This is a genomic window from Actinokineospora lacus, assembly GCF_053813445.1.
In genome coordinates, this window is record NZ_JBQERA010000008.1 from 112,109 (window position 1) to 169,779 (window position 57,671).

The 57,671-nt window shown below is 71.5% G+C and carries 50 protein-coding genes (1 of these 50 cut by a window edge); 36 read left to right on the forward strand and 14 right to left on the reverse strand.

The annotated features are described in order from the left end of the window. Positions 1–332, forward strand: partial view of an MFS transporter gene (locus ACTG9Q_RS20920; protein WP_455574524.1) — the final stretch only. Its footprint begins 925 nt before the window's first position; the window shows 332 of its 1,257 coding nt (coding positions 926–1,257); the start codon falls outside the window, past its left edge; it ends in the stop codon at positions 330–332. A 79-nt stretch (positions 333–411) separates the two neighbouring features. On the opposite strand, the gene ACTG9Q_RS20925 is transcribed toward ACTG9Q_RS20920, so the two are convergent. After that, positions 412–1,221, reverse strand: a complete 810-nt coding sequence (locus tag ACTG9Q_RS20925) for a metal-dependent hydrolase (RefSeq protein WP_455574525.1) — start codon at positions 1,219–1,221, stop codon at positions 412–414. Positions 1,222–1,280: 59 nt separating this feature from the next. Between ACTG9Q_RS20925 and ACTG9Q_RS20930 the strand changes: the two genes are divergently transcribed. The 4 genes from ACTG9Q_RS20930 (at position 1,281) to ACTG9Q_RS20945 (ending at position 4,052) form a co-directional block, all read left to right on the forward strand. Beyond that, positions 1,281–1,847: a GNAT family N-acetyltransferase gene (locus tag ACTG9Q_RS20930; RefSeq protein ID WP_455574526.1), complete on the forward strand. Its 567-nt coding sequence runs from the start codon at positions 1,281–1,283 to the stop codon at positions 1,845–1,847. Positions 1,848–1,943: 96 nt separating this feature from the next. Further along, a complete protein-coding gene (locus tag ACTG9Q_RS20935; RefSeq protein ID WP_455574527.1) occupies positions 1,944–3,164 on the forward strand; it encodes an NADP-dependent isocitrate dehydrogenase in 1,221 nt (406 codons plus the stop codon). 142 nt (positions 3,165–3,306) lie between these two features. Then, positions 3,307–3,624 (forward strand): SH3 domain-containing protein, encoded by a 318-nt coding sequence (locus tag ACTG9Q_RS20940; protein WP_455574528.1) that lies wholly within the window; start codon positions 3,307–3,309, stop codon positions 3,622–3,624. 251 nt (positions 3,625–3,875) lie between these two features. Further along, on the forward strand, positions 3,876–4,052 hold the full coding sequence (locus ACTG9Q_RS20945; protein WP_455574529.1) for a hypothetical protein: 177 nt from the start codon (positions 3,876–3,878) through the stop codon (positions 4,050–4,052). Between the two features lie 48 nt (positions 4,053–4,100). Here the strand turns inward: ACTG9Q_RS20945 and ACTG9Q_RS20950 are convergent, their stop codons facing one another. Beyond that, positions 4,101–5,600: a S8 family peptidase gene (locus ACTG9Q_RS20950; RefSeq protein WP_455574530.1), complete on the reverse strand. Its 1,500-nt coding sequence runs from the start codon at positions 5,598–5,600 to the stop codon at positions 4,101–4,103. A gap of 170 nt (positions 5,601–5,770) precedes the next feature. On the opposite strand from ACTG9Q_RS20950, the gene trpS reads away from it, so the two are divergent. Then, the gene (trpS, locus tag ACTG9Q_RS20955; protein ID WP_455574531.1) at positions 5,771–6,784 is read left to right on the forward strand and encodes a tryptophan--tRNA ligase; all 1,014 of its coding nucleotides are present in this window, start codon (positions 5,771–5,773) and stop codon (positions 6,782–6,784) included. 45 nt (positions 6,785–6,829) lie between these two features. After that, complete coding sequence (locus ACTG9Q_RS20960; RefSeq protein WP_455574532.1) at positions 6,830–7,837, forward strand: YhjD/YihY/BrkB family envelope integrity protein; 1,008 nt, start codon at positions 6,830–6,832, stop codon at positions 7,835–7,837. A gap of 84 nt (positions 7,838–7,921) precedes the next feature. On the opposite strand, the gene ACTG9Q_RS20965 is transcribed toward ACTG9Q_RS20960, so the two are convergent. Continuing rightward, positions 7,922–9,220 carry a D-alanyl-D-alanine carboxypeptidase family protein gene (locus ACTG9Q_RS20965; protein WP_455574533.1) on the reverse strand — a complete coding sequence of 433 codons (1,299 nt, stop codon included), beginning with the start codon at positions 9,218–9,220 and terminating at the stop codon, positions 7,922–7,924. 136 nt (positions 9,221–9,356) lie between these two features. Here ACTG9Q_RS20965 and ACTG9Q_RS20970 point away from each other — a divergent pair, with 136 nt between their 5' ends. Then, the gene (locus ACTG9Q_RS20970) at positions 9,357–9,701 is read left to right on the forward strand and encodes a hypothetical protein (protein ID WP_455574534.1); all 345 of its coding nucleotides are present in this window, start codon (positions 9,357–9,359) and stop codon (positions 9,699–9,701) included. A gap of 37 nt (positions 9,702–9,738) precedes the next feature. Here the strand turns inward: ACTG9Q_RS20970 and ACTG9Q_RS20975 are convergent, their stop codons facing one another. Beyond that, positions 9,739–10,905, reverse strand: a complete 1,167-nt coding sequence (locus tag ACTG9Q_RS20975; RefSeq protein ID WP_455574535.1) for an ROK family protein — start codon at positions 10,903–10,905, stop codon at positions 9,739–9,741. Between the two features lie 177 nt (positions 10,906–11,082). On the opposite strand from ACTG9Q_RS20975, the gene ACTG9Q_RS20980 reads away from it, so the two are divergent. The 8 genes from ACTG9Q_RS20980 to ACTG9Q_RS21015 all read left to right on the forward strand — a co-directional run bounded on the left by ACTG9Q_RS20980 (position 11,083) and on the right by ACTG9Q_RS21015 (position 23,855). Continuing rightward, positions 11,083–12,165: a Gfo/Idh/MocA family protein gene (locus tag ACTG9Q_RS20980; protein ID WP_455574536.1), complete on the forward strand. Its 1,083-nt coding sequence runs from the start codon at positions 11,083–11,085 to the stop codon at positions 12,163–12,165. Next, the gene (locus ACTG9Q_RS20985) at positions 12,162–13,634 is read left to right on the forward strand and encodes a sugar ABC transporter ATP-binding protein (RefSeq protein WP_455574537.1); all 1,473 of its coding nucleotides are present in this window, start codon (positions 12,162–12,164) and stop codon (positions 13,632–13,634) included. Before ACTG9Q_RS20980 ends, ACTG9Q_RS20985 begins: the two co-directional genes overlap by 4 nt. 5 nt (positions 13,635–13,639) lie before the next feature. Further along, complete coding sequence (locus tag ACTG9Q_RS20990; RefSeq protein ID WP_455574756.1) at positions 13,640–14,641, forward strand: ABC transporter permease; 1,002 nt, start codon at positions 13,640–13,642, stop codon at positions 14,639–14,641. Beyond that, positions 14,638–15,639, forward strand: coding sequence for an ABC transporter permease (locus tag ACTG9Q_RS20995; protein ID WP_455574538.1), 1,002 nt, complete (start codon positions 14,638–14,640; stop codon positions 15,637–15,639). The genes ACTG9Q_RS20990 and ACTG9Q_RS20995 overlap by 4 nt, the downstream gene beginning before the upstream one ends. Continuing rightward, positions 15,636–16,814, forward strand: a complete 1,179-nt coding sequence (locus ACTG9Q_RS21000) for a substrate-binding domain-containing protein (protein WP_455574539.1) — start codon at positions 15,636–15,638, stop codon at positions 16,812–16,814. The genes ACTG9Q_RS20995 and ACTG9Q_RS21000 overlap by 4 nt, the downstream gene beginning before the upstream one ends. Positions 16,815–16,821: 7 nt before the next feature. Beyond that, entirely contained in the window at positions 16,822–17,679 is an 858-nt protein-coding gene (locus ACTG9Q_RS21005) for a sugar phosphate isomerase/epimerase family protein (protein ID WP_455574540.1), read from the forward strand. A 51-nt stretch (positions 17,680–17,730) separates the two neighbouring features. Then, positions 17,731–22,506, forward strand: a complete 4,776-nt coding sequence (locus tag ACTG9Q_RS21010) for a ThuA domain-containing protein (protein WP_455574541.1) — start codon at positions 17,731–17,733, stop codon at positions 22,504–22,506. A 182-nt stretch (positions 22,507–22,688) separates the two neighbouring features. Further along, a complete protein-coding gene (locus ACTG9Q_RS21015; protein ID WP_455574542.1) occupies positions 22,689–23,855 on the forward strand; it encodes a saccharopine dehydrogenase family protein in 1,167 nt (388 codons plus the stop codon). Here the strand turns inward: ACTG9Q_RS21015 and ACTG9Q_RS21020 are convergent. From ACTG9Q_RS21020 to ACTG9Q_RS21035, 4 genes are all read right to left on the reverse strand, one after another. Next, positions 23,830–24,429: a PIN domain-containing protein gene (locus tag ACTG9Q_RS21020; RefSeq protein WP_455574543.1), complete on the reverse strand. Its 600-nt coding sequence runs from the start codon at positions 24,427–24,429 to the stop codon at positions 23,830–23,832. The genes ACTG9Q_RS21015 and ACTG9Q_RS21020 overlap by 26 nt on opposite strands. Positions 24,430–24,454: 25 nt before the next feature. After that, a complete protein-coding gene (locus tag ACTG9Q_RS21025; protein WP_455574544.1) occupies positions 24,455–24,973 on the reverse strand; it encodes a helix-turn-helix domain-containing protein in 519 nt (172 codons plus the stop codon). A 120-nt stretch (positions 24,974–25,093) separates the two neighbouring features. After that, complete coding sequence (locus tag ACTG9Q_RS21030) at positions 25,094–26,131, reverse strand: fatty acid desaturase family protein (protein ID WP_455574545.1); 1,038 nt, start codon at positions 26,129–26,131, stop codon at positions 25,094–25,096. 170 nt (positions 26,132–26,301) lie between these two features. After that, entirely contained in the window at positions 26,302–27,303 is a 1,002-nt protein-coding gene (locus ACTG9Q_RS21035; protein ID WP_455574546.1) for a DUF2156 domain-containing protein, read from the reverse strand. 180 nt (positions 27,304–27,483) lie between these two features. On the opposite strand from ACTG9Q_RS21035, the gene ACTG9Q_RS21040 reads away from it, so the two are divergent. The 18 genes from ACTG9Q_RS21040 (at position 27,484) to ACTG9Q_RS21125 (ending at position 48,650) form a co-directional block, all read left to right on the forward strand. Continuing rightward, a complete protein-coding gene (locus tag ACTG9Q_RS21040; RefSeq protein WP_455574547.1) occupies positions 27,484–28,425 on the forward strand; it encodes a diacylglycerol/lipid kinase family protein in 942 nt (313 codons plus the stop codon). Beyond that, positions 28,425–29,849, forward strand: a complete 1,425-nt coding sequence (locus ACTG9Q_RS21045) for an MmgE/PrpD family protein (RefSeq protein ID WP_455574548.1) — start codon at positions 28,425–28,427, stop codon at positions 29,847–29,849. The genes ACTG9Q_RS21040 and ACTG9Q_RS21045 overlap by 1 nt, the downstream gene beginning before the upstream one ends. A gap of 123 nt (positions 29,850–29,972) precedes the next feature. Then, the gene (locus tag ACTG9Q_RS21050) at positions 29,973–31,631 is read left to right on the forward strand and encodes an aldehyde dehydrogenase family protein (protein ID WP_455574549.1); all 1,659 of its coding nucleotides are present in this window, start codon (positions 29,973–29,975) and stop codon (positions 31,629–31,631) included. A gap of 16 nt (positions 31,632–31,647) precedes the next feature. Continuing rightward, positions 31,648–32,787, forward strand: coding sequence for an acyl-CoA dehydrogenase family protein (locus ACTG9Q_RS21055; RefSeq protein WP_455574550.1), 1,140 nt, complete (start codon positions 31,648–31,650; stop codon positions 32,785–32,787). A 10-nt stretch (positions 32,788–32,797) separates the two neighbouring features. Beyond that, entirely contained in the window at positions 32,798–34,105 is a 1,308-nt protein-coding gene (locus ACTG9Q_RS21060; RefSeq protein WP_455574551.1) for an aspartate aminotransferase family protein, read from the forward strand. Positions 34,106–34,112: 7 nt separating this feature from the next. After that, a complete protein-coding gene (locus tag ACTG9Q_RS21065; protein ID WP_455574552.1) occupies positions 34,113–34,601 on the forward strand; it encodes a type II toxin-antitoxin system RatA family toxin in 489 nt (162 codons plus the stop codon). Between the two features lie 15 nt (positions 34,602–34,616). Further along, positions 34,617–35,132 carry a hypothetical protein gene (locus ACTG9Q_RS21070; protein ID WP_455574553.1) on the forward strand — a complete coding sequence of 172 codons (516 nt, stop codon included), beginning with the start codon at positions 34,617–34,619 and terminating at the stop codon, positions 35,130–35,132. A gap of 164 nt (positions 35,133–35,296) precedes the next feature. Beyond that, positions 35,297–36,289, forward strand: coding sequence for a VlmB-like protein (locus ACTG9Q_RS21075; protein ID WP_455574554.1), 993 nt, complete (start codon positions 35,297–35,299; stop codon positions 36,287–36,289). 47 nt (positions 36,290–36,336) lie between these two features. Continuing rightward, complete coding sequence (locus ACTG9Q_RS21080) at positions 36,337–36,573, forward strand: acyl carrier protein (RefSeq protein ID WP_455574555.1); 237 nt, start codon at positions 36,337–36,339, stop codon at positions 36,571–36,573. After that, positions 36,573–37,793 carry a beta-ketoacyl-[acyl-carrier-protein] synthase family protein gene (locus ACTG9Q_RS21085; RefSeq protein ID WP_455574556.1) on the forward strand — a complete coding sequence of 407 codons (1,221 nt, stop codon included), beginning with the start codon at positions 36,573–36,575 and terminating at the stop codon, positions 37,791–37,793. The genes ACTG9Q_RS21080 and ACTG9Q_RS21085 overlap by 1 nt, the downstream gene beginning before the upstream one ends. 130 nt (positions 37,794–37,923) lie before the next feature. After that, on the forward strand, positions 37,924–38,319 hold the full coding sequence (locus tag ACTG9Q_RS21090) for an acyl carrier protein (RefSeq protein WP_455574557.1): 396 nt from the start codon (positions 37,924–37,926) through the stop codon (positions 38,317–38,319). A 28-nt stretch (positions 38,320–38,347) separates the two neighbouring features. Continuing rightward, complete coding sequence (locus tag ACTG9Q_RS21095) at positions 38,348–43,501, forward strand: type I polyketide synthase (RefSeq protein ID WP_455574558.1); 5,154 nt, start codon at positions 38,348–38,350, stop codon at positions 43,499–43,501. A 10-nt stretch (positions 43,502–43,511) separates the two neighbouring features. Then, on the forward strand, positions 43,512–45,068 hold the full coding sequence (locus ACTG9Q_RS21100) for a long-chain-fatty-acid--CoA ligase (protein WP_455574559.1): 1,557 nt from the start codon (positions 43,512–43,514) through the stop codon (positions 45,066–45,068). Continuing rightward, positions 45,068–46,054, forward strand: coding sequence for an LLM class flavin-dependent oxidoreductase (locus ACTG9Q_RS21105; RefSeq protein ID WP_455574560.1), 987 nt, complete (start codon positions 45,068–45,070; stop codon positions 46,052–46,054). The genes ACTG9Q_RS21100 and ACTG9Q_RS21105 overlap by 1 nt, the downstream gene beginning before the upstream one ends. After that, entirely contained in the window at positions 46,051–46,809 is a 759-nt protein-coding gene (locus ACTG9Q_RS21110; protein WP_455574561.1) for a thioesterase II family protein, read from the forward strand. The genes ACTG9Q_RS21105 and ACTG9Q_RS21110 overlap by 4 nt, the downstream gene beginning before the upstream one ends. Next, on the forward strand, positions 46,806–47,216 hold the full coding sequence (locus ACTG9Q_RS21115; protein ID WP_455574562.1) for a PaaI family thioesterase: 411 nt from the start codon (positions 46,806–46,808) through the stop codon (positions 47,214–47,216). The genes ACTG9Q_RS21110 and ACTG9Q_RS21115 overlap by 4 nt, the downstream gene beginning before the upstream one ends. A gap of 113 nt (positions 47,217–47,329) precedes the next feature. Beyond that, the gene (locus ACTG9Q_RS21120) at positions 47,330–47,773 is read left to right on the forward strand and encodes a hypothetical protein (protein WP_455574563.1); all 444 of its coding nucleotides are present in this window, start codon (positions 47,330–47,332) and stop codon (positions 47,771–47,773) included. A gap of 328 nt (positions 47,774–48,101) precedes the next feature. Further along, positions 48,102–48,650: a DUF1062 domain-containing protein gene (locus tag ACTG9Q_RS21125; protein ID WP_455574564.1), complete on the forward strand. Its 549-nt coding sequence runs from the start codon at positions 48,102–48,104 to the stop codon at positions 48,648–48,650. A 39-nt stretch (positions 48,651–48,689) separates the two neighbouring features. On the opposite strand, the gene ACTG9Q_RS21130 is transcribed toward ACTG9Q_RS21125, so the two are convergent. From ACTG9Q_RS21130 to ACTG9Q_RS21145, 4 genes are all read right to left on the reverse strand, one after another. Then, entirely contained in the window at positions 48,690–49,463 is a 774-nt protein-coding gene (locus tag ACTG9Q_RS21130; protein ID WP_455574565.1) for a helix-turn-helix domain-containing protein, read from the reverse strand. A gap of 9 nt (positions 49,464–49,472) precedes the next feature. Then, positions 49,473–50,768 (reverse strand): MFS transporter, encoded by a 1,296-nt coding sequence (locus ACTG9Q_RS21135; protein WP_455574566.1) that lies wholly within the window; start codon positions 50,766–50,768, stop codon positions 49,473–49,475. Between the two features lie 294 nt (positions 50,769–51,062). Further along, positions 51,063–52,280: a cytochrome P450 gene (locus ACTG9Q_RS21140; protein WP_455574567.1), complete on the reverse strand. Its 1,218-nt coding sequence runs from the start codon at positions 52,278–52,280 to the stop codon at positions 51,063–51,065. A 220-nt stretch (positions 52,281–52,500) separates the two neighbouring features. Continuing rightward, positions 52,501–53,517, reverse strand: a complete 1,017-nt coding sequence (locus ACTG9Q_RS21145) for a ketoacyl-ACP synthase III family protein (RefSeq protein ID WP_455574568.1) — start codon at positions 53,515–53,517, stop codon at positions 52,501–52,503. A 152-nt stretch (positions 53,518–53,669) separates the two neighbouring features. Here ACTG9Q_RS21145 and ACTG9Q_RS21150 point away from each other — a divergent pair, with 152 nt between their 5' ends. Continuing rightward, a complete protein-coding gene (locus tag ACTG9Q_RS21150; RefSeq protein ID WP_455574757.1) occupies positions 53,670–55,097 on the forward strand; it encodes an MFS transporter in 1,428 nt (475 codons plus the stop codon). A gap of 7 nt (positions 55,098–55,104) precedes the next feature. After that, a complete protein-coding gene (locus ACTG9Q_RS21155; protein ID WP_455574569.1) occupies positions 55,105–56,490 on the forward strand; it encodes a phenylacetate--CoA ligase family protein in 1,386 nt (461 codons plus the stop codon). Between the two features lie 34 nt (positions 56,491–56,524). On the opposite strand, the gene ACTG9Q_RS21160 is transcribed toward ACTG9Q_RS21155, so the two are convergent. Both ACTG9Q_RS21160 and ACTG9Q_RS21165 read right to left on the reverse strand, forming a co-directional pair. Further along, on the reverse strand, positions 56,525–56,977 hold the full coding sequence (locus ACTG9Q_RS21160; protein ID WP_455574570.1) for a MarR family winged helix-turn-helix transcriptional regulator: 453 nt from the start codon (positions 56,975–56,977) through the stop codon (positions 56,525–56,527). 152 nt (positions 56,978–57,129) lie between these two features. Beyond that, positions 57,130–57,570 (reverse strand): MarR family winged helix-turn-helix transcriptional regulator, encoded by a 441-nt coding sequence (locus ACTG9Q_RS21165; RefSeq protein ID WP_455574571.1) that lies wholly within the window; start codon positions 57,568–57,570, stop codon positions 57,130–57,132. Between the last annotated feature and the right edge of the window lie 101 nt (positions 57,571–57,671).

A 57,671-nucleotide genomic window follows, 5' to 3' on the forward strand; every position in this document is an offset into this window, starting at 1 on the left:
TGTGGGCGGTGCCGATGTTCCTGCTGATCGACACCGCCACCATCGCCGGGCTCCTCGTCGCCCAGTTGGTCGGGGCGACCTTCCTCAGCTGCATCTACGGCCCGCAGGCCGCGCTGTTCTCCGAGCTGTTCGCCCCGGAGATCCGCTACACCGGCGCGTCCCTGGCCTACCAGATCGCCTCGGTGCTCGGCGGCGGGCTGGCGCCGTTCCTCATGGTGCTGCTGCTGGAGTCCACCGGGACGTCGATGGCGGTCTCGGCCTACATCGCCGTGCTGGCGGTGATCGCGCTGGGCTGCGTGGCCGCGCTGCGCCGCCGGGGTGCCGACCACTGAGGACAGGCGCGGGCTGACGGGGGTGAAGCGACGCGCACCTCGGCGGCGAGATCCGCGACGCCGTGGGCGCGCACCCCTGTCAGGTCCAGGGGATGAGGTCGATCCCGTTGAGCATGGGCAGGGCGCCCGCGCGCTGCAGGGCCACGGCCGACATCCAGACGGCGACGCCGGTGATGAGCGGGCCGATCACCGCCATCTCCACCCGGCCGCCGGTGCGCATGCGCATGATCTTCGGCGGCGCGATCGGGTACCAGGTCTTCCACGCGATGGGGACCGGCCACAGGATCGGGCAGCCCTGCTCGGTGATCGCGTCGCCGAGGTAGTGCGCGATGCAGCCGATCGCGACGGCGATCCCGCAGGCGGCGGCGTCGGCGTCGGTCTGGTCTGTCCACTTAAGACAGGCGTACGTCAGCACCAGGCTGGTGCCGGTGATCCACAGCGCGTCGTTGCGCGGGCACCACTTGTGCATGATGCCGCGCACGGCCAGGCCGCAGAAGAAGAACATCAGCAGCGGCAGCGCCCAGGACCGGCTGGTCTGGACGATCGCCGTGGTCACCACCGCGGCCAGGAGCGCGAAGACCAGGGTGTGGGTCAGGCCCCGGTGCCCGCCCTCGCGCTTGGAGTCGCGGTTGGTGCGGGTCGCCCGGTAGACCAGCTTGCTGATCCCGTTGAGCACCTTCGACGCCGCGGCCGACACCTGGCCGAAGGTCCTGGACACCGTCGACTCGGGGTGGTCGAGGTCCGGCAGCAGCGCCGCCCCCGAGGCCAGGACCGCGCCGACGAGCCAGCCCTTGACCGACAGGCTGCCCAGCGCCGTGCCGCCCGCCAGGGCGGTGACCGTCGCCCAGCCCGCCAGGCCGCTCATCGCGTGTGTCGGACCGGTCGCCATGCGCTACCCCCTGTCAAAATCACCTGCCCGCCCAGCCAGGCAACCCTACGATCGGTGAGGTGCTGCGACCCGAGTTCCCGATCACGACACCCCGACTGCGCCTGCGGCCCTTCGTCGCCGACGACCTCGACGCCCTCCACAAGATCCAATCACGCGACGACGTCGCGAAGTTCCTCTACTGGGGTCCGCGCACCCGCGAGGAGACCGCCGCCGCGCTCGCGGGCCGCCTCGAAATGACCACGCTGGAAGCGGAGGGTGACACCCTGCTGCTCGCCGTGACCGTGGACGGCGAGCTGATCGGCGACGTCAACCTGCAGTGGCACAGCGTTGAGCACCGCGGCGGCGAGATCGGGTTCGTCCTCCACCCCGACCACCACGGCCGCGGCTACGCCACCGAGGCGGCCCGGGAGATGCTGCGCCTGGGCTTCGAGGGGCTCGGCCTGCACCGGATCACCGGGCGCCTCGACGCGGACAACCACGCCTCCGCGCGCGTGCTGGCCAAGCTGGGGATGCGCCGCGAGGCGCACTTCAGGGCCAACGAGTACGTCAAGGGCCGCTGGGCCGACGAGGCGGTCTACGCGATGCTCGCCGAGGAGTGGCGCGGCCTACCATCGGCCACCAGGTGAGAGTGCCCACTAGGGGCGCCCCGTGCCCGGAGCTACCAGTACGCTTGTACTGAGAATGCGCGCGGGCAGGGAATTTCGAGAGGAGCATCGCGGCTCATGGCCAAGATCAAGGTTCAGGGGACCGTCGTCGAGCTCGACGGCGACGAGATGACGCGGATCATCTGGCAGTTCATCAAGGACAAGCTGATCCACCCGTACCTGGACGTCAACCTGGACTACTACGACCTGGGCATCGAGCACCGCGACGCCACCGACGACCAGGTCACCATCGACGCGGCCAACGCCATCAAGCAGCACGGCGTGGGCGTCAAGTGCGCGACCATCACCCCGGACGAGGCGCGGGTCGAGGAGTTCGGCCTGAAGAAGATGTGGATCTCGCCCAACGGCACGATCCGCAACATCCTCGGCGGCGTCGTCTTCCGCGAGCCGATCATCATCCAGAACATCCCCCGGCTCGTCCCCGGCTGGACCAAGCCGATCATCATCGGCCGCCACGCCCACGGCGACCAGTACAAGTCGACCAACTTCAAGGTGCCCGGCGCGGGCACGGTGACCATCACCTACACCCCGGCCGACGGCTCCGAGCCGATCCAGCACGAGATCGTGAAGATGCCCGAGGACGGCGGCGTCGTCATGGGCATGTACAACTTCAACAAGTCCATCGAGGACTTCGCGCGCGCGTCCTTCTCCTACGGCCTGCAGCGCGACTACCCGGTGTACATGTCGACCAAGAACACCATCCTCAAGGCCTACGACGGCGCCTTCAAGGACATCTTCCAGGCCGTCTTCGAGGCCGAGTTCAAGGCCGAGTTCGACGCCAAGGGCCTGACCTACGAGCACCGCCTCATCGACGACATGGTCGCCGCGGCCATGAAGTGGGAGGGCGGCTACGTCTGGGCGTGCAAGAACTACGACGGCGACGTCCAGTCCGACACCGTCGCGCAGGGCTTCGGCTCGCTGGGCCTGATGACCTCGGTGCTGATGACCCCGGACGGCAAGACCGTCGAGGCCGAGGCCGCGCACGGCACCGTCACCCGGCACTTCCGCCAGCACCAGGCGGGCAAGCCGACCTCGACCAACCCGATCGCGTCCATCTTCGCGTGGACCAGGGGCCTGCAGCACCGCGGCAAGGTCGACGGCACTCCCGAGGTCACCGGCTTCGCCGAGACCCTGGAGCGCGTGGTCATCGAGACCGTCGAGAGCGGCAAGATGACCAAGGACCTGGCGCTGCTGGTGGGCAAGGACCAGGCGTGGCAGACCACCGAGGAGTTCCTCGCGACCCTCGACGAGAACCTGCAGAAGGCCATGGCGGGCTGATCCCGCTGGTCACCGGGCCCCTGTCGGAGACTCTCCGGCAGGGGCCTTTTCGGGTGGTTCCCGAGCGCGGGGCTGGCGGCCCGCGGGCCGGGTGCGTCACCGTGGTCTGGTCGGGTTACCGCCGTCGCCGGGAGAGTGCCTCGTGTTGCTGCCAAAGCGGGCGTTGATCATCGGTGGCGTGCTGGCGGGCGTCTGGGTGATGTACTCGACGGGCGTCGAGCCGCCGAGCGGCGCGACCTCCCCGGTCAGCGGCACGGGCACGTGCAAGGTCTCGGTCACCGCCGACGTGCTGAACGTGCGCTCCGCCCCGGACGTGCGGGCGGAGATCGTCGGCAAGTTCACCCAGGGCGCGGAGACGGTGGCGGGCACGACGGTCACCAACGGCTTCCGCATGCTCGGCGACAACCGCTGGGCCTCCGAGGAGTTCCTCAAGCCCGTCAGCGGCCACGACTGCGGCTGACCAGCTGAGAGCACCGGGCTTCCCCCTCCGGGCTATCACACTCCCTGTGCTCGACCGACTACCCCCGGCCCACCGCTCGACGCTTCGCGGTCTACGCTCGGCGCGTGGATCTTCATCAGTGTGGGTTTGCGCTGTAGACACAGTCGGTAGCTTGTTCAGGGTTCGCGTGGTGGTGCGTAGTCCAATCGAGGGACGGTGCAACGGTGTCAGGCGTATCGGCCGTGTTGGCGCAAACTGTCAGTGAGGGCAGCGTGCCTTTCGCGATCGGTCCGGTCGGGATCATCGCGGTGGCGCTGGGCGCGGGCGGTGTGCTGCTCGGGCTGCTCCGTCGCAGGCGCGACGCGCTGGCGGCGGGCAAGGGCGGCGAGGTGGACGCGGTGTCGCTGCCCGGTCCGCGCGAGCCGGTCGCCGTCAGCGAGACGACATAAAACCGAGCCCCCCGTGTCGGACACGGGGGGCTCAGTGGTGGTACTGGGTCAGCGCCGGACAGCGTCCAGCGCGTCGATCATGCCCGCGCCGTAGAAGCCCCGGCCCGACGCGCCGCCCTGGCAGTTCGCCAGCCACGCGCCGGTGCCGTCCGGGTCGTAGACGCCGCCCGCGGGGCAGGCGATGCGGTCGGCGTCACGCCGCAGTTCCAGGATGGTGCGCTGGGCGCTCCACCCCGGGTTGGTCGAGCGGATCAGCGCGGCCACGCCCGCGGCGTGCGGGGCGGCCATCGAGGTGCCCTGCTTGTAGCCCCACCCACCGTTGAACACGGTGGACAGCACGCGGCCGTTGGCCTGCGGCGTCGACGGGATCTGCCGGGAGTCGCCGCCGGGGGCGGCCACGTCGGTCTCGCTGATGCCGTAGTTGGAGAAGAACGACTTGGTGTTGTTCACGCCCGTGGACGACACGCCGACCACGCCGTTGACCTCGGCGGGCAGCTTGACGCACTCGTTGGTGGTCTCCCGCGAGATCGGGGTGGAGTTGTTCGGGCTGCCCTCGTCGAGGATGTTGTGGGACAGGTCCCAGTTGCTGTTGCCCAGCGCGGCCACGTTCACCACGCCCTTGCGGGCGGAGTAGTCGATCGCGCGGGTGACCGCGGTGGCGACGGCGCGCTGGTCGGCGTCGCTCTTGCACCACAGGTACCACGGGTCGACGAAGTAGGAGTTGTTCGTGATGGAGATGCCGTGCTCGGCGGCCCACACGAACCCGCAGATCGCGTACTCCGGGAAGATGTACCCGTCGTCGTTGACGACCTTCACCGAGGCCATCTTGACCTCGGGCGCGACACCGACGATGCCGACGCCGTTGCGCGCCGCGCCGATGATGCCCGCGACGTGCGTGCCGTGGTCACTGGTGGTCGGGGCCCACGCGGCGGGCGAGGTGTCCGGGACACCGCGGTCGGTGCAGCCGACGGAGCGGCCCGCGTCGACGTTCGCCGCGAGGTCGGGGTGGCTGGCCTCGATGCCGGAGTCGAGCACGCCGACGACAACGCGTGAGCTGCCGCCGCTGATGGCGTGGGCCTCGTCGGCGCGGATGGCGTCGAGGTTCCACTGGTTGACGCTGAGCGGGTCACCCTCGGCCGCCGCGGTGCCCGGGGCGCCCGCGGGGATCACGGACTCGGTGGCCTCGATGTCGAACGAGACACCCGCGGCCCGCGCGGCGCCGACCGGGGCGGCCAGCTCGGCGAGGTCCTGGGTGGCGCCCGCGCCCTGCACGCCGGGCTTGTTGCGCACGACAGAGGCGAAGTCGGAGCTCGGCGACGCGGCGATCACGACACCGATCTGCGGCCAGCTCTGCACGACCGTGCCGCCGGAGTCGCGAACCGCCTTCTCGACCCGCCACATGGAGTGGCCCTGCGGTCCGAGGACGGCGAAGTGCGCGCTGGGGCCGTCGGCCTGCGCGGCGGCGACTGGCGCCGCGGTCGCGGAGGCCAGTCCCGTGGCGCACGCCAGCGCGACTGCCGCGCCAAGGAGTCGGGATCGTCTGTGCACTCTGATACCTCCGAAGATGGGGTCACATCGTTGTTCGCCCTGCCCACACCGGTCTGGCGCGGGCGTGGCCGGTCGAACCTGTCACCCCGGAACTGTATGGGCAATCCACCGGATGGCTCAGTGGCTCACCCGACCGGGGGGTGGCCAGGACTGCCTGGGAGAATCGGCTCGTGCCGACCGAGAACACCGAGCGCAGGGCCCGCGTGCTGTCGGGCATCCAGCCCACAGCCGACTCGTTCCACCTGGGCAACTACCTGGGCGCGGTGCGGCAGTGGGTGGCGATGCAGGAGACCCACGACGCCTTCTACTTCATCGCTGACCTGCACGCCATCACCGTCGAGCACGACCCCAAGCTGCTGCGCAAGCGCACCAGGATCTCGGCGGCGCAGCTGCTCGCGCTGGGCCTGGACCCGGCGCGCACGACGCTGTTCGTGCAGAGCCAGGTGCCCGAGCACGCCGAACTCGGCTGGGTGATGCAGTGCCTGACCGGCTACGGCGAGGCGGGCCGGATGACGCAGTTCAAGGACAAGTCGGCCAAATCCGGCATGGTCAGCGTCGGGCTCTACACCTACCCGATTTTGCAAGCTGCCGATATCCTGGTCTACCGGCCGGAATTTGTGCCGGTCGGCGAGGACCAGCGCCAGCACCTCGAGCTGACCCGCGACCTCGCCCAGCGCTTCAACACCCGCTTCGGCAAGACCTTCCCGCTGCCCGAGCCGCACATCCTCAAGGACACCGCGAAGATCTACGACCTGCAGGAGCCGCAGGCGAAGATGAGCAAGTCCGCGTCGAGCCCCGGCGGCATCGTCGAGCTGCTCGACGACCCCAAGGTCTCGGCGAAGAAGATCCGCTCGGCGGTCACCGACACCGAGCGCGACATCCGCTTCGACCCCGAGGCCAAGCCGGGCATCAGCAACCTGCTCGGCATCTACTCCGCGCTGACCGGCCGCACGCTCGACGACTTGGTGGCCGCCTACGACGGCAAGGGCTACGGCGACCTGAAGAAGGACCTCGCCGAGGTGGTCACCGAGTTCGTCGCCCCGGTGCGCGAGACCGTGATGTCCTACATGGACGACCCGGCCGAGCTGGACAAGATCCTCGCCCGGGGTTCCGAGCGCGCCCGCGAGGTCGCGAGCGGGACGCTGGCGCGGGTCTACGACCGGGTCGGGTTCCTGAAGGGCTGACGCGCCCAAGTGGCGGGTGCGGTGATCGACGCCTAGGTTTCGTGGGTGCCAGATGAGAACGAGTCGAAGGTGGCCCGACTCCGCCGCAAGCGTCCCGGCATCGATCACCTGTTCCGCGCCAACGAGGCGTTCACCGAGCGCTACGGCAACCACTTCGCGGCGTCGATCACGTACTTCAGCGTGCTGTCGCTGTTCCCGCTGCTGCTGATCTCCTTCGCCCTGCTGGGTTTCGTGCTCGCGGGCCAGCCGGAACTGCTCATGTCGCTGCGCCGGGACATCACCGAGGCGGCCCCGGAGAACCTGCGCGGCCTGCTCACCGACCTGGTCGACGCCGCCGTCGAGGAGCGCGGCCGGGTCGGCCTCATCGGCCTGCTGACGGCGGCGGCCACCGGCCTCGGCTGGATGGGCAACCTGCGCGACGCGCTGACCGCGCAGTGGGGTCAGAAGCACGAGGACCGGCCGCTGCTGCGCGGGCTGGCGATGGACCTGCTGGCGCTGCTGGGCCTCGGGCTGGCGATCGCCCTGTCGTTCGGCCTGAGCGCGGTGGGCGGCGGGCTGGCCGACACGCTGCTGAGGTGGGTGGGCCTGAGCGAGTACGCCTGGGCGAAGGTGCTGCTGGTCATCATCACGACCGTGCTGGCCATCGGCGCGAACTGGCTGATCTTCCTGTGGGTGATCGCCCGGCTGCCGCGCAAGGCGGTGACGCTGCGCAGCGCCGTCAAGGGCGCCCTGGCCGCGGCGATCGGGTTCGAGCTGCTGAAGCTGATCGGGACGATCTACCTGAACTCGGTGCTCGGCGGGCCGCTCGGCAGCCTGGTCGGCCCCATCGTCGGCCTGCTCGTCTTCGCGAACCTGGTGTCGCGGTTCCTGCTCTACATCACCGCGTGGACGGCCACCGCGAAGGAGAACCACGTCGACGAGCCGATCCCGGCGCCCGCCCCGGCGGTGATCCAGCCCCAGGTGACCCTCGCGACCCGGCCGAACGCCGGTCAGACCGCGGGCCTGCTGGGCATCGGCGCGCTGCTGGGCCTGGTGCTGCGCAGGCGCCGCTGAGGGCTACGCCGTGTTTCAGATGTTGGCGCGGCTATGCCGTGCTCCACATCTGAAAACACGGCCTAGCGGCCGACACCTGGCTCGTTAGAGGCCGGAGGCCGCCCGCGCGGCGGCACGGGCCCGGATGGCGCGCTTGCGGCGCAGGAACAGGGCGAGGGCGAGCAGGATCGCCACGACCGCCGCGCCCACCAGCGGGGCGCCGTAGGTGCCGAAGGCGGACCGCTCGATCTCCGGGCCCGCCGCGGCGGGGGGCTGCTCCCCAGCGGGTGGGGCGGGGGTGTCGGTGCCGGGGACCCCGCCGACGCTGCCGTCCGGCTTGGACTGGGCCTCCGGGGCGGAGGTCACCAGCTCCCCGACCGGGCGCTGCTCGGCCTTCACGAGGTTGAAGCCGTAGTCGAGCAGCAGGGCGGCCTGGCTGGCCAGCGGGTTCGGGTTGGGCTCGCCGCGCAGCAGGGCGACGGCCAGGTGGCGGCCGTCGCGCTTGGCGCTGCCCAGGTAGGTGTGGCGGGAGTCGTCGGTGAAGCCGGTCTTGCCGCCGGTGAAGCCCTCGTAGACCCCCCACAGCCGGTTGTCGTTGTAGACCTGGAAACCGGCCTTCTCCGCGTACCCGGGGAAGTTGATCGAGCGGGTCGCGATGGCGTCGGCGAACTCCTGGTGGCCCATGGCGGTGCGGAAGATCAGGGCCACGTCGTAGGCCGAGGTGCTCATGCCGGGGCCGTCCAGGCCCGACGGGGTCGCGGCCCGGGTGTCCAGGGCGCCCAGCTCGGCGGCCAGGGCGTTCATCTTCTCCAGGGCGACCGGCACCCCGCCCAGCGCGCGCGCCAGGGCGTGGGCGACGTCGTTGCCCGAGCGCATGACCAGCGCGTGCAGCAGCTCTCGGACGGTGTACTCCCCGCCCGGCCCGACGCCGACGCGGGTGCCCTCCTGGTTGGCGTCCTCCTGGGTGCCGAGGACCTTCTGCTCCGGGCGCAGCTCGCGGATGACCACGATCGCCAGGAGCACCTTGATCAGCGACGCGGGCCGCTCGCGGGCGTGCGGGTCCTTGGCGGCGAGCACCGCGCCGGACTCGATGTCGGTGATGGTCCACGCCGCCGCGTTCACCCCGACCGGGAGGTCGGGCGCGCCAGGGGGCAGCACGAGGCCGCACTCACCCATCCGGGTCCCCCCGACCGGCTCCTCGGGAACCGGCAGCGGCTGCGGCGACGGCTGGCCGGGCTTGGGTTCCTCGGAGGTGTCGATCGGCGGTGGCGGCCGGTCGTGGTTGCGACACTGGGCGCTGGTCTGCATCAGCGGCTCACCCGTGGTGCCCGGTTGGGCCGCCGCGGGAACGGCGGTCATCAGGGCGACGAGGGCGGCGACGGTCCCGCGGGCTGCGAAGCGCACGCGGCCCAGGGTAGAACCCGTCACGATCAGGCCACGATCCGGCCTATCACCCACTCGGGTGTGGCCCGTGTCCGCGCCGGTCGCGGCGGGTGTGACACTGGGCCCGGTGATCCACCCCGACTGAGAGGGCTTCGACGTGGAGTTCGTGCGACTGCTGCTGGTCTTCCTGCACCTGCTGGGCATGGGACTGCTCGTGGGCACCTTCCTGCTCCAGATGCGCGCCTCCGACGGCGCCCTCAACAAGGGCTGGCTGCACGGCGCGGGCCTGCAGCTGGTCACCGGTGTCGCGCTGATCGCGACCGCGGGCGCGACCGACACCGACTACAACCACATGAAGCTGGGCATCAAGACGCTGGTCCTGATCGCCATCGCCGGGATCGCGTTCGCGTTCCTGCGCAAGCCCGCCGCGCCCAAGTGGGTCGGCCCGGCGCTGGGCGGGCTCGTCGTCCTGAACGTCGCCCTGGCCGTCTTCTGGAGCTAGGCCAGAGCTAGGCCGTGTTCTGGCTGTGGGGCACGGCCTAAGCCAGTTCCCGGTCCAGTATCACCGGGGACAGGGCGTGCTGGACGACCATCGCCGCCGCGCCGAGCATGGCGGCGTTGTCGGCGGTCTGGGAGGGCACGATGCGCAGGTGCTCGGTGGCCAGCGGCAGCGAGCGGCGGTAGATGGCCTCCCGGACGCCCGCGAGCAGCATCTCGCCCGCGTTCGACAGCGAGCCGCCAATCACGATCAATGAGGGGTTGAACAGGCTCACGCCCCCGGCCAGCACCTCGCCGATGTCGCGGCCCGCCTGGCGGACGGCCTGGCCCGCGGTCGGGTTGCCGGACTGCACCAGCGCCACCACGTCGGCGCTGGTCTCCGCCGGGATGCCCGCCTCGGTGAGCCGGGCGGCGATGGCCGGGCCGCTGGCGACGGCCTCGAGGCAGCCGGTGTTGCCGCAGCGGCAGGGGACCTCGCCCGCGCCGGGGGCCAGGATGTGCCCGAGGTCGCCCGCCGCGCCGACCGCGCCGCGGTGCAGCTCGCCGTTGCTGATCAGGCCGGAGCCGATGCCGGTGGCCACCTTGACCACGATCATGTGCTGCTCGGCCGGGTGGAAGCGGGTGTGCTCGCCGAGGGCCATCAGGTTGACCTCGTTGTCCACCAGGACCGGGACGTCGAAGTCGGCGGCGACGCGGGCCGGGACGTCGTAGCCGTTCCAGCCGGGCATGATCGGCGGGTTGGTCGGGCGGCCGGTGGAGTGCTCGACCGGGCCGGGCAGGCCGATGCCGACGCCCGCGACCGGGGCGCCCAGCGGCTCGACCAGTCCCCGCCAGGTGTTGGTGAGCAGCCCGAGGACCTTGTCGGGGCCGTCGGCGATGTCCAGGGCGAGGCGCTCGGTGGCCAGCGGCTCGCCGGTGAGGTCGGTGACCGCGACGGTGGCGTGGGTCGCGCCGACCTCGGCGGCCAGCACCAGGCGCGAGCGGGCGTTGAACACGAACTGGCTCGCGGGCCGCCCGCCGGTCGACGCGCCGTTGCCGCGGTCGGTCACCAACCCGGCGTCCACCAGGGAGTCCAGGCGCGCGCGCACCGTGGAGCGGGCCAGGCCGGTCTCGCTGACCAGCTCGGCGCGGGTGCGGGCCTGCCCGTCGCGCAGCAGCCGCAGCAGCTCGCCGGGAGACGCCGATGGGGAGATCTGCACGTCGCTCATCCCTTGATTAGAGCCCAAAACACTCCGGGGCGACCGAAGTGTACCCGGTTCGGACCAAGGTCGCCGAAACTTCGCGGGAATACCTATGACTTTTGATTGACACCAACCAATAGTGCCCTTACGGTTCGCCACATGTCTGTGACCCACCTAACTTTCCCACCTGATCAGGCCGAACCGGTGCGGCGGAAGCTGCGCACGGCCGTCGTCGGGGCCGGGTTCATGGGGCGGGTGCACGCCGAAGCCGCGCGCCGGGCGGGCGCCGACATCGTCGCCGCGGTCGCGTCGCGGCCCGCGGGCGCCGAGGCCGCGGCCACCGAGGCCGCGGCCACCGCGGTCGGCGCCGAGCGCGGCTACCCCGACGTGGCGGCACTGCTGTCCGACGCCGCCGTGGACATCCTGCACGTCTGCACCCCGAACACCACCCACGCCGGGATCACCGAGGCGGCGCTGGCCGCCGGGCTCGCGGTGATCTGCGAGAAGCCGCTGGCCACGAGCCTCGCCGACGCCGAGTCGCTGGTGGCCGCGAGCGCGGGCCTGGTCGCCACGGTGCCGTTCGTCTACCGCTTCCACCCGATGGTCCGGGAGCTGCGCGCGCGGGTCGCCGCGGGTGAGGCGGGCATCCTGGCCAGCGTCACCGGCGGCTACCTGCAGGACTGGCTGGCCCGGCCGACCGACGACGACTGGCGCGTCGACACCGCCCACGGCGGCCCGTCGCGGGCCTTCGCCGACATCGGCTCGCACTGGTGCGACCTGTTCGAGTTCGCCACCGGCGACCGGATCGCCCGGCTCTCGGCGCGCACCGCGGTGGTCCGGGCGGGCAGGCCGACCGAGGACCTCGCCACGGTGCAGTTCACCACCGCGGCGGGCGTGCTCGGCGCGATCGTGGTCTCCCAGGTGGCCGCGGGCCGCAAGAACCGCCTGCACGTGGAGCTCTCCGGCACCGAGGCCAGCTTCGGCTTCGACCAGGAGGACCCCGAGCGGCTGTGGGTCGGGCGGCGCGAGGGCGGCCAGGTGCTGCTGCGCGACCCGGCGACGCTCTCGCCGTCGGCCGCCCGCTACGCCCGCCTGCCCGCCGGGCACGCGCAGGGCTACCAGGACTGCTTCGACGCCTTCGTCGCCGACACCTACGCCGCGGTCCGCGACGGCGAGGCCGCCGACGGGCTGCCCACCTTCGCCGACGGCCTGCGCGCCGTGCGGATCACCGAGGCGGTGCTGGCCTCCGCGGGCGCGGACGGGGCCTGGACGGAGGTCGGCGCGTGATCCGGCTCCAGGGCATCACCAAGTCCTTCTTCGGCGTGCAGGTCCTGCGCGGGGTCGACCTCGACCTCAAGCCCGGCGAGGTGCACGCGCTGATGGGGGAGAACGGCGCGGGCAAGTCCACCCTGCTCAAGGTGCTCGCCGGGGTGCACCGGCCGGACAGCGGCACCATCGAGGTCGACGGCCGGGCGGTGTCGTTCGGCTCGCCGGTCGACGCGCAGGCCGCGGGCATCGCGATCATCCACCAGGAGTTCACGCTGCTGCCGCACCGCAGCGTCGCCGAGAACGTCTACCTGGGGCGCGAGCCGGTGCGCGGGCTGCGCGTCGACCGCCGCAAGATGGTGGCCGACACCCGCGAGCTGCTGGACTGGCTCGGCGAGGACGGCATCGACCCCACCGCGCCGGTCGACCGGCTCTCGGTGGCGCGGCGCCAGGTCGTCGAGATCGTCAAGGCGCTCTCGACCGACGCCCGCGTGCTCGCCATGGACGAGCCCACCGCCGCGCTCGCCGACCACGAGGTCGAGCTGCTCTACGACCTGGTGCGCAGGCTCCGCGAGCGCGGCATCGCGATCCTCTACGTCTCCCACCGGATGCGCGAGGTCTTCGACCTCAGCGACCGGATCACCGTCCTCAAGGACGGCGCCTTCGTCACCTGCGCGCCCACCGCCGAGCTGACCTCCGAAACCCTCGTTCGGCACATGGTCGGCCGCTCGCTGGACGCCCTGTACCCGGACCGGGCCGACCGGGCGAACCTCGGCCCGGTCCGACTCACCCTGCGCGGCGCGGGCAACGACCGGGTTCGCGGCCTCGACATCGAGGTCAGGGCCGGGGAGATCGTCGGGCTCGCCGGGCTCCAGGGGTCCGGGCGCTCGGCCGTGGCCCGGGGTGTCTTCGGCATCGATCCGTTCACCCGCGGCGTGCTCGAAGTGGACGGTTCCCCGGTCCGGGTCCGCGGTCCGCGCCACGCCGTGCGCAAGGGGATCGCCTTCGTGACCGAGGACCGCAAGGGCAACGGGCTCGCACTGGGACAGTCCATCCGGGACAACACGCTGCTGGTGCGCCGGTCGGCCCTGCGATCGCGCAAGACCGCCGACCTCGCCGAGCTGCTCAAGGCCGTCGCCGTCGTCTCCCGGGGGCAGCACCAAGAGGTGCGCTACCTCTCCGGCGGCAACCAGCAGAAGGTCGTGCTGGCCAAGTGGCTGGCGGTGGACCCCAAGGTGCTCATCGTCGACGAGCCGACCCGGGGCATCGATGTCGGCGCCAAGCAGACCGTGCACCGGCTGCTGCGCGAACTCGCCCAGCAAGGCGTGGCGATCCTGATGATTTCCTCCGAGCTGCCGGAGCTGATCGGCATGAGCGACCGAATCCTGGTGATGCACGAGGGCGCCGTGGCCGGTGAGCTGCCACCGGGCGCCAGCGAGGAGGCCGTGATGGGACTGGCCACCGGGCACGAGGCCGGTGAGGTGGCGTGAGCGCCGTGCGGGACAAGCCGGTCGCCGCGAAGGCGCAGGCGAGGTGGGCCGCCAAGCGGCACATCAGCCCGACCGTGACCGTCTACATCGCGCTGGTGGCGATCCTCGTCGCGGGCAGCGTCCTCGTGGGGCTGCAGGGCGGCGTGCTGCTGAACGAGGGCGGCATCCTCAACATCCTCACCCGCGCGACCGCGCTGGGCCTGGTCGCCATCGGCCAGACCATGGTGATCCTCACCGGGTCGCTCGACCTGTCGGTGGCCTACCTGGTGGGCCTGTGCTCGCTCGTCGCGGCGCAGACGATGGCCGGGCAGGACGGGATGATCGTGCCCGGCGTGCTGCTCGCCCTCGGCGTCGCCGCGCTCGTCGGGCTGATGAACGGCCTGGTCATCACCGTGCTGAAGGCAAACGCGTTCATCGCGACCCTGGGCGTGGCGCTGATCCTGCGCGGGTACCTCGAACACAACTACACCGGTCCCGCGGGCGATGTCCCGCGCGCCTTCCAGCACCTGGGCTACGACCGCATCGGGCCCATCCCGATCGCCGCCGTGCTCATGCTCGCCATCGCGGGCGGGGCGTGGTGGTACTTGACCCGCACCCGTCCCGGGTACCACATGTACGCCGTGGGCGGGGACATCGAGGTCGCGCGCCTGTCGGGTGTCCGGACGAAGCGCACGATCGTCACCGCGCACGTGCTGTGCTCGGTCGCCGCGGGCCTGGCCGGGATCTTCCTGGCCAGCAGGCTCGGCTCCGGCGCGCCGTACGTCGGCACCGACGCGGGGTTCGACCTGGAGTCCATCGCCGCGGTGGTGCTCGGCGGGACGCTGCTGGCAGGCGGGCGCGGCGGTGTCGTCGGCACCATCGGCGGCGTGCTGATCCTGGCCACCCTGGACACCACGTTCGACGCCCTCGCCGTCGACCCGTTCTTCAAGGACGTGGTGCGCGGGGTCGTGCTCATCGTCGCGGTGGCGCTCTACGCCCGCCGCCTGCACTCCCGGAGGTCGACGTGACCTGGCGTCCCCGTCTGGCCCAAGGCACGGCGCCGGTGCTGGTCGTGCTCGCCGCGCTGCTGGTCGCGCTGGCCGTCACCGGCGCTGCCTACAGCGAGCCCAGCGGCTACCTGGCGCTGCTCAAGCGCGCCGCGCCGCTGATGATCCTGGCGGTCGGGCAGTTCTTCGTCATCGTCTCCGGCGGCTTCGACCTCTCCGTCGGCGCGCTGGTCACCGCGGGCGTGGTCATCGCCGCGCGGCTCATCGACGGGCAGGACTCGGCGACGGCGTGGGTGATCCCGCTGCTGCTCGGTTTCGGGCTGCTCGTGGGCCTGGTCAACGGGCTCATCAGCACCAAGCTGCTGGTGCCGTCGTTCATCGTGACCCTGGGGATGCTGCTCGTGCTCGACGGCGCGGTGTTCCTGTGGACCGGCGGCGCCCCGCGCGGCGCGCTGTCGCCGGGCTTTCGGGTGTTCGGCCGCGGCGGCGTGGACGTCCCGCTGCTCGGCCAGGTGCCGTGGTCGGTGCTGATCCTGCTGGTGATCGTGGTGGCCGCGGTGGCGTTCATGCGCAGCGGCACCGGTCGGGCGCTGGTCGCCGTGGGCGACAACGAGGACGCGGTGCGGCTCTCCGGCGGCCAGGTCGACCGGCTGCGGCTGCTGGCGTTCGTGCTCTCCGGCGTGCTCGCCGCGGTGGCGGCCATCCTGCTCGGCGGGTTCGCGGGCGTCAGCGCGCAGGTGGGGCAGGGACTGGAGTTCCGCGCCATCACCGCCGTCGTGCTCGGCGGCGTGCTGCTCGGCGGCGGACGCGGCTCGGTCGTGGCCGCCGCGGCCGGGGCGCTGTCGCTTGAGGCCCTGTTCACCCTGCTCAACCTGCTCGGCGTCGCGGGCGCGCTGGAGTCGGCCGTGCAGGGCGTCATCATCATCGCCGCGGTGGCCTACGCCGCCCTCGGCACCGACCTGCGGCACCGGTTCCGTGCCCGCTCCCAGACCCCCGCGGTAAGCAAGGAGAACAGATGAACAGGAAATGGGCGGTGGCCGCCGCCGTCGGCACGCTGGCACTGGCCGGGTGCTCCAGCGACCTTCCCGCCGACCCCGGCGCGGGTGCCGGTGCCAGCGGGTCGGCCGCCCCGGCGGCGAAGTCGGAGTTCTTCGACCAGGCCGAGTACGACCGGCAGGTGGGGTTCCGCTCGGCCACCCCGCAGGGCCCGGAGGGCAAGCCGTGGGAGCAGATGCTCGAGCCGCAGATGGTCGACACCGCCAAGTACGCCAAGACCGGTGACGTCCACCTGTGCTTCTCCAACGCCTCGGTCGACAACCCGTGGCGGCAGGTGGGCTTCAAGACCATGCAGCAGGAGGTGAAGCTGCACCCGGAGATCACGAAGTTCACGGTGCTCGACGCCGAGGCCAAGGACGACAAGCAGATCAGCGACATGCAGTCCTTCGCCTCCCAGGGCTGCAGCGCGCTCATCGTCTCGCCGAACACCACCGCGACGCTCACCCCCGCGGTCGAGGCGGCCTGCGCGACCGGGGTCCCGGTGATCGTCTTCGACCGCGGCGTCAACACCGACTGCCGGGTCACCTTCATCCACCCCATCGGCGGCTTCGCCTTCGGCGCCGACGGCGCGGAATTCCTCAAGGAGAAGGTCGCCCCCGGCGGCAAGGTCCTCGCCCTGCGCATCCTGCCCGGCGTCGACGTGCTCGAGCAGCGCTGGGCCGCGGCCAACGAGATCTTCGGCGGCAGCGAGCTGAAGGTGGTCGGCGTCGAGTTCACCGACGGCGACGCGGCCAAGACCAAGAGCATCGTCAGCGACTACATCCAGCGCGAGGGCAAGATCGACGGCGTGTGGATGGACGCGGGCGCCACCGCGGTGGCCGCCGTCGAGGCGTTCCAGGACGCGGGCGTCGAGCTGCCCGCCATCGTGGGCGAGGACCAGCAGGACTTCCTGCGGATGTGGGCCGACGAGGGCCTGACCGCGGTCGCGCCGACGTACCCGACCTACCAGTGGCGGACCCCGGTCATCGCCGCGCTGAAGATCCTCAAGGGCGAGCAGGTGCCCGGCGAGTGGGTGCTGCCGCAGCCGCGGATCACCCAGGAGAACGTCGCGCAGTACGTCAAGCAGGACATGCCGCCCCTGCACTACGCCATGTGCGGCTGCGAGACCATGCCCGGCTACCCGGCACCCTGGAAGTAGGTTTCCCATGCGGGGGATCGGCGTGAACACGTGGGTGTGGACCTCGCCGCTGACCGACGCGACCTTGGCCGCGCTCGCGGCCAAGGTCGCCCGGTGGGGCTTCGACGTCCTGGAGCTGCCGGTGGAGAACCTGGGCGACTTCTCGCCCGAGACCGCGGCGCGGGTGCTCGGCGACCACGGCCTCGGCGCGACGGTGTGCCTGGTGATGCCGCCGGGCCGGGAGCTGGTCGACGCTCCCGCAGGCGTCATCGCGTCCACACAGGACTACCTGCGCGCGGTGGTCGACATCGCCGCGGTGGTGGGCTCGCCGGTGATCGCCGGCCCCGCCTACGCCTCGGTCGGCCGGACCTGGCGGATGGGCGAGGACGAGCGGGCCGCCCGCTACGCCGAGCTGCGCGAGAACCTCGGGCCCGTCGCCGAGCACGCCCAGGCGGCCGGGGTCACGGTCGCGGTGGAGCCGCTGAACCGCTACGAGACCAGCGTGCTCAACACCGTCGAGCAGACGCTGACCGCCATTGACGGCCTGCCCGCCTGCGGTGTCGCCATGGACCTCTACCACCAGAACATCGAGGAACGCGACATCGCCGCCGCGATCCGCTCCGCCGCCGGGCGCGTCGCGCACGTGCAGGTGTGCGCCAACGACCGGGGCACGCCCGGCCGCGACCACCTGGACTGGCCGGGCATCATGGCCGCCATCGCCGACGCCGGGTACGACGGCCCGCTGTGCATCGAGTCGTTCACCGGCGAGAACGCCAGCATCGCCACCGCGGCGTCGATCTGGCGGCCCCTGGCGTCCACACAGGACGAGCTGGCCGTCGACGGCCTGCGCCACCTGAGAGAGGTGATCTCCTCCATCTCCGCCTGACCAGCTCATCACGGCGCCGGCACGCCGTTCGGATACGAAACGGATTGGCGAATGCGTTTACCCCTGATGCGAAGCGCCCTGTGCCTGCTGACCGCGAGTGCCGTCCTGACCGGCCTGAGCCCGGCCGCGGGTGCCCACCCCGGCCACGACGCCGACCCCGAGTTCCGTGCCCTGCTGTTCACCAAGGTGGCCGCGGGCGCCTACCGGCACGACTCCATCCCCGCCGCCGTGGCCCTGATCGAGCAGCTCGGCGCCGACCACCACTTCGACGTCGTGCACAGCGAGGACTCGGCGATCTTCAACGACGCCGACCTCGCTGATTTCGACGTGGTCGTCATGGCCCAGAACGGCGGCATGGTCTGGGACACCGACGCCCAGCGCCAGGCCGTGCGGACCTACGTCAACAACGGTGGGGGCATCGCCGCCATTCACAACGCCACCGACATGAACATCGAGGGGCAGTTCCCCTGGTGGGACGAGTTCGTCAACGGCGGCGCGCACATGACCGCGCACTCCGCGGGCGGGCTCACCGCGACCACCCACCGCATCGATGACGTGCACGAGTCCACGAAGCACCTCCCGGACCGCTGGCAGCGCGCCGAGGAGTGGTACAACTTCAAGCCGACCATGCGCGGCCAGGTGCACTCGCTGGTCGAGGTCGACGAGGACACCTACAACCCCGGCTCCGAGGCCATGGGCACCGACCACCCCATCTCGTGGTGCCGCGACGACGAGGGCGGCCGGGTCTGGGCGACCGCGATGGGCCACTCGGTCTCCTCCTACAGCGAGCCGCTGTTCGCCCAGCACCTGCTCGGCGGCATCCAGACCGCCGCGGGCGCCGTCCCGGCCGACTGCTCGGCCACTGTGGACTCCAGCTTCGAGAAGGTCACCCTCGACGACGCCACCAAGGCGCCGACGTCGCTGGACATCGCCCCGGACGGCCGGGTGTTCTTCACCGAGCTGCTGGGCCAGATCCGGGTGCACGACCCGGCCACCGGCAGCACCGCGACCGCCCTGGACCTGCCGGTGTACTCCGGCGGCGAGGACGGCCTGGTGTCGCTGGCGCTCTCCCCGGACTTCGCCACCAACGGGCACCTGTTCGCCTACTACTCCCCACCCGGGAGCGCGGAGGTCAACCGCGTCTCCCGGTTCACCGTGACCGGCAACGCCGTCGACGCCGCGTCCGAGGTCGTGGTCATGGAGATCCCCGCGTCCCGGCGCGAGGAGCCCGGCCACACCGGCGGCTACCTGGAGTTCGGTCCCGGCGGCAACCTCTACATCGGCGTCGGCGACGACATCAACCCGTTCCAGTCCAGCGGGTACGCCCCGATCGACGAGCGGGCGGGCCGCGACCTGTTCGACGCGCAGAAGACCTCGGCCAACACCAACGACCTGCGCGGCAAGATCCTGCGCGTGCACCCGGAGCCGGACGGCACCTACACCGTCCCCGAGGGCAACATGTTCGCGCCGGGCACGGCCAAGACCCGCCCGGAGATCTACGCGATGGGCTTCCGGAACCCGTTCCGGTTCAACGTCGCCTCCGACGGCACGCTGTACATGGCCGACTACGGCCCGGACGCGGGCGGCGACAACGCCACGCGCGGACCGGCCGGTCTGGTCGAGTGGAACGTGATCACCGAGCCGGGCAACTACGGCTGGCCGTACTGCGTGGCCAACAACATCGCCTTCAACGACTTCGACTTCGCCGCGAACACCTCGGGGGCGAAGTTCGACTGCGCCAACCCGGTGAACAACTCGCCGAACAACACCGGCCTGACCGCGCTGCCCGCCGCCAAGTCCGCCACCGTGTGGTACGGCAACGGCGCTGACGGCAACAAGTTCCCGGAGATGGGCTCCGGCGGCGAGGCCCCGATGGCCGGGCCGCGCTACGAGTACGACCCGGACCTGGCCTCGGACACCAAGTTCCCCGAGTTCTACGACGGCAAGCCCTTCTTCTACGACTGGACGCGCAACAAGGTCTGGCTGTTCAACCAGGACTCCGACGGCGCTCTGCTGACCATCGATCCCTGGTACACCAGCATGTCCACGCTCGCGCCGATGGACATGAAGTTCGGCCCGGACGGCGCGATGTACCTGGTCGAGTGGGGCGGCGGCTACGGCCGCGACAACCCCGACTCCGGCGTCTACCGGATCGACTACACCCAGGGCAACCGGCGGCCCGCGGCCAAGGCGAGCGCGACCCCGTCCTCCGGCGTGGCGCCGCTCGAGGTGCGCTTCTCCAGCGAGGGGTCGGCCGACCCCGAGGGCGCCGAGGTCACCTACGCCTGGGACTTCGGTGATGGGCAGACCTCCACCGAGGCCGCGCCCGCGCACGTGTTCACCGCCAACGGCACCTACAACGTGCAGCTGACCGTGTCCGACCCGTCGGGCAAGTCCGGGATCGCCAACGTCGCGGTCACCGTCGGCAACACCGCGCCCTCGGTGACCATGCGGTCGCCTGTGGACGGTGGGTTCTTCGACTTCGGCGACCGGATCGCGTTCGACCTCGACGTGACCGACCCGGAGGAGGACGTCGACTGCTCCCGGGTGGTCGCGCAGCCCGCCCTTGGCCACGACCAGCACGCGCACCCGATCGACCAGGTCAACGCCTGCTCGGGGGAGTTCACCACGCTGATCGACGACGGCCACGCGGATGCCGACATCTTCTACTCCCTGGACGCCAGCTACACCGACGGCGGCGCGAACGGCCAGCCCGCATTGGTTGGCCGCGACCTCGCGGTGATCCAGCCCAAGCACAAGCAGGCCGAGTACCACACCTCGTCCTCGGGCATCGCCGTGCAGGACGACCCCGCCGCCGAGGCGGGCAAGCGGGTCGGCGAGGTGTCCAATGACGACTGGATCGCCTTCTCCCCGGTGAACCTGTTCCAGATCGACGCGGTCGCCGCCCGGGTGTCCGGCTCCGGTGGCGGCATCGAGCTGCGCGCGGGCTCGGCGACCGGACCGCTGGTGGCCACGATCCCGGTCCCGCAGAGCGCGGGATACGTGAGCGTGCCGCCGGTTCCGGTGACCGACCCCGGTGGCACGACGACGCTGTACGCGGTGTTCAAGACCACGGCGAACAACCAGTTCACCGTGGACTCGCTCACCTTCGTCGGCAAGGGCGTCTCGGCCAACGCCGCCCCGCACGTGAGCGTGAGCGCCACGCCCGCGACCGGCGCGGCGCCGCTGGAGGTGCTGTTCGAGTCCACGGTGACCGACCCGGAGGGCGACGAGCCCTTCACCTACGCCTGGGACTTCGGCGACGGCGGCACGGCGGACACCCCGTCGGCCACCCACACCTACGCCCAGAACGGCACCTACACCGCCTACCTGACGGTGACCGACGCCGCGGGCCGGGCCAAGACCACCGGCGTCCCGGTGGTGGTGCGGCCCGCGCCGATGCCGCCGATCGAGTGCGCCGACCCGTCCTCCCTGGTGGACTTCTCCGACGAGTTCACCGGCGACCGCCTCGACGGCTGCCGCTGGGACGCGGTCCTGCGCGCCGACCTGCCGTCCATGCGGGTGGGCGACGGCGTGCTCGGCATCGACACGCTGCCCGGCGACATCAACGGCGGCGCCAACGAGAACCCGCGCAACTTCGTGCTGCAGAACGCCCCGCCGGGCAACTGGACGCTGGAGACGCGGATCAAGGCGCCGCTGGCCGAGCGCTACCAGCTGGCCGGGCTGATGGTCCACGGCAACGACGACGACTACGTGAAGTTCGACGTGGTCGCCGTCAACACCCCCGGCGCCGCGTCGTCCCTGCGCGCCGAGCTGGTCTCGGAGAACAACGCGCAGTTCGGCAACGGCGGCAACCGCTCGGTCGCCCTCGGCGGCACCGAGAGCGGCTGGTGGCACCTGCGGCTGACCAAGACCGGCAACACCTACGCCGGTGAGGTCAGCGACGGCGGGGTCAACTGGACGTCCCTGGGCGAGCCGGTGACCAACGAGGTGCTGAACCCGAGGTTCGGCGTCATGGCGATCGGGCCGCAGCAGACCAACGGGCCCGTGACCGTGGAGTTCGACTACTTCAGGGTGTCCGGTGTGGACACCACGGCGCCGGTGGTCAAGGCCACTGTGGACCCGGCGGCACCGGACGGGTCGGACGGCTGGTGGCGCACCGCGCCGACGGTCGCGCTGACGGCCACCGACGGCTCCGGGGTGGCCTCGACGCAGTACCAGGTCGACGGTGGGCTGTGGCAGGCGTACACCGCGCCGGTGGCCCTCGGCGAGGGCGCGCACACGGTGGCGTACCGGGCGACGGACGTCGCCGGGAACGTCTCCGCGGTGGGCACGGTGGCGGTCAAGGTCGACGGGACCAAGCCGGGGGTCGAGGTCGCCGGTCTGACCGACGGCGTCTCCTACGGCCACGGCGAGGACCGGGTCCTGGACTTCACCGCCACGGACGCGACCTCGGGGGTGGCGTCGGTGGTGGCCACCGTCGACGGCAAGGCGGTGGCCACCGGTCACCGGCTGGAGCTGTACCGGCTGGCCCTCGGCCCGCACGCGCTGGTGGTCAAGGCCGTGGACAAGGCCGGGAACGTGACGGAGCGGACGGTCACCTTCCACGTCACCACCTCGGTGCCCGACCTGCAGGCGATGGTCGACCGCTTCATCGCCGAGGGCCAGCTCACCTGGCGCGACGGCAGGCGGCTCGACGAACAGCTCGACGAGGTCCGCCGGTACCTGCACCAGGGCGATGTCACCCGCGCCATCCGCGGCCTGGAGAAGTTCCGCGAGAACGCCCAGCGGACGGTCCGCGACGCGACCGCGCGGACCGTGCTGGTCACCGACGCGGACGCGGTCATCGCCGCCCTGCGCGGCTGACCCAGAGACGGGGCGGTTGCCGGACCGCCCCGGGCCCCGGACCGGCCCACCTCACGGTGGCCGGTCCGGGTCGCCTGGCCCGTTCATCGCGGTCTGGGTTGTCCGGCTGGTCCATGGTGGTCGGTCTGGCCGCCTGACCATCCCGGGTCGCCTGGCTCGTTACTGATGGGTAATGTCGGGCCATGCCCTCCGGTCGTGAGTACGACATCGTCCTGTTCGGCGCCACCGGCTTCACCGGCGAGCTGACCGCCGAGTACCTGGCCAAGCACGCCCCAGCGGGCTGCCACTGGGCGCTGGCGGGCCGCAACCAGGCGAAACTCGCCGGTGTCCGGTCCCGGCTGGCGTCCATCGACCCGGCGCTGGGGTCGCTGGACCTGCTCACCGCCGACGTGACCGACCCGGCGTCGCTGCGCGCGGTCGCCGCCGCCGCGCGGGTCGTGATCACCACGGTCGGGCCGTACGTGCACTACGGCGACGCCCTGGTCGCCGCGTGCGCCGAGGCGGGCACCGACTACGTCGACCTGACCGGCGAGCCCGAGTTCGTCGACCAGAGCTACGTCCGCCACCACGCCGCCGCCGCGGCCTCCGGTGCCCGCCTGGTCCACAGCGCCGGTTTCGACTCCATCCCGTACGACCTGGGCGTGTACTACACCGTCGGCAAGCTCGCCCCCATCGACGGTCCGGTGAAGATCGACGGCTACGTCCGCGCCTCCGGCGACCTCTCCGGCGGCACCTTCCACTCGGCCATCACCGCGTTCAGCAGGATGAGGTCGAGCAACGCCGTCGCCAAGCAGCGCCGCTCCCTGGACCCCCGCCCCACCCGCGTCCACGGCGCGGGCCGCCCCCACCGCACCGACACCGGGATGTGGGCCCTGCCTGCGCCCACCATCGATCCCCAGGTCGTCCTGCGCTCCGCGGCCGCGCTGGAGCGCTACGGCCCCGACTTCACCTACGGCCACTACGTGGCGTTCACCCGCCTGCCGACCGCCGTCGGCGTGGTCGGCGGCCTCGGCGCCCTGATGGCCCTGGCCCAGGTCCCGGCCACCCGCAACTGGCTCCTGAACCGCCGCAAGCCCGGCGCGGGCCCGTCAGCCGAGAAGCGCGCCAAGTCCTGGTTCACGGTCCGCTTCGTCGCCACCACCCCCACCCGCCGCCTGGTCACCGAAGTCACCGGCGGCGACCCCGGCTACGGCGAAACCGCCAAGATGCTCGCCGAATCCGCCCTGTCCCTGGCCTTCGACGACAACCCGAAGACCTCCGGCCAGGTCACCCCAGCCGTGGCCATGGGCGACGCCCTCCTGACCCGCCTCATCGCGGCAGGCATCACGTTCTCGGTGGTGGAGGGCTGAGCAGCGCCTCGTGCAGGATCTCGACGGTCTCGGTCATCCCGTAGCGCTTCTCCAGGATGTCAAGGATGTCCTGCGGCTCAAGGAAGGGGCCGAACCGTCCACTGCGGCACGCGATGGTGCAGACCGCCTCGAAGGCGAGATGCGGGTGTTCCCTGGCGAGCATCGCGGTGAACTGACTTGGTGGCAGGACGGTCACGCCCGCGGGCATCAGGCCTGCGGGGAAGTGCTTGAGGTTGTGGGTGACGATCACGTCGGCCGAGCCGAGAACGGCGGCGGCCAAGACGTGCTCGTCCATCGGATCGGGCAGACCGAAGGTTCCGTCGAGTTCGTCGCAGCCGACCACCTCGGCATCGAACGCTCGGCGCATCTCGGCTACGAGGGCTTCAGCGCGCTGGACGGCCGCGGTGCGGCTCATGCCCCGCCCCACGAGCTTGTCTTCCTCGGCCGCCGCGAGTTCGTCGAGTATCGCCGAACTCCAGCGCGGATCGAAGACGCCCGCTTCTGCCAGTGTCAGGAGGAAGTCCCGCTGGATTCCGGGCCACAGCACGCAGGTGTCGAGAACCGCCGAAAGCACCGGGCAATGGTGACAGCGGCCGGCGTCACTCGTTCGAGATACCCCGGCGCCTCGCCACAGTGCGGCGGGCCTTTCGAAGGTGCTCTGTGGCGGCCTCGGAATCCTCGTCGAGGTCGTAGTTCAGGGTCAGGGACTCCATGGCTTCACGCTGCTCTGAGCGGCGCTCGTCCCGGTAGGCCATGAGGTCGGCCAGCCGAATGCGACGGTGACTGTTCACCTTGTCGTAGGGGATCTTGTTCTCATCGAGCAGTCGGATGACTGTCGGCCTGCTGACCCCGAGCAGCGTCGCCGCTTCCTGGGTGGTCAGCATCGCCGCGGTCGGCACGAGCGAGACGTTCATACCCCGGTGCAGGTCCTCGGCCACCCGGCGGACCAGGCGGGCCAGGTCCGCCGGGAGTTCGACCCGGTCATCGGGGTCGGCGCCGACCAGGTGGAAAGGCCCCTGCTCTGGGTCGTGCGCCTGGAAGAAGTCGAGGACCCGGGCAACCTGCTGCCCATCCTTCCCAGGCTGGACCACCTGGGCCTTTTTCTGTGCCGCCCGCATACCGCACCTCCTAGACGCACGAAACGTAACATCTTTCGTTTCGTGCGTCTAGCTGGCGAACGGCGGAGGCCCCCGCTGGTGTGCGGGAGCCTCCACCGTCAGGGCGTCAGAGTCGGAGCGTCAGACCGCTACCTCGCCGCGGCGGGCTGGGGCGCTGACGTCGTGGAGGAAGGTGGCGACCTCCTTGTACGAGGCCCAGAAGCCCATCTCCACGTAGGGGATGCCCTTCTCGGCGCAGTACTCCATCGTCAGTTCCCGGGCCCTGGCCAGGCTGCCCTGGGGCATCGAGGGGAACAGGTGGTGCTCGATCTGGTAGTTCAGCCCGCCGTACATGAAGTCGATCAGGGGGGACGGGTTGATGTTGCGGGAGGTCAGCACCTGGCGCTCCAGCCAGTCCAGGGTTTCCTCCTCGCCGTCGCGGATCTCCATGCCCTTGTGGTTGGGGGCGAAGATCATTCCGAAGTAGACGCCCATCACGGCCTGCTGGACCAGCAGGAACACCACCGCGAGGACCGGGGACAGGACCAGGAACAGGCAGGTCAGGTACACCGCGAGGCGCACGACGATCAGGGTGGCTTCCAGAACGGGGTTCTTGACCTCCCGGTCGCGGATCATCTTCACCGCGGTCTTCTGCATCTTGTACGACTCCAGGGTCAACAAGAGGAAGAAGAGCACCGACTGGTGCCGCACGATGAAGCGCTGCACCGGCGTCCTGGAGGCGTACTGCTTGATGTCGAAGATCGCCGTCCGCCGACCGATGTCCGGGTCGAGCGAGAGGTGGTTGGGGTGGCTGTGGTGGCGGTTGTGGTGGTTGACCCACCACCCGTAGCTGAACCCGTTGACGAGGTTCGCGTGGGTGTAGCCGACCACCGTCGCCGACGCGCGGGCCCGGAACATCGACTTGTGGCCCGCGTCGTGGAACATGAAGGACGCCTGGGCGCACCAGAGGCCGATCCAGACGGCGTTGACCACCTGCCACCAGGTGTCGCCCAGGACGAAGAACGCGGCGATGCCCGCGGCCAGCATCGCCAGGTTCACGCCGATACGCCGGTAGTACCAGCCCGCCTGGAGGTCCAGCAGGCCCTCCGCCTTGACCCGCCGCAGCAGTTCGGTGAAGGTCGCCGAGCCTGTGTTGGTGCTGACTTGCGTTGACTGCATGCCGTGACTCCTCAGCTAAACGGTGATCAGCCCGCGAGGGCCTCGTGCAGGGCGGCCAGGGTGTCGTCGGCGGCCTCGGCGACTGCCTCGTCGTCGGGCGCGCCGAAAATGCCCATCAGCTGGCCTACGGTGGCTTGCATCAATTCCTCAGTGGACACGACTGGCTCCGATCAGAAGGCGCCGCAGGCGCGGAAGACGTGGGCGAACGCGTGCAGGGAGGCGCGGTCCGGGAAGGCGATGTACTCCGGGATCACCAGCGACGGCGCCCACTTCTGCTTGTACGCCAACTGGCTCTGCGCCGGGTACAGGTCCCCGCCCTGGGCGAACAGCGCGTGCATCAGCCACTGGTAGCCCAGGTTGTGCCCCGGGATCTCCTGGGTGGAGTCCAGGCCGGTGAACGGGGTGAAGCCGAAGTGCAGCCACGGCACGCCCTCGGCGCGGAAGGTCTCGATCGCGGTGGAGTTGATGGCCTCCATCAGACCGGGCGAGGTCTCCGGGATGCGCCGGGAGAGGTCGTGCATCCAGCCGTGCCGGGTGCCGTACACCGGGGAGTAGGAGATGTAGCCGACCGGCTTGTCGTCGATGGTGCCGAGGAAGAGCCGCCGGTGCGGGGCGCCGTCCCCGCCGATCTCGCCGACCAGGAACTCCAGCTGGTGGGCGCCCTCGCCCTTCGAGGACAGCCACGAGCGGTCGATCTCGGTGATGGAGCCCGCGAAGTGCTCCGCGGTGGCCTCCTGCACGACCAGTCCATTGCGGAACGCGCGGGAGATCTTGTTGCGCAGCTGCATGAAGCGGGTGCCGCGGAGGGTGAACTCCGGCAGCGACACCGCCCACGAAGCGCCCATCTGGTTGACGGTGAAGCCGTGCCGGGCGTAGATCTCGGCGTCGTGGCGCTGCAACTGCACGGAGACGACCTTGCAGCCCTCCGCGGTGGCGTAGTCGAGGAAGGCCGCCAGCAGGCGGTCGTAGTCCTCCGGCGGGGCGAACACCCCGCCGAACTGCACGAGGTAGTTCCCGGCGCGCCGGTATGCCACCGCGCCCTGGGCGAGCGGGCTGGTGAAGGTCGCGGTTCCCTTGTTGAGCGCGAGGAAGGCTGATGCGTTCTCGGCCTGTGTGTACGCCCGGATCGCGTCCAGCGCCGGGATATCTGTCCTGCTCACTGTGCTGGTCACGCCTGGCACCCCTTTCTGCGTGTGGCTTTCTCGGCGAGGCAGCGCTCAGTAGAGCACCGGCGCAATGGCGATGAAAGGCACTGTCAGTTCCCCATCAGGCCCTGGTCAGATCGGGTGGAGAGGGTGTTGTCTGGGCGCCGATTCCTCGGCGGACAGCCGAAACGCGCGGGGAGCATGCCGATGAGTGGGCCAGTGTCCTACCCGGGTCGGGCGCTGGTGATCGCCAACCCGGCCGCGGGCAGCGCGCGTGACGCGCTGCTCTCGGCGGTGCGCGACGCCTGCGCCGCGCACGCCGAGACGACCATGCACGTCACCACCGCCCGCGGCGACGCGACCGAGACCGTGCGGCGGGCCCTGGCCGGGCGCACGCCGCCGGAGCTGGTGGTCGCCGTCGGCGGCGACGGCACCGTCCGCGAGGTGGTCGAGGGGATGGCGGGCTCCGCGACGGCCACGCTCCTGGTGGTCCCGGGCGGGACCGGCAACTCGGTGTACCGGATGCTGTGGGGCGACCGGCCGTGGGCCGAGGCGCTGCGCGCGGTGGTCGCGGGCGACGCCGTGCGGCGCAGGCTGGACCTGGCCCGGCTGGCCGAGACCGGCACCGTCGTCTGCCTCGGCGCCTGCTCCGGCGTCGTCGCCGAGGCACTGGACTTCGCCAAGCGCACCCCGCTGGCCGGGCGGGCCCGCTACGCCAAGGCGTTCGGCGACGCGCTCGCCGCGCACCGGCCCTACCCGGGCCGGGTGAGCGTGGACGGCAAGGTGCTCTACGAGGGCGACACCGTGCTGGCCAACGTCGGCGGCGGTCGCTACCGCGGCGGCCAGTACCTGCTGCTCCCGCTCTCGGAGCTGACCGACGGCCTGCTGGACGTGTGCGTGGTCAGCGACCGCGTGCCGCTGGCCCAGATCCCGGACCTCGTCCGCACGGGCGCGCACGTCGGCGAGCCCGGTGTCTACTATGGACGCGGCAGCCGGATCACCGTGGAGCGCCTCGACGGGGAGAACCTGGTCTTCGAGCACGACGGCGAGCTGGTCGCCGACACCGCCTCCAGCATGAGCCTGCGGGTCTCGCCGGGCGCGCTGCCGGTGTGGGTCGACCCGGCCATCGCCGCGGGCCCAGCCTGGTGATGGGCACCCGCTTGGAGAACCTGGCCGCCTGGGCGGCCGGGCTGCGCCCCGACGACATCCCCGCGCGCGTCCGGGAACTGGCCGCCAGCCAGGTCCTCTCCCAGCTCGCGGCGATCCGCGCGGGCATGGCGCACCCGAGCGCGGCCAAGCTCACCGCCGCGTTCGGCGGCCCCGCCCAGCCCGACCGCAAGGCCGCCGCCTGCGTGCTGGCCGCCCTGGGCTCCTGGCTCAACCTCGATGACACCGCCTACGCCGGGCACCTGTCCAACTCCACCGTCGCCGTGCCGCTGGCCTACGCCGAGGACGGCGCCGAGCTCATCACCGCGGTCGTCACCGCCAACGAGTGCGCCGCCCGGATCACCGCCGCGGCCACCCTGGGCCCGCTGCGCGGCCAGAGCGCGGTGCACACCCACCTCGCGGGCGCGGTCGCGGGCAGGCTCAAGTGCGAGGGCGCGCACCGGGACCGCTGGACCGACGCCTTCGGCCTCGCCTTCGCCATGCCGAACTGGCCGCTGCTACGCGCCTTCCTGGCCAGCGACGCCCGCCTGCTGTGCACGATGACCCCGGTCCGCACCGCGCTGGACGCCTGCGACGCCGCGCACGCGGGCCTCACCGGCGCCGCCGACCTGATGGAGCACCCCGACGGCTTCCTGGCCCGCTTCGCCACCGTCGCGCTGCCCGAGCAGATCGACCACGCCCTCGGCGAGCAGTGGCACACCGAGACGCTGTCGTTCAAGCTGCACCCCGGCGGCCCCGGGATCGACGCCGCCGTGGACTGCGCCGCCGAACTCGCGCCACTGCGGGAAAGCGACATCGACGAGGTCGTGGTCGAGGCGTCGGCGTACACCCTGATGGCCGAGCGCACGGCCCGGCGCTACGTCGACGGCGCGGACTCCCCGCTGGGCGCGCTCGTGCTCGACGTGGCCTACCCCGTCGCGACCGCCCTGCTGACCGGCCACCTCACCACCGCCGACCTGGAGCGCCCGGCCACCGAGGACCGACAACGGTGGGACCTGGCCGGGAAGGTGCGCCTGGCGCACGACCCGGAGATGACCCGCGAGCTGCTGGCCTCCGACGCCCCCTTCGGCGCGGCCCTGCGCATGGCGGGCCCGCGCGCGGAACCGTGGCTGCGCTCCTTCGGCCTGGACGGCACCGTCCCCGCCGGGCGGACGGACTTCGCCACCGCCACGAAGGCGACCCCCGCGCGGGTCACCGTCCACCTGAAAGACGGCACCACGAGGACGAAAGAGCGCAGCATCCCGCTCGGCGCGGCCGGCCCGGACACCCGGGCCGGTCACACCGAGCTGATGCGGGCGAAATTCCTTTCCACCGGCGGCGACCCGGAAATAGCCGACGCCGCCCCGAAAATCGAGTCGATGACCACGGGGGAACTGCGGTCCTGGCTGCGTGCCGCGTTGAGTTGAGGGTTTCTCATCACCGCGGTGTCAGGGACCGGTCAGACGATTCTGCGAGAGTCGGTGACGCGGACCGCGGAATGCGCGCCGGGAATTCGTCACGTACCCGCTGACTGTCGGGAAGGGCATTCGATGATGCTTTTTGAGGGAGATCCCCACCAGATATCCGGTGGGACGGCGGAGGCCCCCGGCCGGGACAAGCCGCTGCGCAGCTATGACCTGTTCATCGGCGGCAAGGACGTCCCGGGCGACGGCTGGGTCTACACCACCAGCGCGGCCTCCCTGCTGGAGGACGTCTTCACCAGCATCAGCCTCAAGCGGGCGCTGGAGAAGGACCCCGATGACGCCGCCTCCCAGCACCGCTACGTGGTGGGGCGCTGCGCGGTGGCCTCCACCGCGCACATCGACGAGTCGCTGGTGTCCGCCGCGGAGGCGGCGAAGGAGTGGGCCAGGGTCCCGCTGGAGCGCCGCCTGCGCCTGGGCGAGCTGTTCCGCGAGACCCTAAAGGAGAACCAGGACGAGTTCCTCGAGCTGCTGGTCGCCGAGTCGCACCCGGTCAAGCTGGCCCGCTGGGAACTGAGCTGCCTGTACCAGCTCTACGGCGCCGAGAGCGTCGAGTGGTACGCCGAGCAGATGCACAAGGAGTTCTCCTACGGCAACCGCAGGCTGATCGTGCGCCGCCAGCCCGACGGCGTGGTGTGCTTCAACCCGCCGCAGAACGCCGCCGGGCCGTCGGCCGCGCTGGCCGTGCTGCCGCTGATGGCGGGCAACGCCGTCGTCGTGCGGGCGCCGCGCAGCATCCCACTGTCCACGATGTACCTCTGCCGCGAGCTGATCGCCCCGCTGCTGGAGGAGGTCGGCGCCCCGCCCGGCGTGCTCAACGCCCTGTGCAGTAACCCGAAGCAGACCACCGACCGGTGGGTCGAGAGCCCGCTGGTCGACGACATCTTCTTCGTCGGCGGCTCCGAGGAGGGCCTGAAGCTGCAGGAGCGCTGCATCGCCAACGGCAAGAAGCCGATCCTGGAGCTGGCGGGCAACGACACCATCGTCATCTGGAAGGACGCCGACCTCGACGCGGCCGTCGAGGCGGTGCTGGAGTGCTTCTACGGCTCCGGCCAGATCTGCATGGTGCCCAACTGCGTCGTGGTCCACCCGGACATCGCCGACGAGCTGATCGCCCGGATCAAGACCGAGATCCTCGACGTCAAGCCCGGCTACCCCGACCAGGAGGACGTGCTGCTCTCCCCGGTGCGCCGCGCGGAGAAGTTCTTCGCGCTGCAGCGCCAGGCGATCGAGCGGGGCGCGGAGCTGATCAGCGGCGGCGGCCGGATGGAGGTCGACGGCACCCCGTCGGAGACCGGCGTGTTCCTGCAGCCGACCGTGCTGCGGGTCAACGGCCTGGACACCTCGCGCGAGATGGACATGGTCAAGCACGAGACGTTCTTCCCGCTGCTGCCGGTGATCGTCCCGGCGGCCTCCACCGACCTGGAGCTGCTGGAGGCGTTCGTCGACTTCGTCAACACCAACGACTACGGCCTGCGCAACTCGCTGTGGGCGCGCTCGGACGAGGTCATCGACCTGTTCGTGCAGCGCATCGTGAACGGTGGCCTGCTCAAGGTCAACGACTCGCACATCGGCTTCCTGCCCTACCTGCCCAGCCACGGCGGCACCGGCCTCACCGGCGGCGTCTACGGCGAGGCCAACTACCCGATGCTCAAGACCTCGCACGTGCAGGGCGTGAGTATCGCCACCGGTATCCGCCCACGCCAGGCCGTCTTCGACGGCGCATGATCACTGGAGGTTCGACGTGCGATCCCTCGATGCCGCTCGCGAGGTGTGCGAGCAGTTCCACCCCGGTCTCGTCGGCGCCCTCAAGGAGCTGACCTTCGCGGAGCGGGAGGCGCCGGGCAGCCCGGTGATCGACCTCTTCCGCGCCCACGAGGGCGTCGCCCTGCTGGTGCCGGAGAACCACGGCGGCGCGGGCGCCGACCTGGTGCAGGCCGTGCAGGTGATGCGGGCCCTGGGCTCGCTGTCGCCCTCGCTGGCCGCCGCCGCGACCATGCACCACTTCACCGCGGCGACGCTCTACGCCCTGGCTCCCACCGAGGGCAGGCTCACCGGGGCCCAGATCGAGGTGCTCAAGTCGGTCGTGCCCGAGCGCAAGATCATGGCTTCCGGGTGGGCCGAGGGCCGCACGGAGCAGAACATCCTCACCCCCGCGGTGAAGGCGGTCCCGGTCGAGGGCGGCTACCTGCTCAACGGCACCAAGAAGCCGTGCAGCCTCTCGGGCTCGATGGACCTGCTGACCGCCAGCATCGCGGTGCCGGGCAAGACCGGCGAGCCGAAGCTGGCGATGGCGCTGATCCCGGCCGACAGCCCCGGCATCTCGGTGCACCCCTTCTGGGGCAACGACGTGCTGGCCGCGGCCGAGAGCGAGGAGGTGCGGCTCAAGGACGTCTTCATCCCCGAGGACCTGGTCATCCGCACCACCGACGAGGACCCCGAGCGCATGGAGGCGCTGCAGCTGGCCGGGTTCGTCTGGTTCGAGCTGCTGATCTCCGCGGGCTACGTCGGCGCGGCGGGCGCGCTGGTGGAGAAGGTGCTGGAGCGCAACCGCGGCGGCGCCGGGGAGCAGGCGGCCCTGGCGATCAAGGTCGAGTCGGCGTTCGGCCTGCTGGAGGGCACCGCCCGCGCGGTGCTGGACGGCGTGGACGGCGAGGAGGCCGTCGCGGCCGCCCTGGTCGCCCGCTTCGGCGCCCAGCAGCTCATCGCCGAGTCCACCGCGGTCGCCCTGGAACTGCTGGGCGGGCTGGACTTCATCACCTCGGCCGACAGCGCCCGGCTCGCCTCGGGCGTGCGCCCGCTGGCCTTCCACCCGCCGTCGCGGGCCTCGGTCGCGGAGTCCCTGGTGGCCTACTTCGGCGGCGAGCCGCTCGTCCTGTCCTGAAAGGACCGTCATGACCGCGATGGCCAGAGCACACGTGCCCGCGACGCCCACCGCCGACCACGGCGCGGCCGAGCAGCGCGTGCTCGACCTCTACCGCACCCACCTCAGCCGCGGCCGGGCCACCCTGGCCGAGCTGTTCGGCTGCCACGTCGAGGCCCAGTCCGACGGCGCCTGGCTGACCACGAGCGACGGGGAGCGCTTCCTCAACTGCGGCGGCTACGGGGTGTTCATCCTCGGCGCCCGCCACCCGATCGTGCTGGAAGAAGTCCAGCGCCAGCTCGCGACCAACCCGATGGGCACCCGCATCCTGCTGGAGCCCACCGCCGCGGAGGCCGCCGAGATGCTGTGCTCGGTGGTGCCCAAGGGCCTGGACCGGGTGCACTTCTCGCTCTCGGGAGCCGAGGCCGTCGAGACCGGGCTGAAGCTGGCCCGCGCCAACGGGTTCAAGCGCACCGTGTCGATGGTCAACGGCTACCACGGCAAGTCCCTGGGCGCGCTGTCGGCCACGGCCAAGGACGTCTACCAGAAGCCGTTCCGCCCGCTCATCCCCGACTTCACCCACATCCCCTTCGGTGACGCCGACGCGCTGGAGGCCCAGCTCAAGGCCCACCCCGGCGAGACCGCGGTGATCCTGGAGCCGGTGCAGGGCGAGGCGGGCGTCATCCTGCCCCCGGCGGGCTACCTCAAGCAGGTCGAGTCCCTGGTCCGCGAGTACGGCGGGTTCCTGATCCTCGACGAGGTGCAGACCGGCATGGGCCGCCTCGGCGAGTGGTGGGGCGCGGACCTGGAGGAGATCACCCCGGACGTGCTGCTGGCGGGCAAGTCCATCGGCGGCGGCGTCATGCCGGTGTCGGCGGCCATCGCCACCCGCAAGGCGTTCAAGCCCTTCGACAAGGACCCGTTCCTGCACACCGGCACCTTCGCCGGGATGCCGGTGCTCATGGCCGCGGTCAAGGGCTCGATCCGCGCGCTGCAGGAGGAGCGGCTGGTCACCAGGGCGATGGAGCTGGGCAACCAGCTGCTGCCCCGCATCGCCGACATCGCGTACCGCAACATCGGACACCTGGTCAAGGACGTGCGCGGCCAGGGCCTGCTGATCGGCGTCGAGCTGGTCGAGCCGGGCCTGGCGGGCGAGCTGCTGACCGAGCTGTTCAACAACGGCGTGGTGGCCAACCACTCGATGACCGGCAGCGCCGTCGTGCGCTTCACGCCCCCGGCGATCCTCACCGACACCGAGGCGCAGACCCTGCTGTCCGCGTTCGACCAGGCCACCCGCGACCTCATCACCAACTCGGCCACGATGCCGGAAGGCAGGTAAGCCCGCGATGCGACACGTTGACCTGGAAGCCAGGGTCCGCGACACCAGCGCAGAGGACGCGTTCCGCGCGCTGGTCCGGTTCGACCGCTACCCGGAGCTGGCCCCGCACGTGCGGGCCACCACGGTGCACGAGACCCTGCCCAGCGCGACCGGCACCTCCAGCTGGGAGCTGTACTTCCGCAGCGGCCTGCTGCGCTGGACCGAGACCGAGAAGCTGGACCTGGCGGGCCTGACCGTCGAGTTCGAGCAGGAGGACGGCGACTTCGACGTCCTGGCGGGCGTGTGGCGCTTTGAGCAGGACGGCGCCGACACGGTCGTCCGCTTCGACGCCGACTTCGACTTCGGCATCCCCTCCATGGAGGGCATCCTCGACCCGATCGCCGAGCGGGTCATCCGGGAGACGGTGGCGTGGGCCATCGACGGCTCCTTCCCCGAGGTGTCCTTCACGGGCGACCTCCAGCTCACCCCCGCCGCGGCCACCACGCCGGGCCAGTAAGACCAGGAGTCCACGATGGACCAGCTCAACCCCTACGAGACGCCCAACACGTTCAAGGCGCACCGCGCGGAGTACCTGTTCGGCCTGGTGGTCGTCACCGGCCTGATGGTGTGGAACATCTCCGATGTGCGCTGGTGGGTCGCCGTCGGCCTGTTCTTCTACATCGACCTGATCGGCTACCTGCCCGGCGCGATCGCCTTCAAGAAGGCCGCGGGCGGCCAGATCCACAAGGCGTACTACGTCCTCTACAACGTGATGCACTCGATGGTCACGCAGGGCGCGGTCATCCTGGTGTGGTGCCTCACCCTCGGTCCCGAGTGGGCACTGCTGATCATCCCGTTCCACCTGTTCGGCGACCGTGCCATCTTCGGCAACTTCATGAAGCCGCTCGGCCTGCCGTTCGAGCCCGTCGCGCAGCCCGCCTACCAGCGGATGCTCGACGAGCTGGGCATCAAGCAGAAGGGCCCGGAGGGCGGCCACGCCCCCGCGGCCAAGGCCGAGCAGGCGCCCGCGCTCGCGGGCCGCTCGTAACAAGGAGAGGCGATGACACCCGCTGCGTCAACCTCCGGTCGCCAAGGGCGTGGCTGCCGGCCGCACCCAAGGGGAACGGGACGCAACCCGGCCACCGACACACACCAAACCGGAGAGTGGCGACCCAACGTGTCCACCATGGTTAATGACGGGGAGGCGGACCAGTGACCAACGCAATCGCGCCCGAGGCCGACTTCGACAACGCCCCGAGCCTGCTCGACGGCGCCAAGGAGCTGGTGCTCACCGCGGAGCACTGCAACCTCGCCTACTGGTTCACCGACGTCGCCCAGGGCACCCTGGCCGGGCGCGGCGCCACCGGGCACACCCCTGACGCGCTGGTCCCGGACTACATGCGGCAGAAGGGCCACCCGCTGCGCGAGGCGCTGGTGCTGGAGTTCGGCTTCCGCGCGCTGTCGGAGGAGCTGGCCACCCGGGTGCTCTCGCACTACGTGGCCAACGCCCCCGGCATCCCGGAGATGGAGTTCTTCGCCACCCAGCTCATCGACGAGGCCCGGCACGCGCGGGTGTTCCGCGAGCACCTGGTCGAGATGGGCGTGGCGCGGGACCGGCTCTTCCGCGAGATCGAGGAGATGACCGCGGACTACCGCAAGCGCGTGCTCGCGCCGGTGGAGGACTACGCGCTGGACATCGTGCGCGACCGCAAGGACTTCTACGGCGGCGTCGCGGTGTTCACCATCGTCATCGAGGGCGTGCTCGCCCCGGCCGCTGAGCTCAGCGAGCGCAAGTGGGGCGTGCTGGACCCGGCCGCGGGCGAGATCTCCCGCGGCACCTCCATCGACGAGATCCGCCACCTGGTGGTGGGCTCGACGATCCTGCGCGATCACCTGGCGGTCACCCCGGGCTACCGGCCGCGGCTGCTGGAGATCCTGGAGGCGGGCAGGCAGCTGTGGAACGAGGTGCCCGACCGCGAGTACGTCATCCACCGCGAGGAGCTGTTCCAGGAGGGCATGCTCCGCCACGCCGACCTCGTCGCCGACTACGAGCTGTGGCCGGGCGTGCGGATGCTCGACACCACGCCGGAGGAGCGCTACGACGCCGCCGAGCGCTGGACCGACGAGATGGCCGCCTCCCGGATGGCCTTCATGGGCCTGCCCACCGACTGGCTGTCCGGCGGCGCCGCCGCCGCGGCGGCCTGAGACCGGCGTCCGCCGGACCGATCCCCACCAAGGTTAAGGAGAACGCCGTGTTCGAGACCCTGAAGACGATCCTGGTCGACAAGCTCAAGGTCAGCCCGGACCAGATCATCGCCGAGGCGACCAAGGAAGACGTCGAGCTGGACTCCCTCGCCGTGGTCGAGCTGTCGCTGGTGCTGGAGAAGGAGCTCGGCCTCAAGATCAGCGACGACGAGCTGATGGAGCTCGACACCGTCGGCGAGATCGTGGCCCTGATGGAGCAGCGCGCCGGGAGCGTGACGGTCTGATGGCAGGCCCCGACGACGTCGCGGTGACCGGGCTGGGCCTGGTCACCCCCGGCGGGATCGGGGTCGAGCCCAGCTGGGCGGCCGTGCTGTCGGGCCGGTCCCGCGCGGCCCACGACCCCGTCCTCGCCGCCAACCCGGTGTCGATCTCCTGCCGGGTGCCTGGCTTCGACCCTGCCGAGCGCCTGGGGGGCCGCAAGGCCCACCGGCTGGACCGCTTCGTCCAGCTGGCCCTGGTCGCCGCGCACGAGGCCGTCACCAGCGCCGGTCTCGACACCGAGACCTGGGACGGCGCCCGGGTGGCTGTGGTGATCGGCAGCGCCGGTGGTGGGGCGGAGACCTTCGAGGCCCAGCACCGGGTGCTGCTGGAGGAGAACCCCGCCTGGGTCTCCCCGCTGCTGCTGCCGATGCACCTGTCGAACATGGCCGCCGGGCAGGTGGCCATGGAGTTCGGCGCCCGCGGGCCGAACATGGTGGTGGCCACGGCGTGCGCGTCCGGGGCGACGGCCATCGGCATCGCCAGGGACCTGCTGGCCAGGGACCGCTGCGACATCGTGCTCGCGGGCGGGACCGAGGCCCTGCTGAACCCGGTCACCATGGCCGGGTTCGCCCGGATGGGCGCACTGTCCAAACGGGAGGACCCACTGCTGGCGTCGAGGCCCTTCGACACCGACCGCGACGGGTTCGTCGGCGCCGAGGGCGCGGCGATGCTGGTGCTGGAGCGGGTGGCCGACGCGGTCGCGGCGGGCAGGCGCGTCCGGGGCCGGGTGCTGGGCTACGGCGCCACCGCCGACGCCCACCACGTCACCTCGCCCGACCCCGACGGCAAGGGCGTGCAGGCGGCCATCAACGCGGCGCTGGCCGAGGCGGGCGCCTGCGCCCGCGATGTCGTGCACGTCAACGCGCACGGCACGTCCACGCCGCTCAACGACCTGGTCGAGGCGCAGGTGCTCGCCAGAGTCCTGCCACACCGGCCCCTGGTGACCTCCACCAAGGGCGTCACCGGGCACATGATGGGCGCCGCGGGCGCGGCCGAGGCCGTGTTCTCGGTGCTGGCGATGGAACACGGGGTGGTGCCGCCGACGGCGAACACCACCCGGCTGGACCCGCGCATCGACATCGACGTCGCGCTGACGGCGACGCCGGTCTCGTCGGGCCTGGTGCTGAGCAACTCCTTCGGGTTCGGCGGGCAGAACGCGGTGCTGGCCATCGCCGCCGCCTGACCCCGGCATGAGACAGCGGGGGCCGCGCGTTCACACGCGCGGCCCCCGCTGCCGTCAGCCCACGATCAGACCCCGATCAGGCAACCGTGATCGGATTCCCTTGCAGGACACGTCATTGTGGAGGCGGATCATGACCGTACGGACCAACACCGTCGAGGCGCTGCTCGCGCTGCCCGCCTCGGAACGACCCGACGCGCTGGAGGCGACCGTCGTCGCCGAGTTCCGCGCGGCGATGCTGATGGACGACAGCGAGACGCTGCCGGTGGACAAGGCGTTCTTCGAGCTCGGCCTGACCTCGCTGCGCATCACCGACGTCAAGCGCAGGCTGGAGGTCGCGCTGGACTGCGAGATCAGCGCCAACGCGCTGTTCAACCGGCCCACCGTGCGCGACCTGGTGGCCTACCTGATGTCCGACGTCCTCACCGACGTGTTCGGCAAGAGCGCGCCCGCGCCGGAAGCGGCGGGGGTCAGCGCCTCGGACAAGGCGCTAGTCGACGACTTACTGCAGGACCTGTACCGCGCCTGATCGGCCGCGGCCCGACCACGGAGGCCCCATGACCGAGCCGGACCCGGACCAGCTGCGCGCGACGGTGGCGCGCCAGCGGGCAACCATCCGGGAGCTGATGCTGGAGAAGTACGAACCCATCGCGATCGTCGGCATGGGTCTGCGCTTCCCCGGGGAGACCCGCACGCCCGCCGAGTTCGCCGAGTTCCTGCGGGAGGGCCGCTCGGGCATCGGGCCGCTGCCGCGCGACCGCTGGGACCACGACGCGTTCGTGCCGACGGGCGAGTCCGACCAGGGCAAGATCCGCGCGGAGAACGGCGGCTACCTGGAGCGCCTTGACCTGTTCGACGCGCCGTTCTTCAACATCTCGCCCAAGGAAGCCCAGTACATGGACCCGCAGCAGCGCCTGCTGCTGGAGACCTCCTGGGAAGCCCTGGAGCACGCCAACATCGACCCGACCCCCCTGCGCAAGGGCACCGGCGGGGTCTACGTGGGCGCCAGCTCCATCGACTACGCCTTCGAGATGGACCAGCTCTCCTACCCCGAGCTCGACGGCCACCTCGCCTCCGGGGTGACGTTCTTCCCGCTGTCGGGGCGCCTGTCGTACTTCCTCGGCTGGCACGGGCCCTGCATGACCGTGGACACCGCGTGCGCCTCCGGGCTGACCGCGATCCACCTGGCGGTCAAGGGCCTGCGCTCGGGTGAGTGCGAGATCGCGCTGGCGGGCGGCGTCAACGCGCTGCACCACCCGCGCACGCAGGTCATCTTCTCCGCGGCCAACATGCTCGCCCCCGACGGCCGGTGCAAGACCTTCGACGAGTCCGCCGACGGCTACGCCCGCGCCGAGGGCTGCGGCATGCTGGTCCTCAAGCGGCTCTCCGACGCCCGCCGCGACGGCGACACCGTGCTCGCCCTGATCCGCGGCACCGCCGTCGGCCAGGACGGCGACAGCGCGGGCCTGACCGTCCCCAATGGACCTGCGCAGGAGAAGGTGATGCGCACGGCGATCGCCGCCGCCGCGCTGGAGCCCAAGGACATCTCCTACGTCGAGGCGCACGGCACCGGCACCCCGCTGGGCGACCCGATCGAGATGGGCGCCATCGCCGACGTGTTCAGCGCCTCGCACACGCGCAGCGCGCCGATCCCGGTCGGCTCGGTGAAGACGAACCTGGGCCACATGGAGCCGGTCGCCGGGGTGGTCGGGGTCATCAAGACCGTCCTGCAGCTGCGGGAGTCCACGATCTTCCCGCACCTGAACCTCACCACGCTCTCCGGCCGCATCCCCTGGTCGAGCTACCCGGTGGAGATCCCCACCTCGTGCAGGCCGTGGACGGCGGAGATCAAGCGCGCGCTGGTCAACAGCTTCGGGTTCGGCGGCACGATCTCCGCCGCGGTGATCGAGCAGGCCCCGCCCGCGCCGGTCAGGACCGCGGCGCCGATGCCCGAGGCGGGCACCGTGTTCGCCCTCTCGGCGAAGAACCGGCGCTCGCTGGCCGCGCAGATCACCCGCTACCGCGAGTACCTGGCGGACAACCCCGACGTGGACCTCGCCGAGCTGGCGCGCACCGCGACGACCGGGCGGGCGCACTTCCCGCTGCGGGTCGCCGGGCTGGTGCGCGACGTCGCCGGGCTGGACGCCTTCCTGGAGCGGCAGGCCGACACCGAGACCGCCGTCCCGGAAGGCCGCAAGCTGGCGTTCCTGTTCACCGGGCAGGGCTCGCAGTACCTGGGCATGGGCGCCTCCCTCTACCGGGACTACCCGCTGTTCGCCGCCACCGTGGACGAGATCGACGCGCTGTTCGAGCCGCTGCTGGGCCGCTCGGTGCGGGCGCTGCTGCTCGGTGACGCCGAGGACGGCGTGATCGACCAGACCCGCTACACCCAGGCCGCGCTGTTCGCCCTGGAGTACGCCCTGGCCCAGCTGTGGATGTCCTGGGGCGCGAAGCCGACCTCGCTGATCGGGCACAGCATCGGCGAGGTCGTGGCCGCCACCGTGGCCGGGCTGTTCACCCTGCCCGACGCGGTGAAGCTGGTCGCGGCGCGCGGACGGCTGATGCAGTCGGTGAGCGCGCCCGGCGGGATGGTCGCGGTCACCGCGCCCGCCGAGGAGGTCGAGCCGCTGCTGGCCGGGTACGCAGACTTGGCGATGGCCGCCTACAACGCGCCGTCGCAGTGCGTGGTCTCCGGCGGCGAGGCGTCGCTGGCCGAGGTCACGGCCGCGCTGGCCGAGCGCGGCATCAAGGCCAAGGCGCTCGCGGTCTCCCACGCCTTCCACTCCCCGCTGATGGCCGAGGTGTTCGACGAGTTCCGCGCGGTCTTCGCCGACATCGCCTTCCACGAGCCGAAGCTGACCCTGATCTCCAACCTCACCGGCAAGGTGGCGCGCTACAACCAGATCTCCGACCCGGAGTACTGGGTGCGCCACATCGGCGAGGCGGTCGACTTCGCCGCGGGCATGGCGGCCCTGGAGCGGCGCGGCAAGCACGTGTTCATCGAGATCGGCCCGTCGGCGCAGCTCAGCGGGCTGGCGAAGAAGTGCGTGAACGCCGACGACCACCGCTGGCTGACCAGCGTGCACTCCAAGGACGCCGAGGGCGCGACCATCCGCAAGTCGCTCGCGCAGCTCTACACCGCGGGCGTGCCGGTCAACTGGACCGGTTTCCACGGTGTCCCGTCGGTCCCCCTGACGCTGCCCACCTACGCCTTCGACCGCAAGCGCTACTGGCTGCCCGAGGGCAAGGGCGCGTGGGCGCAGTCCGGGCGCGGCGGCGGGCACCCGCTGCTGGGCGCCGAGACGCCCGGCGAGTCCGGCGGGCGCGAGTTCCGCGCCGCCGTCGGCGCGTCCGACGTGGACGTCGTCGCGGGCAAGTCCGTGCTGTCGGCCGGAGCGGTGCTGGACCTGCTGTACGCCGTGCAGGACACGGTGTTCGGCGAGACCACGCGGCTGGTGCGCGACGTCCGGCTGGCGCAGCCGCCGGTGTTCGCCGAGGACGAGCCGGTCGCCCTGCGCACGGTCGTCACCCAGGCGGGCGACGGCGCGTCCGTCGAGGTCTACGCCGGGGACTCCCTGCTGGCGACGGCGTCGCTGGGGGAGGAGCCCGCGGACGTGCGGGACGGCCCGCCGGTGCCCGACGGCGGCACGGAGCTGACCGGCGCCGAGGTCTACGACCTGGTCGACAAGGCCGGGCTGAGCGCGGGCCACACGCCGGTGCGCGGCGTCCGCGTGCTCGACGCGGGCCTGGCCGTGGCCGAGCTGCTGACCCCGGAGCTGGGCGCCGCCGAGCACCTGCCCGCTTCCCTGCTCGACGGCGTGTGGCACGCGGTCACCGCCGCCCTGCCCGGCGCCGCCTACCGGCCGGTCCGGCTGGAGCGGCTGGTGCTGGCCAAGAAGCCGCGCGCGGAGGTGCTGCGCGCCGTGGTCCGGCTCGCGCCCGCCGCCGAGGTGGACGAGGACCTGGTCGCGTCGGTGACCCTGTACGAGGGCGCGCGGGTCATCGCCGCGCTCGACGGGGTGGGCCTGCGCCGGGTCGACCCGGACGGGGCCGCGCCACGGCACTTCCTGCACCGGATGCACTGGGTGCCGATGGCCGCCACCCCGGCCGACGCGGGCCGCCGGGTCGTGCTGCTGGGTGCCCAGGCGCCCGCCGACACCCTGGGCGCGACCGTCATCGCCTCGGACAACGGCCTGGCCGCCGCGCTCGCGGAGAACCCGACCGACGTCGTGTGGTGCTGGCAGTCGCTGCCCGGCGAGGGCGTCGAGTGGCTGCGGGCGGAGAACGAGCACAACTTCACCGACCTGCTGGCGACCCTGAAGACGCTGGCGGACAACGGGTTCGGGCGCGGGCAGCGGCTGTGGCTGGTCACCGGCAACGCCCAGGTGCTGCCCGGCGACGACAGCACCCGGCTCGCGGCGTCGACGCTGTGGGGCTTCGCGCAGGTGCTGCTCAACGAGTACCCCACCTACCGGCCGACCCTGGTCGACACCGACAGCCTCGACGGCCTGTTCGCCGAGCTGACCGCCACCGACACCGGCGACTTCCAGGTCGCCTACCGGGGTGGTCAGCGCTACGCCAAGCGCCTGCGGCCCTACGGCCCCGACGCCGAGGCGCCCGTGCGGGAGACCCCGGTGCGGCCGGACCGCACGTACCTGATCACCGGTGGCCTGGGCGCGCTGGGCCTGGTCACCGCCGAGAAGCTGGTCGACCTCGGCGCCCGCCACATCGCGCTGGTCGGCAGGCGGGGGACCCCCGCGGCCGACGCCGCCCCGATCTGGGACCGGCTGCGCGACCGGGCGGAGGTGACCGTGCTGCTGGGCGACCTGTCGGTGCCCGCCGACGTCCACCGGATCGTCGGGGAGCTGGCCGGGGGCGAGCACCCGCTGGCCGGTGTCGTGCACGCGGCAGGCGCGCTGGCCGACGCGCCGATCCCGGCGCAGACCTGGGAGTCCCTCGACGGGCTGTTCGGGCCCAAGGTGTACGGCTCGTGGCTGCTGCACGAGGCCACCGCCCCGCTCGGCCTGGACTTCTTCGTCGCCTACTCCTCGGCGGCGTCGGTGGTCGGCGGCATGTCGCAGTCCAACTACGCCGCGGCGAACGCCTTCCTGGACCAGCTCTGCCACTGGCGGGCCGCCTCCGGCCTGCCCGCCCTGGCGGTCAACTGGGGCCCGTGGTCGCAGGTCGGCATGTCGGCGCGGCTCTCCGAGCTGCACGTCAAGGCCCTGGAGCACGAGGGCGTCTTCTACTTCTCCCCGGAGAAGGCGCTGCGGGCGCTGGCCGTGCTGCTGCGCCGCGACGCGCCGCAGGTGGCCGCGGGCGAGGTGGACTGGGCCCGCTTCACCTCGGCCAAGCCGGTGGCCAGCGGCCTCTACAGCGAGCTGCACACCCGCGCCGACGCCGACGGCGGGCTCGACCTCGTCGCCCTGGCGGGCATGTCCACCGAGGACCGGGTGGTGGCGCTGCGGGAGCACATCCGCGGCACCGTCGCGCGCATCCTGCACATCGACGACCTCGCCGACGTCGACCCGAACACCGAGTTCGTCCGCCTCGGCATGGACTCGCTGGCCTCGGTCGACCTGAAGAACTCCGTGGAGTCCGCGGTCGGCGTGCCGCTGCCCTCCGGGGTCACCTTCGACCACCCGACGCCGACCCGGCTCGCCGCGTTCGTCGACCAGTGCATGAGCGCGCCCGCCGCAGCGGCCGCGTGAGGGAGTAGCCATGAACGAGAACTGGACGCTGACGGCGACCTCGGCCCGCCACGCCCGCGAGCGCGGCGAGCACCCCGCCGTGCTGTGCGAGGACCGCGTGGTCACCTACGCCGACCTGCACCGCGAGTCCAACCGGACCGCGCACCGCCTGCTCGCCGACGGCCTCGCCGTCGGCGACCGGGTGGCCTACCTGGGCCTGGAGTCCGAGCACTACTACGAGATCGCCCTGGGCTGCGCCAAGTCCGGGGTGGTGCTGGTGCCGGTGAACTGGCGCCTGACCGCCGACGAGGTCGACCACATCCTGCGCGACTCCGGCGCGACGACGCTGTTCGTCGAGCGGGAGTTCGCCGGGCTGGCCGAGAAGATCCGCCCCGAGCTGCCGACGCTGAAGTCCATTGTGGAGATGGACGGCGCGCTGGAGCGGGCCGAGGGCTTCCACGCCTGGAAGGCCGGGGCGGCCGAGGACGACCTGGTCTCCCCGACCGGGCCGGACGACGCGATCCTGCAGATCTACACCAGCGGCACCACCGGCTTCCCCAAGGGCGTCGTGCTGGCCAACCGGGCGTTCTTCACCCTCCCGGCCGCCCAGGCCGAGGCCGGGGTGGCCTGGCTGGACTGGCTGCCGAGCGACCGCAGCCTGATCTCGCTGCCCGGCTTCGGGATCGCGGGCATGGGCTGGTTCATGCACGGCTTCAACGCCGGGGCCACCAACGTGGTCATGCGGATGTTCATCAGCGAGGAAGCCGTCAAGCTGATCCAGAGGGTCGGGGTCACCACGACCTTCGCCGCGCCCGCCATGCTCCAGATGATGATCGAGGAGCGCGGGGTCACCCGCGAGACGTTCTCCTCCCTGCGCAAGGTCGCCTACGGGGCCGCGCCGATCTCCTCGGACCTGCTCGAGCGGCTCATCGACATGATGGGCTGCGAGTTCGCCCAGATCTACGCCGCCACCGAGACCGGGACCTGCGCGGTGTGCCTGCCGCCGGAGGACCACGTGCCCGGCAGCCCGCTGCTCAAGGCCGCGGGCAAGGCGTGCCCCGGGCACGAGATCAAGGTCATCGACCCGGAGGGCAACGAGCTGCCGGTCGGCGAGATCGGGCAGGTGTGCATCAAGACCCCCGCGCACATGCTCGGCTACTGGAACCTGCCCGAGGCCACCGCGCGCACGCTCATCGGCGACTGGCTGCACATGGGCGACGCGGGCTACCTCGACGAGAACGGCTACGTCTTCCTCTGCGACCGCATCAACGACACGATCATCCAGGGCGGGCAGAACATCTACCCCGCCGAGATCGAGCGGGCGCTGGCCGGTCACCCCGCGGTGCTGGACTCGGCGGTCATCGGCCTGCCGCACCCGCTGTGGGGCGAGGCCGTGCACGCCTGCGTCGTGCTGCGCCCCGGCGCGTCGGCGACCGCGCGGGAGCTGATGGTGTACCTGTCCGGCCGCATCGCCGACTACAAGATCCCCACCGAGTGGGAGTTCCCGGAAACCGTGCCGCGCAACCCCTCCGGGAAGATCCTGCGCCGCGTGCTGCGCGACGAGCGCATGACCGAAAGGGCCTCGTGATGACCACCCCGGCCGTGCGGATCGGCGCGCTGCTGCCGACCCGCGAAATGGCGATCCTCAACGACTTCTCCGTCACGCCACTGCTGGACTTCGCCCGGCGCGCCGAATCCCTCGGCTACGACTCGCTGTGGACCGGCGACTCGCTGACCGCCCGCACCCGGCTCGACCCGTTCGTCGTGCTGTCGGCCGCCGCCGCGGTGACCTCGACGATCTCCCTGGGCACCGCCGCGCTGACCGCGGCCCTGCGGCACCCGCTGCTCGGCGCCAACATGGTGTCCTCTTTGGACCACGCGTCCGGCGGCAACCGGCTGGTCCTCGGGCTGGGCGCCGGGTTCCCGATGCCGGAGAGCGAGGACGAGTTCACCTCCCTCGGCGTGCCGTTCACCGGCCGCGTCGGCAGGCTGGACGAGAACGTCCGGTACTGGAAGACGGCCTGGGCGTCGCGATCGTCCGGGGTGAGCGCGCACTCGGGCAAGCTGTGGCAGCAGGAGGGCCTCGACCGCCTCGCCGCGCCCGCCACCCCCGGCGGCCCGCCGCTGTGGCTGGCCAGCAGCGACACCCCCAAGGTGCTGGCCAGGGTGGCCCGGCTCTACGACGGCTGGCTGCCGTTCGTGCCCACCGCGCAGGCGTACACCAGCGCGTGGGGCCAGGTCCAGGACCTCGCCGGGGAGGCAGGCCGGGAGGGCGCCATCACGCCCGCCCTGTACGCCACCATCACCATCAACCCCGACGCCGCCAAGGCCAAGGCCGCCCTGGAGGACTACCTGCAGGGCTACTACGGCCGCTCGCTGGAGGTCATGTCGACCTTCCAGGCGTACGGCTACGGCAGCGCCGACGACTGCGCGGAGTGGCTGGCCGGGTACATCCGCGCCGGTGCCCGGCACATCATCATCCGGATCGGCTCGCTGGACCCGGGCGACCAGCTCGACCAGCTCGCCGCCGACGTCCTGCCCGCCGTGCGGTCGCTGGTCAAGGGGGCGTCGTGAGCGGGAGCTGGTTCGAGACCGCCGCGGGCAACCCCGACGCGCCGCTGCGGCTGTTCCTGCTGCCGCACGCGGGCAGCGGCGGCACCATCTACCGGAACTGGGGCTCCCTGCTGCCCGGGGACATCGCCCAGCACGTGGTGTGCCCCCCCGGCCGGGAGCGCCGCTTCGCCGAGGACGCCTACACCGAGATCGAGCCGCTGGTCGAGGCCCTGTACGAGGCGCTGCTCGACGAGCTCGACGACCGGCCGTACGCGCTGTTCGGGCACTGCCTCGGCGCGCAGCTGGCCTACCGGGTGGCGGTCAGCATCTGCCGCGACGGCGAGCGCCCGCCGCTGCTGATCGGGGCCTCCGGCTGGGCGCCGGAGGGCTTCCAGCAGTCGACCTACGAGCAGAGCCAGATGCCCGAGCCGGACCTCATCGAGTGGATGAAGACGCTGGGCTCCTTCCCGCAGGAGGTCTACGGCGACCCGGAGGTGATGGCCCGCATCATCCCGGCGCTGCGCGCGGACCTGGCGGTCGTGTCGACCTATGTGGACGACGCGGCGCCGTGCGGGGTGCCACTTGTCAGCTACAGCGGCAAGGCCGACCCGCTGATGTACCCGGGGGCGATGGAGTCCTGGCGCACGCGCTCGCCGGAGTTCCTGGGCAACAGCGAGTTCGCCGGGGACCACTTCTACATCGACGACCCCGGCAACGCCGTGGCCGTCACCGCGGACCTCACCCGGCACCTCCAGCGGCGCCTGGCGCTCGTATGAGCGTCTCGTCGGCCTCGCCCACCGAGCTGATCCTCGCCCAGCTCCCGTACGCCAGGCTCCTGGGCGTGCGGCTCACGGAGGCGACCGCGGCGGAGGTCCGGGCCGAGCTGGACTGGTCCCCGGAGCGGTGCACGGTCATGTCGGCCATGCACGGCGGCGCGCTGATGGGCCTGGCCGACACCGTCGGCGGCGTCCTGGCGTACCTCAACCTGCCCCCGGGCGCCGCGACGACGACGGTGGAGTCCAAGACCAACTTCCTGCGCGCCGTCCGGTCGGGGATCGTCACCGCGGTGTCCCGGCCGATGCACGTCGGCGCGCAGTTCATCGTCGCCCAGACCGACCTGCTCGACGACACCGGGGCGCTGGTCGCCCAGACGACGCAGACCCAAGCGGTACTCCGGCGCTGACAGACTACTGACAGTGCACTGACAGAGCACTGTTTCACCCTGATAGACAGTGGCTTTCCGCCCCCGAAACCGTCACCCTGGGGGTTGGAACCAATCCGATAGGAGAAATCGACGTGACCACGACCGCGCACGGTTCGACGCGACTGACAGACACCCCCGCCCCGGCCACGTCCGCGGCGACCCTGCTCCGTCGGTTCCTCGCCCTCGACGCCGTCGTCACCACCGGCAACGGCCTCATCTACCTGGCGTTCTCGACCTGGGCGGCCTCGCTGCTCGGCGTCAACGCCACCGCCCTGATCGCCATCGGCGCCTTCCTGACCGCCTTCGGCCTCGGCGTCGGCGCCCTGGCCCTGGCCAAGTCCCCCTCGACCACGGGCACCACCGTCGTCGCCGACGCCAACATCCTGTGGGCGGTGGCCAGCGTGGTGGTCGGGGCGTTCGGCCTCATGGACGCCAACACCATCGGCACCCTGTGGACCTTCGCCCAGGCCCTCACCGTCGGCGCCTTCGCCGCCCTGCAGATCTACGGCCTGCGCAAGCTCAAGGCAAGCCGCTAAGAAGCAGCACATCCGAAAGCCGCCCCGCAAGCCAGCGGGGCGGCTTTCCGCTGTCCCCGAAACCCCTGCTCACCACGCGGGCGCCATCCGCCGCACCCTTGGTGCCACGTCCAGAGCCCCGGCGAGCAGTGGCGCCGGGCACCCTGCCGAAAACCAGTGGAGCGGTGCCGCTGCGCGCCATTACCGTGCTGCTGGACCGAGTCGTCTAGGCAAGGGCGTGCCGTTGTACACCTCGTGAGACCTCCTCAAGCGCTGATCCGAAGCGCGTCGCGCATCTGCGCCGCGCTCCTTTTCGCTGCGGACTTCTCACTGGAACCGGTGTACTCCTGTGCTCACGAACTGGATGGTCGTGCCCACCTGCCTGCCGCTCGTCCGCCGCCGCTGCCACGCGTGCGCGTCCGAGCGCTTCCGGGCGAGCGGCAAATTCCGTGTCAACGCGAACCACAAGCTCATCGACGCCTGGCTCCTCGCGCTCTGCGCCGCGTGCGGGGACACCGTAAAGCTCACCCTGCTGGAGCGGACGAACGTGCGCTCCATACGGCCTGAGCTGCTGGACCGGCTGCACGACAACGACCTCGGCCTGACGGCCGAGCTGCTCCAAGACCCGCTCGTGCGGCACCGCAACCGCGTCACCCTCGACTGGGACGGCGCGTGGCGCCTCGACACCGACGGACCGGATCACCTGGACCACGAGGTGATCGACGTCGCGGTCCGCTTCGCGGCGCGGATTCCCGTCCGGCCGGTGCGGCTGATCGCGCAGGGGTGCGCCCTCCCGCGGGCCGAGGTCGAAAGGCTGATCACGAAGGGGAAGCTCGTGTCGGCGGTCCGGCTGGGCGGCAAGCTCTCCGGCGACTTCACCTTCACGCTCAAGCGCTGAGCCCGGGGGCCTGTCCGGCACGACCCGCCGGACAGGCCCCTACGGCTTGCGCTTGAGGAAGGCCGCGGTGTGCTCGTCCGCGGGCAGGAACGTCTCGATCGCCAGCTCCGACACCGTGACGTCCATCGGGGTGTTGAACGTGGCCGCCGTGGTCAGGAAGGACAGGATCGTGCCGTCGCACTCGACCTGGAACGGCTGGGCCACAACGGAGATGTCCGGCAGCGGGGAATCTCCGCCGACGGCGCCACGGACCACCGGGTACGCCGAGATCTCGTCGTACAGCTTCCGCAGCGGGGTTTCCGGCCAGGCGGCCAGCTGGCGCTCGACGCGGTCGAGCAGGTAGAGCCGCCAGGCCGGGAAGTGCACCACCCGGGGGGCGAGGCCGTCCGGGTGCAGCATCGCGCGCATCAGGTTCCGGCCCAGCGCGGGGTCGACACCGGCCAGCATCACCCGGGAGACGCCGGTGTTGGCGGCCACCACCTGGTAGCCGCCGTCGAACACCAGGGCGGGGAACGGGTCGTACGCGGTGAGCAGGCGGTCCAGGCCCGCGCGCACCGCCGACAGTGGCGGGGAGCCCAGCGGCAGCGCGGTGTACACCGGCGCGTACCCGGCCGCGACCAGCAGCGCGTTGCGCTGGCGGACGGGGACGTCGAGGTGCTCGGCCAGCTTGAGCACCATCGCCGCGCTCGGCCTGCTGCGCCCGTTCTCCACGAAGCTCAGGTGCCGCGCCGAGCTGTCCACCGCCAGCGCCAGGTCCAGCTGGCTGATCCGCCGCCGCTGCCGCCAGTGCCGCAGCATCGGGCCCACCGCCATCGCCGCCTCCTACTGCTTCACGTACTGCTCCACCTCGACGCCAGTCGTCCGGTCGCCCAGGGCCAGCAGGACGACCACCATCACCGCGATGCACGCGGTGATCACCGTGAACAGCATCCCCGCGCCGTACGAGGTCAGCACCGGCAGCAGGACGAACGGGATCGCCGCCGCGCTCAGCCGGGAGAACGAGTACGCCATCCCCGCCGCCGTCGACCGGATCTGCGTCGGGTACTGCTCGCCGAGGAACACGTGCGAGGCGTTCGCGAAGATGTTGCTCACCAGCGTGTACCCGATGCCGCACGCCACCATCGCCGGGACCGAGTCGGAGAGCCCGAACCCGAGCCCGAACCCGGCCATCGCGATCGCCGAGCCCGCCAGCAGGGTCTTGCGCTCGAAGCGGTCCATCAGCGGCACCGACAGCAGCGAGCCGATCGGGTACCCGATGAACGACACCGCGACGTACCCGAGGCTGGCGATGATGCCGTACCCCTTGGCCGCCATGACCTGCGGCGCCAGGGTTCCGAAGCCGTAGTACGCCGTCACCGACAGGACGCTGAACGTCCACAGCACCAGCGTCCGCTTGCGGTACTCCCGCGCCAGCAGCGCGCCGATCCCCGGGCGCTTGCCGGTGGGCACCACGGAGGGGGCGGGCGTCGGGCTGCTCAGACCGGCCTCGCGCTCCATCGCCCGCACCAGCACGTCGGCCTCGTCGTCGCGCCCCTGCACCGACAGCCACCGCGGCGACTCGATCAGCTTGCGCCGCAGCACCCACACGATGGCCGCCCCGAGCGCCCCGAGCACGAACAGCACCCGCCACCCGTCGACGCCCATGACCGTCTGCGGCGCCAGCCACAGCGCCGCGAACCCGACGGCCGGGACACCGCAGAAGCCCACGGTGTAGGCCCACGCGATGAACCGCCCCCGCTTCTTCGCGGGCAGCATCTCGGCGAGGTAGCTGTCCGACAGCGCGTTCTCCGCCCCGATCCCCACCCCGGCCACGAACCGGGTGACGATCAGCCACAGCGCGTTGGGCGCGAACGCCCCCAGCAGCGTGAAGAACGAGTAGATCCCGAGGTTCAGCATGAACGCCCGCCGACGCCCGTACCGGTCGGCGAAGCGGCCGAGGAAGATCGACCCGAAGAACTGCCCGACGAACGCCGAGGCCAGCATGAGCTTCAGCTCGGTGCCGCCGAAGGCGAAGTCCGCCTGCAGCACCTTGGCGATCGTGCCGGACAGGTTGCTGTCGAAGAAGTCGAAGAACAGCCCGATTCCGATCACCAGCGTCAGGTGCCGGTGACTGCGCACCACCGGCAACCGCTCCATCCGCTCGGAGATGGTCGCAGGGGCGGTACGGGTTGATAAGGCTAAGGTTTCGGACATCACGCTCTCCGGTGGCCACTGGGGGGACGGCGAAAAGGGGGAGGGCGGTCGCCCGCCTCCCCCGTCAACCGCCGCCAGTGTGTGCGCTGCCGCTGACCGCTACCTGACCCCGCTTCGATGCTCGAAGGCAAAAGCGTTTCGGCAAAGGGGAAGTGCCGGTCCACTCCGGCAGAGTGGCCCGGCCCACGGTGCTGGTCCGCGCGGGTGGTGGGAAGTCGCCTACGGGCGGATGCGGTCGTAGCGGACGAACATGCGCTCCGGGCCGCGCAGGTTCACGTGGGGGCGGTAGGTCAGCAGGTCCGCCTCCAGTTCCGGGTTCTGGACCCGGCGGGCGAACTCCGAGAGGGCGATGCCCGCCTCCAGCTTCGCCAGGCTCGCGCCGATGCAGAAGTGCGGTCCGGCGGCGAAGGCCAGGTGGTGGTTGGCCGCCCGGCGGGGGTCGAAGCGGTCCGGGTCGGCGAAGGCGGCGGGGTCGCGGTTGGCGGCGGCGAGCAGGAGCATGATCACGCCGTCCTCGGGGACCGGGACGCCGTCGATGTGGGTGTTGCGGCGGGAGACGCGGGTCACCATCTGGGCCGGGGTGTCGTAGCGCAGGACCTCGTCCACCGTCGCCGAGGCCAGGGCCGGGTCCTCGCGCAGGGCGGCGAGGGCTTCCGGGTGCCGCACCAGGGCCAGCACGCCGTTGGAGATCAGGTTCGCGGTGGACTCGTAGCCGCCGACGAGCAGCAGGGCGCAGGTGGCCAGCAGCTCGGGCTCGGTCAGCGCGTCGCTGGTGCGCTCGAGCTGCACGAGGCGCGAGAGCAGGTCCTCGCCTGGGCGGACGCGGCGGTAGGCGATGAGGTCTGCGAAGAAGGCGCGGAAACCCTCCTTGGCCAGCTCGATGTCGGCGATCACCACCGGGTCGCCGATGTCGGTGGCCGGGTCGAGGCCGCGCACCAGGCGGTTCGACCAGTCCTGCAGGATGTCGTGCTCGCCGACCGGGACGCCGAGGAGCTCGTTGATGATGGTCACCGGCAGGACATTGGCCAGCTGCGAGACGACCTCCATCGCGGTGGCCTCGGACGCGGCGTCGAACTGGGTGCGGACGATCTCGCGGACGCGCGGCTCCAGCGCGGTGATGACCCGCGGGGTGAACGCCTTGGCGACCAGGCCGCGCAGGCGGGTGTGGTCGGGGGCGTCCATCGACAGGAACGAGTCCGCGGGGACCTCGTCCGGCGTCGCGCCGAAGGTGGCGCCCAGCAGGGACCGCTGGCGGTCGCTGCTGACGGTGGGGTCGCGCAGCACCGCGGAGCAGTTGCGGTAGTCACCGACGACGACGAGCGCGCCGCCCAGCTCGGCCCGCGGCGCGGCGCGCAACCCGGCCAGCACCGGGTACGGGTCCGGGCGGGAGGCGGGGTCGAACAGTGTCGCCAGGGAGGGTTCCGCGGTCACGGTCATTAGGTCTTCACCCCTGTTACGTGAGTTGGCTTCTCGCCCGGCCGGATTCACCCGGGGCGAGACCCAGAATATCAGGGTACTGCTACATATCAAGGCTCGATTATAGTGAGGAAGTCTTGCTATACAACGGAATCCGGTGAACCCTGGACATGGCGGAGCCGGGCCGGGTGCATGGTCACCCGGCCCGGCTCGTCCGCCCAAGGTGGCAGGGGAGTCTGACCTAGCGCTGACGCGGCGGTGCGAGGACCTCCAGCACGGCGGCGACGAAGTTGAACCCGACCCCGACGCCGAAGACCAGCACGCGCTCGCCCGGGACCAGCGAACCGGCCACTGAGTCCAGTCCGGCGAACTGGTCGCCCGCGCCCAGGTGCCCGACCGTGCGGCCGTAGTCCCACACCGTCTGCTCCTCGGTGAAGCCGAGCACGTCCCAGTTCTCCCGCTGCCCGCCGCCGCGGTGGATGAACGGCAGCACCGCGCGCGAGATCTGGTCCAGCTCGACGCCCGCCTCGGACAGCACCTGGTCGCGGGTCTTGAGCATGGCCGCCTCGATGCGCTCCCAGCCGTCCTCCGAGCCGGGGGTCTGCGAGTGCTGGAGCAGTCTGCGCAGGACCGGCACCGGCGCCTCGGTGCCGGGTGCGAACCGGAACGCCTCGGTGCCGCGGCCGAAGCCCTCAAGGGAGTTGTCGGCGAAGGCCGAGGTGGCCAGCACCCGGGCGAACCCGTCGCGGGTGGACAGCGCGAGCGCGGTCCCGCCGTCGCCGAACAGGGTGTACATCTGGGAGTTCCACCGGTCGAACGCGGGCGCGGCGAAGTTGTCCCCTGTGGTCAGCAGCGCGGTCGAGGCGTACCCGGCCCGCAGGTACGCCGTGGCCATGTGCAGCGCCGCCATCCCGCCGCAGGAGCGCTGCTGCAGGTCCATCGACAACGCCTGCGCCCCGACGGTCTCGTTGGCCACGTAGCTGGCGGTGCCCCACATGTCCAGGCCCTGGAACCACAGGCTGGAGTGGATCATCAGCTCGTACTCCTGGGCGGGGAACCCGGAGCGCTCGATGGCCTTCCGCCCGGCGGCGATGGCCAGTTGTGGCCCCGCGACGCCCTCGGCGACGGCGATGCTGTCGTAGCCCAGCCCGGTGTGCATGTCGTCGACGAGCCCGGCGGCCTCCGCCTGCGCGACCGGGACCAGGCCCGGAATCGCCGTGGCGGTGGCCGCGACGAAAATATCTTTGTCGCAGCGCACGGTAATACACCCCTAACGCGTATATCGGCGGTGATTTGCGCACAATGTCGTGACCGCCCCTGATTGCCCGCTGACACCCACCTGACAGTGGACCTGGTGCGAGATTTCCGCAAAGTACCTGCTCAGACCCTGGTCAGCGGCACGTCAGTCCGCTGGACTTAACTCTCGGTCACCTCGTTTACCGAAAGGCGGCTGCCGTGACCGCGATCGATTCGCGAATCGATGCCCGACCCCGCGGAATTCTCCCGGTGCTGCTCGCCTGCGATTTCATGATCACTTTGGATTTCTTCGCGGTCGCCGTCGCGCTGCCCGCCATCGCCGCCGACCTGTCCGCCGGTCCGGCCGCGATCCAGTTCATCGTCGTCGGCTACGGCCTGGCCTACGCGGCCGGTCTGATCACCTGGGGCAGGCTCGGCGACCTGCACGGCCGCCGCCGGATGTTCGCCATCGGCCTCGCCCTGTTCACCCTGACCTCCGCGGCCTGCGGCCTGGCCCCGACCCCGGCGCTGCTCGTCGCCGCACGGGTGCTGCAAGGCGCGGCGGCGGGCATGATGGCCCCGCAGGTGCTGGCCATCCTCGGCACCACCTTCACCGGGCAGGAGCGGGTGCGCGCGTTCGCGCTCGCCGGCCTGGGCAAGGGGATGGCCGGGGTGTTCGGCCAGCTCATCGGCGGCGCGCTGATCGCCTCCGACGCCGACGGCCTCGGCTGGCGGCTCTGCTTCCTCATCAACATCCCGATCGGCGTCGTCGCCCTCGTCGCCGCCCGCCGCGTCCTGCCGGAGTCCCGGGTGGAGGGTCGCGGGCTCGACGGGGTCAGCGCCGCCCTCGCCGCCGTCGCCCTGACCGCGCTGGTCCTGCCGCTGGTCGTCGGCCGCGAGCAGGGCTGGCCGCTGTGGTCGTGGCTGTCACTGGCGGCGGCCACCGGCCTCGCCGCGGTGTTCATCGCCCGTCAGCGGGCCAAGACCGCCGCCGGGGACAACCCGCTGGTCGACACCCGCCTGTTCGCCCTGTTCGCCCGCGGCACGGTCCTGACCACCGGGTACTACGCCGCGATGGGCGCGTTCCTGCTCGTGCTCGCCCTCTACCTCCAGGACGGCCTCGGCCTGGGCCCGCTCGCCGCGGGCCTGCTCTACACCGCGCTCGGGGCGGGCTTCCTGCTCGTGCTGCTGCGCGGCCCCGCCGCCGTCGTCCGCCTCGGCGGGCCGCGGGTGATCGCGCTCGGCGCGGTGATCCTGACCGCGGGCTGGATCGCCCTGGCCGCCACGGTCCTGACCACCACCAGTCCACTGTGGCTGATCCCGGCGCTGCTGGTGTGCGGGGTGGGCATGGGCCTGGTGATGGCCCAGCTCACCGCCGTGGCCATCGCCGCCGTCCCACCCGGGCACGTCGGCGCGGTCTCCGGCGTGCTCAACACCGCCGTGCAGGTCGGCAGCGCCGTCGGCGCGGCGGCGATCGGCGTCGTCTTCTACGGCGTGCTCGGCGCGGGCCACCCGGCCGCGCTCGCCGCGAGCCTGGGCGCGCTGGCCGTGCTGGGCCTGCTCATCGCCGCGGCTGCTCCCCACCCCATCGCAGAACAGTGAGGTCCCCATGTCCGCGACCCTGGTGTCGGCAGACTACGACCAGGCCAGGCAGCCCCACCTCAAGGAGGTCCTCGCCAGGATGTCCGCCGAGGCGCAGAAGCTGACCTGGCCGATCGAGCGCCTGCACGCCCTGCGCGACGAGCGCCTGCGCGACCTCGTCCGCCACGCCAAGGCCCATTCCCCCTGGCACGCCGAGCGCCTGCGCGACATCGACCCCGAGGGCCTGACCGGCGCCGACATCGAGCACCTGCCGGTCATGACCAAGGCCGACGTCATGGCGCACTGGGACGACATCGTCACCGACCGGCGGCTCAACCTCAAGGTCGCCCAGGAGCACCTGAACTGGGTCACCGAGAACGGCCCGGCGTACCTGTTCGACGAGTTCCACATCGTCACCACCGGCGGCTCGTCCGGCCTGACCGGGCTGTTCCCCTGGGACTACCAGGGCTGGCTGGAGGCGGGCCTGGGCTCGTGGCGGCTGATGCCGTGGGTCATCCGCGACCTGGCGCTGTCCCCGCCGCGTGGGGCGTTCATCGGCGCCGCGCACGCCTCGCACATGTCCGACGCCATCCGGGCGACCTTCGACATGGGCGACAACAGCATCAAGGTGCCGGTCACCCTGCCGCTGGCCCAGATCGTGGCCGCGCTCAACGACTTCCAGCCCAACCAGCTGCTGGCCTACCCCTCGATCCTGTGGCGGCTGGCCCTGGAGCAGATCGACGGCCGCCTCGACATCCACCCGGAGGTCATGCTCGGCGGCGCGGAACCGCTGTTCCCGCACCAGCGCAAGACGATCGAGGAGGCCTTCGGCGCGCCGGTGATCGACTTCTACGGCACCTCGGAGACCTGGATGCTGGCCTGCTCCATGCCCGGGCGCGAGGAGATGCACCTGGGCGAGGACCTGCTCGTCGCCGAGCCCGTCGACGCCGCGGGCGCCCCCGTCGCGCCGGGGACCTCCAGCGCGAAGCTGCTGGTCACCAACGTGATCAACAAGGTGTTCCCGCTGATCCGCTACGAGATCGCCGACCAGGTCCTGTTCCTCGACGACGACAACCCCGGCCCGTGGACCGGCAGGCGCATCGCCCCGGTCTCCGGCCGCCACGACGACGTCTTCGAGTACCCGGACAACGTCTACGTCCACCCGTACGTCTTCTGGACCCCGCTGTGGGACTCGCGCATCGCCCAGTACCAGGTCCGCCAGACCCGCAACGGCGCCGACGTGACCGTCGAACTGCGCTCCGAGTGCGACATCCGCCCGATCCGCGACGCGCTCGTCACCGCGATGCGCGAGGCGGGGCACCCGGACCCGGAGGTCACCATCACCGTGGACGACATCCCTCGGCACCCGGTGTCGGGGAAGATCAAGAACTTTGTGGCCCTGAAGAAGCGCTGAGTGGATGACCGCCGGGGCGTGACCGCCCCGGCGGTCAGTTCGCTTCTCGGGCGAAGGCGTCGATGACGCGCTGGAGGTAGTCGCGCAGCTGGCTGCGCTCGCTGGGGTGCAGGGTGTCGGCGAGGCGCGCGCCCGCGGACTCCGTCAGCGACTCGGCCTTGCGCATCAGCGCCCAGCCCTTGGGGCTCAGCCGGGACAGCAGCACCCGCTCGTGGACCTCCGACGGGGTCCGCTCGATGAGCTTGCGCTCGGCCAGCTTCGCCAGGATCGACGCCATGCTCTGCGGGGTCACCAGGCACTGCCTGGCCAGGTGCGCGCCGGAGAGATCGGGGCTCTGGGCCAGGATCAGCATGGTCGAGTACTGCCGGACGGTCAGCTCGAGGCCGCGCAGCAGCTGCGCCGTCTCGACGGTGATCGCGTGCTCCGCGCCGCGCAGGGTGGCGGTCAGCTCGTGCAGACCCGGCCCGTCGGGGGAGGTCGTCTTCATGTGGTCCCCTCCGGCCGCGGTGGCGGTCCCGCGTGGGACCGGCGTCCCGGCAGCTTAGCAGGACTCTCTGTAGTATCAGTACACGTACATGAAAATTTGTCCGGACATGACAAGAGGGGCCGCCGTTTTTCGGCGACCCCTCCGGTGTCGGACTACTTGCCGCCGAGGATCTTGACCGCCCGGTCGAGGAAGTCGGCGAAGCGCTCCAGCTCGTCCTGGGTGAACTCCGCGGCCAGGTTCTCCTCGACCGCGTGGACCTTGACGTCGGCCCGCTTGAGCAGCGCGCTGCCCGTGCGGGTCAGCTTGGTGACGAACACCTTCTGGTGCACGCTCGACGGGGTTCTGGTGATCAGGCCCTTGGCCTCCAGGTTCGCCAGCACCGTCGCCATCGTCTGCGGGGTGACCGCGCAGATCCTGGCCAGCTGCGCGCCGGACGCGCCGGGCAGGTAGGACAGGACCAGCAGTCCCGCGTACTGCGGCACGGTGAGGTCGAACGCGCGCAGGGCCCCGGCCTTCGCGGTGGTCAGCGCCTGCTCGGCACGCTTGATGGCGTGGCCGGGTCGACGGGCGATCTCCGCCTCCAGGTCCGCCATGCCAGAACGTGTATTCAAGCCAGCCTCCTGTTTTGCAATCGACCTATGATATGCCCCTCGCGGGCCAGACCACAACGCCGCCCCGCCCGCGGGTCCAGGGC

What these genes read in the sequence shown, in the direction of transcription:
- ACTG9Q_RS20925 (WP_455574525.1), bottom strand. Translation starts at nt 1,221, where the DNA reads ATGGCGACCGGTCCGACACACGCGATGAGCGGCCTGGCGGGCTGGGCG.
- ACTG9Q_RS20935 (WP_455574527.1), top strand. Translation starts at nt 1,944, where the DNA reads ATGGCCAAGATCAAGGTTCAGGGGACCGTCGTCGAGCTCGACGGCGAC.
- ACTG9Q_RS20975 (WP_455574535.1), bottom strand. Translation starts at nt 10,905, where the DNA reads ATGAGCGACGTGCAGATCTCCCCATCGGCGTCTCCCGGCGAGCTGCTG.
- ACTG9Q_RS21000 (WP_455574539.1), top strand. Translation starts at nt 15,636, where the DNA reads ATGAACAGGAAATGGGCGGTGGCCGCCGCCGTCGGCACGCTGGCACTG.
- ACTG9Q_RS21005 (WP_455574540.1), top strand. Translation starts at nt 16,822, where the DNA reads ATGCGGGGGATCGGCGTGAACACGTGGGTGTGGACCTCGCCGCTGACC.
- ACTG9Q_RS21010 (WP_455574541.1), top strand. Translation starts at nt 17,731, where the DNA reads ATGCGTTTACCCCTGATGCGAAGCGCCCTGTGCCTGCTGACCGCGAGT.
- ACTG9Q_RS21015 (WP_455574542.1), top strand. Translation starts at nt 22,689, where the DNA reads ATGCCCTCCGGTCGTGAGTACGACATCGTCCTGTTCGGCGCCACCGGC.
- ACTG9Q_RS21025 (WP_455574544.1), bottom strand. Translation starts at nt 24,973, where the DNA reads ATGCGGGCGGCACAGAAAAAGGCCCAGGTGGTCCAGCCTGGGAAGGAT.
- ACTG9Q_RS21030 (WP_455574545.1), bottom strand. Translation starts at nt 26,131, where the DNA reads ATGCAGTCAACGCAAGTCAGCACCAACACAGGCTCGGCGACCTTCACC.
- ACTG9Q_RS21040 (WP_455574547.1), top strand. Translation starts at nt 27,484, where the DNA reads ATGAGTGGGCCAGTGTCCTACCCGGGTCGGGCGCTGGTGATCGCCAAC.
- ACTG9Q_RS21045 (WP_455574548.1), top strand. Translation starts at nt 28,425, where the DNA reads ATGGGCACCCGCTTGGAGAACCTGGCCGCCTGGGCGGCCGGGCTGCGC.
- ACTG9Q_RS21050 (WP_455574549.1), top strand. Translation starts at nt 29,973, where the DNA reads ATGATGCTTTTTGAGGGAGATCCCCACCAGATATCCGGTGGGACGGCG.
- ACTG9Q_RS21060 (WP_455574551.1), top strand. Translation starts at nt 32,798, where the DNA reads ATGACCGCGATGGCCAGAGCACACGTGCCCGCGACGCCCACCGCCGAC.
- ACTG9Q_RS21065 (WP_455574552.1), top strand. Translation starts at nt 34,113, where the DNA reads ATGCGACACGTTGACCTGGAAGCCAGGGTCCGCGACACCAGCGCAGAG.
- ACTG9Q_RS21070 (WP_455574553.1), top strand. Translation starts at nt 34,617, where the DNA reads ATGGACCAGCTCAACCCCTACGAGACGCCCAACACGTTCAAGGCGCAC.
- ACTG9Q_RS21085 (WP_455574556.1), top strand. Translation starts at nt 36,573, where the DNA reads ATGGCAGGCCCCGACGACGTCGCGGTGACCGGGCTGGGCCTGGTCACC.
- ACTG9Q_RS21090 (WP_455574557.1), top strand. Translation starts at nt 37,924, where the DNA reads ATGACCGTACGGACCAACACCGTCGAGGCGCTGCTCGCGCTGCCCGCC.
- ACTG9Q_RS21095 (WP_455574558.1), top strand. Translation starts at nt 38,348, where the DNA reads ATGACCGAGCCGGACCCGGACCAGCTGCGCGCGACGGTGGCGCGCCAG.
- ACTG9Q_RS21100 (WP_455574559.1), top strand. Translation starts at nt 43,512, where the DNA reads ATGAACGAGAACTGGACGCTGACGGCGACCTCGGCCCGCCACGCCCGC.
- ACTG9Q_RS21105 (WP_455574560.1), top strand. Translation starts at nt 45,068, where the DNA reads ATGACCACCCCGGCCGTGCGGATCGGCGCGCTGCTGCCGACCCGCGAA.
- ACTG9Q_RS21115 (WP_455574562.1), top strand. Translation starts at nt 46,806, where the DNA reads ATGAGCGTCTCGTCGGCCTCGCCCACCGAGCTGATCCTCGCCCAGCTC.
- ACTG9Q_RS21130 (WP_455574565.1), bottom strand. Translation starts at nt 49,463, where the DNA reads ATGGCGGTGGGCCCGATGCTGCGGCACTGGCGGCAGCGGCGGCGGATC.
- ACTG9Q_RS21140 (WP_455574567.1), bottom strand. Translation starts at nt 52,280, where the DNA reads ATGACCGTGACCGCGGAACCCTCCCTGGCGACACTGTTCGACCCCGCC.
- ACTG9Q_RS21155 (WP_455574569.1), top strand. Translation starts at nt 55,105, where the DNA reads ATGTCCGCGACCCTGGTGTCGGCAGACTACGACCAGGCCAGGCAGCCC.
- ACTG9Q_RS21160 (WP_455574570.1), bottom strand. Translation starts at nt 56,977, where the DNA reads ATGAAGACGACCTCCCCCGACGGGCCGGGTCTGCACGAGCTGACCGCC.
- ACTG9Q_RS21165 (WP_455574571.1), bottom strand. Translation starts at nt 57,570, where the DNA reads ATGGCGGACCTGGAGGCGGAGATCGCCCGTCGACCCGGCCACGCCATC.